The organism is Pseudomonas sp. HMSC067G02 (genome assembly GCF_001813485.1).
In the GTDB taxonomy this organism is placed as follows: Bacteria; Pseudomonadota; Gammaproteobacteria; order Pseudomonadales; family Pseudomonadaceae; genus Pseudomonas; species Pseudomonas aeruginosa.
Genome location: NZ_KV812663.1, coordinates 132,030 through 186,629, shown reverse-complemented (window position 1 = coordinate 186,629; position 54,600 = coordinate 132,030). Strand labels below are relative to the sequence as shown.

Here is a 54,600-nt window from a genome sequence, read left to right as displayed (position 1 = left end):
GCGATTTCCCTGGAGGTCAGCATGCCGCCCTGGAAGGTCTGTGGCAGCAGGCGGCCGTCGTTGCGCAGGAGGATTGGCAGTTCCGGCAGCAGTTCGCCGAGTTTCAGCTCGGTATTCGACAGCTTCAGCTTCGGCGCCACGCCCAGTCGCGCGTAGTCGTCCGCTGCGCGTCCGTCGGCGTGGCGTGGCAGCAGCCCGGAGCCGGCACGATCAGGGCTGCTGTCGAGCTTCAGGCCGAGCTGGCCGATCAGCTCGACGCCCAGGCCCAGGGTGCCCTGGGTATAGCCGGATTTTGCCTGTAGGAGAAAGCCTTGGGCCCACTCCTCCTGCTTCGACTGCGCCGCGCCGGGCTGGCGGAAGTCGCGATTGAAATAGAGATTGCGCAGGCCGAGGCTGACGCTGGCGTCTTCGATAAAGCCCTCGGCGCCGGCGAGCGACGGCAGGCCGGCCAGCAGGACCGGGGCGAGCGAGGCGGATTTCAGCAGGTTCGGAGCGGAACGGGTCATTGTTGTTTTTCCTTTTCCCAGGCCGAAGCGAGCCGTGGAGCGCTGCGGCTCCAGGCGATGTGTCTCTCGTCGAAGGTGCGACGCCTCCTGCCCCGCCGCGACGGTACAGGGAGGCGCCAGGGAGCGCGTTACGAAGGTGCGGCGCTCTGGTTGTCGCGTCGCATGCAGGCGATCAGGCTTTGCGCCTGCCCATCCGGCAGGCGATCTCGAACGCCTGGCGGGTGGCGCCGACGTCGGCCCTTCCCTGCCCGGCGATATCGAAGGCGGTACCGTGGGCCGGCGTAGCGATGGGGATCGGCAGGCCGCCCTGGACGGTCACGCCGCGGGAGAAGCCCATCAGTTTGATCGCGATCTGCCCCTGGTCGTGGTACATGGTCACCACCGCGTCGAAGGCACGGGCGTCGCCCTGCACTTTGAGGAAAATGGTGTCGGCGGGATACGGGCCGTCGGCGGCGATCCCCTGTTCGCGCGCCTTCTGCACCGCCGGAGCGATGATGTCCAGCTCCTCGCGGCCGAAGCTGCCGTTGTCGCCGTTGTGCGGGTTCAGTCCGCAGACGCCGATGCGCGGCCGCGCCAGGCCGCTGCGGCGCAGCGCGTCGTCGATCAGGCGGATCGCCTCCCCTACCCGCTCCTGGCTGAGCAGGCCCGGCACCTCGGCCAGGGCTACGTGGGAGGTCACCCGCGAGGTCCAGAGGTCGTCGAGGACGTTGAACTCGCAGAACGGGCCGCCGAACCCCAGGCGCTCGGCGAACCAGTGCAACTCGTCGCTGTGGTCCATGCCGGCCATGTGCAGCGAGGTCTTGTTCAGCGGGCCGAAGAGGATCGCGTCGGTCCTGCCGCTGCGGGTCAGTTCGAGGGCCAGCGCGAGGGTTTCCAGGCTGTAGCGGCCACCGACGGCGCTCGCTTCGCTGCGTGGGAACTCGTCCCCGCCCTGGCTGAGCCAGGGATGCAGCAGTGGCGTGGCGTCGGCGAAATCCAGGGTCTCCAGCGCGTCGATGCGCCGGTAGGGGAATTCGCAGCCGGCGATGCGCATGCCGCGGCGCATTTCCGCTTCGTCGGCGATCAGCACGATGTGCGCCTTCTCGCGCACCTCGGTGTCGGCCAGCAGGCGGGCGATCAGTTCCGGGCCGATGCCGGCCGGATCGCCCAGGACCATGGCCAGTCGCGGTAGGGATGGAGCGTTCATGGGGAAGTCCTCGGGTCGAGCGACGCCTGCTGCAGGCGCACGGTGTCGGGTACGGTGCGGTAGATGCGCCGCGCGTTGCTATGGAAAAGCCGTTCCTGGTCGGCGTACGGCAGGTCGGCGACGATGCGTTTGAAACCGCCATAGATGTCGTCGAACGAGCCGCACAGGCTGTCCACCGGGAAGTTGCTGGCGAACATCGCCCGCTCGACGCCGAACAGGGCGATGCTTTCGCGGACGATCCAGGCGTTGTCCTCGACGCTCCAGCGCCGGCCGGCCTGGCCGATGCCGGAGATCTTCAACGCCACGTTGGGGCATTCGGCGAAGCGCGCCATGGCCCGTTGCCAGGCGGCCAGCCCCTCCTCGCTGCGATCGGACGGCAGGCCGGCGTGGTTGAGCACGATCAGCGTATCGGGGAAGTCGCGCGCCAGGCATGCGGCCTCGGCGAGGTTCCACCAGGGTGTCTGCAGGTCGAAGTGCAGGCCGTGCCGGGCCAGCTCGGCATAGCCGCGACGCCAGCGCTCGTCGCTCATCAGGCTGCGCAGCTCGCCGACCTGTTGCGGGCGTTGCGGACCGCCGGGCTTGTGGCGGACGCTGCGGACCCGTGCGAAGCCCGCCTGCGCCGCCAGCACCTCGGCGGCGTCCGGCGCGTCCAGCCAGGCCTGCGCCACCACTGCGTGGGGCGCGCCATGGCGTTCGGCGAGGTGATGCACGAAGCGGGTTTCGCCGAGCGGATCGCGCGGGTCCCACTCGGTTTCCACGTAGACCGTCTCGACCACCCGGTGTGCGCCGACGTCGCCGAAGTAGTCCGCCGGCAGGTAGCGGCGCTTGATCGCGCTGTAGTCGCCGTAGCGGAACGGAATCTTGGCGTCCTCCGCGAGCCAGGGGTGGTAGTTCGCCTGCGGGTCCCAGAAATGATGATGGGCGTCGACGATCGGCCCGTCGTACAGCTCAGCCATGCTTTGCCTCGGTCTTGTCCAGGGAAATCAGCAGGGTGCCGGCGATGAAGGCTGCCGAGCAGAGGGCGAAGAAGCCCAGCACCGCGGCATATCCGCCCAGGTGTTGCAGCAGCAGCCCGACCAGGATCGGCACGGCGATGCCGCCGAGGCTGCCGGCCATGTTCATCACCCCGCCGACCAGGCCGACCCGGGCCGGAGTGGCGAGCAAGGCCGGAAAGCTCCAGTACAGGCTGCCCCACATCAGGAAGAAGGCGGTCAGCGCCAGCAGGGTCACGGCGGCATAGGCATCTTCCAGGCTCGGCAACAGCAGGAAGGCGACCAGCGCCGCGAGGCCCGAGACCGTCAGCAGGCCCTTGGCCGCCAGGCCGCGGCGCACGCCCTTGCGGATCAACAGGTCGCAGAGGAAGCCGCCGACCAGGGAACCGACGGCGCCGCAGAGGAAGATGACGAAGGTCGCGGCGCCGATACCCTTGATATCGAAGCCGCGCGCCTGCGCCAGGTAGCTAGGACCCCAGGTCAGCAGGCCGAAGAACACCATGGCCCAACTGGCGCGGCCGAGGACGATACCGACCAGGGAGCGGCCGGCGATGCCCAGTCTTCCGCCGGCCTGGCAGTCCGCTTCGGCGAGCGGGGTGGTGCGGTCGGCGTTGATCCGGTCCAGCTCGGCGGCGTTGACCCCGGGATGCTCGGCCGGGTCGTCGCGCAGGTAGTGCCAGGCCAGCCAGGCCATGGCCAGGGTGGCGATGCCGGCGATGAAGAAGGCGCTGCGCCAGGAGCCGAGCACGGCGATCAGGTAGGCGATGACCAGTCCGCCGAGAGCGACGCCCAGCGGCCCTCCGCAGTCCATCAGCACGGCGCCGCGGCTGCGTTCGCTGGAGCCCAGCCACAGCGAGTTGAGCTTGCCGCCGGAGGGGAACAGCGGCGCTTCCGCCGCGCCCAGGGCGACCCGGGCGAACATCAGCGACAGGCCGCCGCTGGCGAAGGCCGCGAGGGTCTGGAAGGCTCCCCAGAGGCCGGTGGACCAGCCGATCACCCGGCGCGGGCCGTAGCGGTCGATCAGCCAGCCGCCGGGAATCTGCAACAGCGCGTAGGCCCAGAAGAAGCTGCTGAGGATCAGCCCCTGCATGCTCGGCGTGAGCTGGAATTCACCGGCGATGGTGGGCATGGCGATGGACAGCGAGACCCGGTCGACCAGGTTGATCACCGTCAGGGCGAAGACGATGGCGAAGATGCGCCAGCGGACGTTGCTGGGTTTTGCGGCAGTGGCCTTGTCCTGGGCAGGATCAGCCTGGAGCACGGCAGTCTGTGCCTGAGCCATGGGTCGTACCTCTTTTATTGTTGTTCTTGTGCTGCGGAACTGGGTTGGCAGGTCCGGCAGGCCCACTATCCGGCTTTCCATCGATAACCGTCTAATCAAAGCTGCTCATACGGCCATTTCCTACGGTTATCGCCCCAGATGTCCGACATCCGCTTCCACTCATAACCCCAGGCTATCGGTGTATGCCTTATTTTGAGTGGACGCTTATCGGTGCGCTTCGCACACTCCGCTCTACCCATAACAACAATGACAACCAGAGGTCCTCCATGCGTACCGCATATGCGCGCTCCGTCCCCTCCTTCCTGGCCGCTTGCGCCCTGCTCTGCTGCACCGCCCTGCCCGCCCTGGCGGCTGCCTGGAAACCCGAAGAGAACCTGGAGATCGTCGTCGCCGGCGGTCCCGGTGGCGGCACCGACCAACTCGCCCGCCTGGTCCAGTCGGCGATCAGCCAGAACAAGCTGCTCGACGTCAACACCGTGGTGCTGAACAAGGGCGGCGGCAACGGCGCCGAAGCCTTCCTCGACCTGAAGCTGGCCAAGGGCAACGCGCACAAGCTGGTGATCGGCACCAACAATGTCTACCTGTTGCCGCTGGTGGCCCGGCTGGGCTACCAATGGACCGACCTGACGCCGGTGGCGGCGGTGGCCGAGGACGACTTCATCCTCTGGACCTACCAGGCGGCGCCGTGGGCGGACGCCGCGGCGTTCCTCGCCGATCTGAAGAAGGACGCGACAGGCATGCGCTTCGGCGGCAGCCAGTCGAAGGACGTCGACCAGACTCTAAGCCTGCTGCTCGGCAAGCAGGTCGGCGGCAAGCTGACCTACATCCCCTTCAAGAGCGGCAGCGAGGCGTCCATCCAGTTGGCCGGCAGGCACATCGCCGCCAACCTCAACAACCCGGCGGAAAGCCTCAGCCAGTGGCGCGGCGGCCAGGTCCGGCCGCTCTGCGTGTTCAGCCACGAGCGCATGATCTACACCGCCAAGGTTGTTGCCGAGCAGTCCTGGGCGGACATCCCCACCTGCCACGAACAGGGCCTGGGCATCGACCAGTACCGCTTCCCGCGCACCGTGTTCCTGCCCGGCGGAGTCAGCGACGAGCAGCGCGCCTTCTACGTCGAGTTGATGCGCAAGGTCAGCCAGACCGCCGAGTTCAGGGACTATGTCGAACGCTCGGCGCTGGCGCCGACCTTCCTCGCTGGCGAAGACCTGGTGAGCTACATCGAGAAGGACCGCCAGCGCGTCATCCCGCTGTTCCAGGAAGCCGGCTGGCTTCGCCAGTAACCCGCGTAGCGCGACCAGGAGACGAACATGTCCAGCTCATCCAATGCGCCGCTGGTCCCCACCCGCTGGGTGGAGATCGGCCTGGCGCTGTTCACCGCCGCGCTCGGCGCGATCGTCATGTACGGCAGCCAGGATATCGGCATCGGCTGGGGCGACAGCGGCCCCGAGGCCGGCTATTTCCCCTTCTACATCGGCCTGCTGCTGAGCGCCGCCAGCCTCGGCAACCTGCTCATGGCCCTGTGCCGCTGGCGGGCGCTGGGTACCTCGTTCGTCGCCCGCGCGGCCTTTCGCCGGGTGCTTGCGGTGTTCCTGCCGATCGCCGCCTACGTGGCGGCCATGCCGTTCGCCGGGATCTACCTCGCCTCCGCGTTGTTCATCGCCTGGTTCATGTGGCGCGACCGCAGCCGCGACAAACCCTACGGCGTGCCGCTGATCGTCACGCTGTCCTGCGGCGCGGCGCTGGCCAGCTACCTGGTCTTCGCCGTCTGGTTCAAGGTGCCGCTGGATGCCGGAATACTGGCCGACCTCGCGGCCTTCGTCGGGAGCGCCAGGCCATGAGCGAATTCGATTCCCTGATGCAGGGCATGAGCCTGGTCCTCAGCGCCCATCACCTCGGCCTGATGGTGATCGGCGTGCTGCTCGGCATCCTGGTCGGCGTGCTGCCGGGCCTCGGTGCGCCGAACGGGGTGGCGCTGCTGCTGCCGCTGACCTTCAGCATGTCGCCGGTGTCGGCGATCATCCTGCTTTCCTGCATGTACTGGGGCGCGTTGTTCGGCGGCTCGATCACCTCGATCCTGTTCAACATCCCCGGCGAGCCCTCGTCGGTGGCCACCACCTTCGACGGCTACCCGATGGCGCGCAACGGCCAGGCCGGCGAAGCGCTGACCGCCGCCTTCACCTCGGCGCTCCTCGGGGCGCTGGTCGGCGTGCTGCTGCTGACCTTCCTGTCCACCCATATCGCTCGCTTCGCCCTGGCGTTCAGCTCGCCCGAGTTCTTCGCCGTCTACCTGCTGGCGTTCTGCACCTTCATCGGCATGAGCCGCAACCCGCCATTGAAGACCCTGGTGGCGATGACCATCGGCTTCGCCATGGCCGCCGTGGGCATGGATACCGTGTCCGGCGACCTGCGCCTGACCTTCGACCAGCCCTGGCTGCTTTCCGGGCTGAGTTTCGAGGTGGCGGTGATCGGCCTGTTCGGCATCGGCGAGATCCTCTGCACGGTGGAGGAAGGCCTGGTGTTTCGCGGCGAGCGCGCACGCATCACGCCGATGGTGATCCTGCGTACCTGGGCCAAGCTGCCGCGCTACTGGCTGACCTGGCTGCGCAGCGCGCTGGTCGGCTGCTGGATGGGCGTCACTCCGGGCGGCCCCACCGCAGCCTCGTTCATGAGCTACAGCCTGGCGCGGCGCTTCTCGAAGAACCGCGAGAACTTCGGCAAGGGCGAGGTGGAAGGCGTGATCGCTCCGGAGACTGCCGACCATAGCGCCGGCACCAGCGCCCTGCTGCCGATGCTGACGCTCGGCATCCCCGGCTCGGCGACCGCCGCGGTGATGCTCGGTGGCCTGATGATCTGGGGGCTGCATCCCGGGCCGACGCTGTTCGTCGAACAACACGACTTCGTCTGGGGCCTGATCGCCAGCATGTACCTGGGCAACGTGGTCAGCCTGATCGTGGTACTGGCGACCGTACCGCTGTTCGCCTCGATCCTGCGGATTCCGTTCGCCATCGTCGCGCCGATCATCGTCATGGTCTGCGCCATCGGGGCCTACTCGGTGCACAATGCCATGCTCGACGTGGTCCTGATGCTGCTGTTCGGCGCGCTCGGCTACCTGTTCAAGAAACTCGGCTACCCCATCGCCCCGCTGGTGCTCGCCGCGGTGCTCGGCGACAAGGCCGAGGACGCGTTCCGCCAGTCGATGCTGTTCTCCGACGGGCAACTCTCGGTGTTCTGGTCCAACCCGCTGGTGGCCAGCCTGACCGGCGCGGCGCTGGCGATGCTGCTCTGGCCGTTGCTGGCGCGGTGCGCCGGGGCGCTGTTCCGGCGTGGCCGGCGGAGTCTCCGGCATGCCGCCTGAGCCTGCGTCTGGCGGCGGGGTGGATTTCTTGTCACCCTGGGTCTCCCCGCCGCCAGCGAGATACGCCATGTCCCGGATTCCCGACGCCAGCATCATCCACAGCCGCCTGCGCCTGCGCCAGTTGCGCCTGATGCTGGCCCTGGAGGAACTCGGCTCGCTGCGCCGCGCCGCCGACGAGATCGGCATGACCCAGCCGGCGGCGACCAAGATGCTCCATGAGGCCGAAGACCTGCTCGGCGTCGAGTTGTTCGAGCGCTTGCCGCGCGGCATGCGCGCGACGCCTTTCGGCGAGACGCTGATCTATTACTCGCGGATGATCTTCGCCGAGCTGTCCGGGATGCGCGAGGAACTGGTTGCCCTGGAATCCGGCAACCTCGGCCGGGTCACCGTCGGAGCGATCCCGGCGCTGGCCTCGAGCCTGCTGACGCGCACCATCGCCACCCTGAAGCAGAGTCATCCACGGCTGTCGATGAGCATCCAGGTGGACACCAGCGACGTGCTGGTCCAGGCCCTGCAACAGGACCAACTGGACGTGGTGCTCGGACGCATCCCCAGCGGCGCGCGCACCGACGACCTGGTGTTCGACAGCCTCGGCGAGGAAGAACTCTGCGTGGTGGTCGGCGCGCAGAACCCGTTGTCGCAGGCACGCAAGCTGGACTGGGGCGAGTTGCAGGAGCTGACCTGGGTGTTGCAGCAGCACCCCAGCCCGATGCGCGGGATCGTCAACCAGGCCTTCCACAATGCGCGCATCGACCTGCCGAGCAGTATCGTCGAGACCACCTCGATCATGACCCTGCTCTCCCTGCTGCAACAGACCGACATGATCGGCATCACTCCACGCTCGGTGATCGAGGACTACCCGGGCAAGCACCTGCTGGCGATCCTGCCGATCCAGCTGGAGCCGCGCCTGCCGCCCTACGGCCTGATCACCCGACGCAACCGGGTCCACTCCTCGGCCATGCAGACCTTCATGGCCAGCGTACATGCCGAACAGGCGCGGCACCTGGCGAAGTGAGCGGCACTAGCACAAATGAGCTAATAGCCGCGAGCCGGCTGGACCTCTAACATCCTGCGGCATTTCAACGGAGTGAATGCCATGCCCTCGATCAAGCCCTTCGGTCTCGCCCTGCTCGTCCTCGGTCTCAGCGCCTGCGCCTCCCTCGGTCAGTCGGGGAATCGCGACAACGAGGTCAAGGTCGCCGCGCAGAAGCTCATCGGCCAGCCCGCCGGCAAGGCCTTCGAACTGTTCGGCAAGCCCGACCAGGGCCTCGGCCCTTCGTCCTACGGTAGCGGCGGCTTCTACGCCTGGAACCGCGTGCGGACCCACATGGGGCCGGACAAGGTCTTCATACAGACCGGCACCGAGTACGTCGGCCAGCGCGAGACCTGGGTCGGCGTCGGTGGCCAGGGGGTCGCCGGCATGGCGCCGGTGAGTAGCGAGGCGGTCTATCGCAAGACCGGCTACTACGAGAACGAGACCATCCTCGACTATTTCTGCAGCATCACCCTGTACACCGACAGCCGGGACATCATCACCAACGCCAGCGTGATCGACTGCCGGGACAGCCGCTGACGGGGCCGCCGGGCCCCGGCCTTCCTTCTCGACGACGAACCCCCGACGCGGAAGCCCTGCGGATCATGGCGTTACGCTATCGTTTTTTATTTCCTTGAATCCTTGTTTTCATACCTCTTATTTCGTCTGGAAATAAGATAGATCGATTCATTCTTTTCTCCCGACCCTTGGCCCCTGCCAAACTCCCTTCGCCACGGGATACCCCCGCGCCGACATGGCGGCATTCCCATCCGGAATGTCCGCCCCACATTGCAAGGCCCTGATCGTCGATCGCGGCCGACAAGGAGCTGGAACTTTCATGAAGAAACTCCCCGCCATCACCGCCCTCGCTCTCGCCCTGATCTCCGGCCTGGCCCAGGCCGACCGCCTGGAGGACATCCGCAAGGCCGGCGTATTGCGCGTCGCGTCCTTCGACAGCAACCCGCCGTTCGGTTTCGTCGACGCCAAGAGCAAGCAGATCGAAGGCCTCGACGTCGACTATGCCAAGGCCCTGGCCGACAAGCTGGGCGTCCGGCTGCAAGTGCTGCCGACCAACCCGGCCAACCGCATCCCGCTGCTGACGGCGAACAAGGTCGACCTGGTCCTGGCCAACTTCACCATCACCCCGGAGCGTGCGCAGCAGGTGGACTTCAGCATCCCCTACTTCTCCTCCGGCCAGCAGTTCATCGTCAAGAAAGGCACCCTGACCTCGCCGGAAGTCCTCAACAAGTGGCGGGTCGGCGTGGACAAGGGCACGGTCAACGAAGGCGTGCTGCGCGAGAAGTTCCCCGGCGCCAAGGTCATCGCCTACGACGACACGCCCTTCGCTTTCACCGCCCTGCGCAACGGCCAGGTCCAGGCCATCACCCAGGACGGTCCGAAGCTGATCGGCCTGCTGGCCAACGTGCCCGACCGCGACAAGTACGAAGTGCCGCCCTTCACCATTTCCAACGACCTGATCGGCGTCGGTATTCCCAAGGGCGAGAAGGCCCTGACCGAGTTCGTCGACAAGAGCCTGCGCGAGCTGGAGCAGGACGGCCAGGCGCAGAAGATCTACGACACCTGGTTCGGTCCGCAGACCAAGACCCCGCTGGCGCGCCTGTACAAGATCGGCGACAAGAGCTGAGCGGCCCGCTTCGCCCGCACGACCCGCGCGCCTCACTTCGCTGAGGCGCGTTTTTCGTTCTACCCGACGGAATCCCGCACATGTTCGGCGAACTTCTCGCCCCGCAGTACCTGCGCTGGTTGCTCGACGGCTTCCTGCTGACCCTCGGTCTTGCCCTGCTCAGTTGCCTGCTCGCCACCCTGATCGGCGCCCCCCTGGCCATCGCCCGGCTGTCGCGCCGGCACCTGCTGTCCTGGCCGGCGCGCGCCTACCTGGCGCTGTTCCGCAATACCCCGCTGCTGGTGCAGCTGTTCTTCTGGTACTTCGGCGTTCCCGCGCTGCTGCCGGAGGCGCTGGTGAGCTGGCTGAACACGCCGCACGAGACGCCCTTGCTCGACTGGCCGTCCTTCGAGTTCCTCGCCGGTGCCTGGGGGCTGACCCTCTATACCTCGGCTTTCGTCGCCGAGGAGTTCCGCGCCGGCATCGCCTCGGTACGCCCCGAGCAGCGCGCCGCCGGCCTCGCCCTGGGGCTGACCCAGCGCCAGGTATGGCGCGTGGTGGTGCTGCCGCAGGCCCTGCGCACGGCTCTGCCGCCGCTGCTCGGGCAGTACATGAATGCGCTGAAGAACTCCTCGCTGGCGATGGCCATCGGCCTGGCCGAGCTGTCCTACGCTTCGCGCCAGGTGGAAACCGAGACCTTCAAGACCTTCCAGGCCTTCGGCATCGCCACCCTTCTCTACATCGGCGCCATCGCCCTGATCGAAGCCTTCGGCCAGGCGTTGCAGCAGACCCGCCGCTACCGCCAGGGAGGTGCCTGAGATGGATTTCTCGGTCATCTCGGACAACCTGTCCTACCTGCTGCTCGGCGCCTACCCGGACGGCCCGCTCGGCGGAGCGGCGCTGACCCTGCTGCTGGCGTCGCTCTCCGGACTGGCTTCGGCGGTGCTCGGCCTGGTCCTCGGCGTGGCCCTCGCGGTGCTGCCCGGCAAGCCGCGCCTGCTGCTGGTGGCGCTGCTCGGCTTCTTCCGCGCGATCCCGGTGCTGATGCTGATCTTCTGGACCTACTTCCTGCTGCCGATCGTCTTCCATGTCGACGTACCGGCGCTGGCCACCGTGGTCTGCGCGCTGTCGCTGATCGGCGGCGCCTACCTCGCCCACTCGGTGTACGCCGGCATCCACAGCCTCCCCGCCGGGCAGTGGGCGGCCGCCCGCGCGCTCGGACTGCGGCCGTGGCAGGTATTGCGCCTGGTGATCCTGCCGCAGGCGCTGCCGGTGATGCTGCCGTCCTTCCTCAACCAGTGGGTGTCGCTGATCAAGGACACTTCCCTGGCCTACGTGATCGGCGTCGGCGAACTGTCCTTCGTCGCCACCCAGGTGAGCAACCGGGTGATGGTCCACCCGACGGAGATCTTCCTGTTCGTCGCCCTGCTCTACTTCCTGCTCTGCACCAGCCTCGACCTGGCCGCCGCTTTCCTCGCCCGCCGCCGGCGGGCCTGAGCGGCGGCCGGTGGCTCAGGCGTCGCCGCGCGCCCGCGCGTAGTCGACCAGGTCGCCGAGGTAATGCGGCGAGGCGCGCAGGACGCCATCGTCCCAGCCGTAGAGCACGCCCAGCGCCGACACCTCCATGGCCCACCAGCCCCAGGCGTAGGGGCCGGTCAGGCGGCGGGTCTTCTTCTGCGCCTTGGGGGAAAGCTGGAAGAACTCCCGGTACTGGCTTTGCAGGTAAGGCGCCAGCGCCTGGGCGTCGCTGCCGTCCGCCTCTTCGAAGAACGCCCGCAACTGCCCGAACGGCCGTGGATGGAAGGTTTCCTCGCTGGCGGAAGTCAGGCCGAGGGCGGCCGCGCCGAGATAGTCGAGCAGGCGGTCGGTATCGAACTGCAGGACCTCCTCGACCAGCGCCGGGATTAGCTCCTGGGCGTCGAGCAGCACGCCCATGGCGAGCAGTTGCAGCGCGAACGGGTACTGGCCGGTGCGCGGCGCCAGGGCCGGCGCCGTCTCGAAGTCGACCTCGCCCTGCTCGCGCAGGCTGTCGCGGGCGGCGCCGAGCAGCCGGCTGTAGTCCAGCCACAGCGCGGCGGTCTCCAGGTAGATGGAACGCAGTTCGGCGCCGGCCAGGCCCCGGTCGATGGCCTTGAGCAGCAGCGTACTGGCGTTTTCCGCGGCCTGGCCCCAGGCCCAGGCGTTTTCCAGGGCTGCGTGCCCTTGCGCGGCGAATGGCTGGCGATAGCCGTGGCTCCGGGAAAACCTGTCGAGCGCGGCGATCAGTTCGCGCCAGTCGGCTTTCCAGTCGGCGAGGTCGATGTTCCTTCGCGGCGCCCGGTCGGTGCGGGCCAGGTTGCGCCATAGCGGCAGGGCGTCGGCGAGTCGGTTGTCCAGGGTGAGGGGGAATGCGTGCATGGCGGCCTGTGGTGATCGCGGCCGTTTCCGGCCGATCCGTGCGATCCGGAGTGCGGCCGTCCAGGCCGCGTCCGGTATGGACGGCCGATGCTAGCGCAGCGCGACGCCCCTGCGAAAGGCCCGCCCTAGCGGCCCGTCGGCTGGTTCCGGTAGTAGCCGAGGAAGGCCTCCAGCGGCAGTGCCTTGCCGAAATGCCAGCCCTGGCCGAGGGCCTCGGGCGAGCGGCGCAGCACGTGGTCGGCCTGGGCCTGTGTCTCGATCCCTTCGACGACCACGCCGATCTCCAGGTGCTCGGCCATCGAGCAGAGCTTGTCGAAGATCAGTTCGACGGCGCTGCTGTCGCCGATGGACTGGGTGAAGACCTTGTCGATCTTGATCGCGTCGACCGGCAGGTTGGCCAGGTAGACCAGGTTCGAATGACCGGTGCCGAAATCGTCCACGTAGATCTTCAGGCCGAGTTCGCGCAGGCGGTTCATCCCGGCCAGCAGGCAGCCCTGGGCCTCGGTGGTGCGCTCGGTCAGTTCCAGCGCGACCTGTTCCGGGCGCACGCTTTCCCTGGCCATCTGGCGCATGGCGAAATCGATGAAACCGGGGTCGGCGATGTCCTTGCCGGTGACGTTGACACTGACGTAGAAGCTCCGCTGCTCCCTCAGCAACGGCCCGAGCTGCTTCAGGGCGCGGCGGAAGACGAAACGGGTCAGCAGTTCGATGTCGCCGCTCTCCTCCAGGGCGCCGATGAAGACATCCGGGGAAACCCGCCCCAGGCTGCTATCGGTCCAGCGCGCCAGGGCCTCGACCCCGGCGCAGCGGCCGCTGGCCAGGCGCACGATGGGCTGGTAGTGCACCTCCAGGGCCTCGCGCTTCAACGCGCGCAGCAGCCTGGCCGGCAGTTTTTCGTCGTTGAGGAAGCCGAACAGGTAGCTGAGCAGCAGCATGATGCCGAACAACAGCCCGCCGCCGATCGCCGCGGCCATGGCCGCGCGTCCGGGCTCGGTGCCAAGCAGGCCGCGTTCACGGAGAAGGGAGACCACGCAGATGTCCTGCGTCGGGTCGCACAGGCTTATCTGCCGGGCGCCGATGAAGCGCGGCCAGCCGGGCCGGCCGAGCGCCTCGAGGGGCTGGTCGTCGTCCCAGGCGAAACGGTGGTAGATGTAGTCGCCGCCGCGGCTGACGGCCGCCGCCGAGATGCCCGGGTCCGGGTGGTCGACATCGAAGTAGGCATGCGGGGCGATGAAGAGGATGGCGTTGCCGCGCCCGACCAGGCCGGAAGGCAGCATCTGCAGGGGCAAGGGCATGCCCTCCGACCAGAAGCGGGTGCCTCTGGCGTCGATCCGGTCGGGCGCAGCCAGCCCCCACGGCGATCGTAGCCGGCCGCGGACGCCGGTACAGACGATGCGATTGCCGCTGACCCGGCCGACGTCGCTCATGAAGCGCGATTCGAGCACGATGGAGCGCAGCGCCTCCAGGTCCTGGTCGCTGCAGGCCGCGGGGCCGCCGGCGTTCATCTCGTGGAGCATCTGCTCGGCCGCGGAGGAAATCTCCAGCGCCCGCTCCAGGGCCATTTCGGTGTAGGACGCCAGGTGCGCCCCGTCGTGCTGGCGATCCAGTTCGTTGATCACGAAGATCCCGCAGACACTGCCCACCAACGACGTGGTGAGCAGTATCGGCAGGATCCGCCGCCAGTTGATCCGACCCGCGGCAGCCGTTTCACGCTCGGACATACCTTCTTCCCGTCAAAAGAGTTCATGGAAAGCACGCCAGATTGCCGAACAGCTTCACGGGCCCTGTCGGGCCGTGCGCAGAACCTTTTCAGATTTGTCCCGATCGTGACAACGCTACCTTCGCCAGCGCCGTCCAGTCCGATTCCCCGTCGCCATGGGCGATGGCTTCGAGCAACACGTCGTGCAACAGGCTGGCCAGCGGCAGCGGCACGTTGTGGCGCTTGCCGGCGGACAGCGCCAGGTCGACGTCCTTCAACCCAAGGACCAGGCGGAACTTGGCCGGGGTGAAACGCTGCTCGACGATCTGCGGGCCGTAGTTGCGATAGACAGGCGCATCGAAAAGCGTCGAGGACATGAGTTCCATGAACCGGCCGGGCTCGACGCCCAGGCGCTTCACCAGGGCGACGCTTTCGCCCATGCTTTCGATGGCGCTGGCGATCATGAAGTTACCAGAGATCTTCACCGCCATTGCGCTGCGCGGGTCTTTTCCGAAAAACCATGTCTTCTGTCCCATAATTTCCAGCAGTGCCTTGACTTGCTCGATGGCTTCCTCCGGACCGCCGACGACGATGTTCAGCTTGCCGGCCTCGGCCACGTCGGTGCGGCCGAACACCGGCGCGGCGACGAACGCGATGCCCTGGCGCTGGTGTGCCTGGTCGAGCGCCTCGACGCAATCGAGCGACAGGGTCGACATGCTCAGGTGGATTAGACCCGGCCTCGCCCGTTCGAGCGCACCGCTGTCGAGCAGCACGGCGCGAATCGCCTGGTCGTCCGCCAGCATGCTGATGACCACGTCGAGGCCGAACAGCTCGCCGACCTCCTCCGCCCTGGTCGCGCCCAGCGCCACCAGCGGCTCGCAGGCCGCCGCGGAACGGTTCCACAGCGTCACTTCGAGCCCCGCCTGCACCAGGCGGGTGGCCATGGCGGCGCCCATGCCGCCCAGGCCCAGAAATCCGACTTTCATCCGTTTCACTCCTCGTGGGGTCTTTTAGGTTCCGGATCTACCGGAGACAGGCTGGCCGCTGGCAGTTCCTCGAGAAGGAACACCTGGCGGTCCGCCAGGAGATCGGCGACGGCATCGGCCATCGCCCTGTAGTGCGGCATCCGTCGGTGCCGCTCGATGGCGTCGCGGTCGGCCCAGCGTTCGACGAAGACGAAGCGCCCGGCCTCGTCGAGGCTCCGGTGCAGGACGTAGGACAGACAGCCGTCCTCGGCCCGCGACGGCTGCACGCAGGCCAGCAGCAGCCGCTCGACCTCCGCCGCCCTGCCCTCGCGCGCCTGCAACAGCGCTACCACGCGGATCGCCTGGTTCATGCGTCGGCTCCGACGCGCACCACCAGCTTGCCGAAATTGCGTCCCTGGAGCAGGCCGAAGAAGGCCTCGGGGGCATTCTCCAGGCCGTCGACCCGCTCTTCGCGGTACTGGATGAGGCCGTCGGCGAACCACTTCGACATGTCGCGCTGGAATTCATCGTAGCGATGGCCGTAGTCGTCGAAGATGATGAAGCCCTGCACCTTGATGCGCTTGCGCAGGATCGTGCCCATCAGCGCCGGCAAGCGGTCCGGCCCGGGCGGCAGGTCGGTGTCGTTGTAGTGGGCGACGATGCCGCAGACCGGGATCCGGGCCTTGGCGTTGAGCAGCGGAAAGACGGCGTCGAAGACCTTGCCGCCGACGTTCTCGTAATAGATGTCGATGCCGTCCGGGCAGGCCTCGGCCAGTCGTTCGGCGAAGTCCGCGGCATGGTGGTCGAGGCAGGCATCGAAGCCGAGCACCTGCACGGCGTGGCGGCATTTTTCCGCACCGCCGGCGACGCCGACCACCCGGCAGCCCTTGAGCTTGCCGATCTGTCCGACGGTGGCGCCGACCGGCCCGGTGGCGGCGCCCACCACCAGGGTCTCGCCGGCCTGGGGCTTGCCGATGTCGAGCAGGCCCATGTAGGCGGTGAAGCCGGGCATGCCGAGCAGGCCCAGGGCGTAGGACGGATGCTCCGGCGACTCGCCCAGGCGCGCCAGGCCGCTGCCGTCGGAAAGCGCGTAGTCCTGCCAGCCGTTGGCCGAGAGTACCCAGTCGCCGACCTTGAACCCGGGATGGTTCGAGGCTTCCACCCGGCTGACCGTGCCGCCGACCATGACCGCGCCGAGTTCCACCGGCGGCGCGTAGGACGGCGCGTCGCTCATCCGTCCGCGCATGTAGGGATCGAGCGACAGGTAGACGGTGCGCAGCAGCACCTGGCCCGCGCCGGGCTCAGGAAGCGGAACCTGCTCGATGCGGAAGTTATCCCGGGTCGGGGCGCCGTGGGGGCGCGAGGCGAGGACGATGCGGCGGTTGACCTGCGTGGATTGGGACATATCCAGACTCCTCTGTCTGACGCATGTGGCGAACGGTTCATACCGTGCGCCGGGCAAATTAGACCAGTCAACTACTGACGGGTCGAAAAAATACCCGCCTCTTGCGGGGCGGGTATTTCCTGGCGGTACCTCAGATTTCCAGCAGGCTGCGGGTGGTCTGCATGGCTGTTTCCAGCGGTCCCGGGCTGCGGTGTAGCTTGCTCAGCAGGCTCGCGCCGAGCCACAACTGGTACAGCGCGCTGGCCATGTGCCGGGCATCGCACGGCGCGAGGGAGCCGTCGTCGCGGCCCTGCCCGAGGCAGCCGACCAGGCGTTCGATGATCCCGTCGGAGCCGTCGCGCAGGGTGATGCGCATGCTTTCCGAAAGGTCCGCGACCTCGGCGCTGAGCTTGACCACCAGGCAGCGCTGCTCGTCGCAGGGCGGGCAGGCGTTGTCCAGCCACTTCTGCCAGTAGCTCATCAGCCGTTCGCGGGCATTCAGCCCTGGCGCGGAGAAGCGTTGGTCCATGTCCGCCAGGTAGACGCGGAAGTAGTCCTCCAGCAGGGCCTGGCCGAACTGTTCCTTGGATTTGAAGTAATGGTAGAACGAGCCCTTGGGAACGCCCGCGGTCTGCAGGATTTCGTTGAGGCCGACGCCGGAGAAGCCTTTGACCGCCATGATCCGGTATCCGGTGTCGAGCAGATGCTGGCGGGTGTCGTCGTAGCTGGTTTTCATGGGGCGCACGGTAGCCTGAATTAGACCAGTCGTCTAGAGGCGGTTCGGAGCCATGAGCATAGCGCCGACGGCAGGCTCGCCGCCCTCGGCAAGCGGGCGGAACGGACGCCGGACCGGCGCCCGCCCCGCTCCGCGGGTTTCCGCCAACCTGAGCTAGCAGGCCGCGACCGCCACCGCGGCGCGTTCCGGCTGGAAGCGCGCGGCGAGGAACGGCGCGATGTCCAGCGGCAGCGTCTCTTCGTGGACCAGCCGGTCGAGCAGCACCCCGGTGATCGCCGAGGTGAGGATGCCGGTGCGGAAATGCCCGCAGGCGTTCAGGTAGCCCTCCACCTCCGCCACCGGACCGAGAATCGGCAGTTCGTCCGGCGAGCCCGGGCGCAGGCCGGCCCAGGTGCGCTTGAGGTTGACCTGTTGCAGCTCCGGCACGCAACGCACCGCGCCCTGCACCAGGCCGGCGATTTCCGGGAAGGTGTTGCTGACGTCGAAGCCCTTGTCCTCGGTGGTGCTGCCGATCAGTATCTCGCCGTTGTCCTTCTGCGCCATGTAGCAGTCGCTGGTGGTCAGACAACCGTTCAGCAGTCGCGGCATGCGCTCGGTGAGGACGATCTGGCCCTTCACCGGTTTCACCGGGATGCGCCGGCCGGTGGCCATTTCGCTGAGTTCCGCGGCCCAGGCGCCGGCGGCGTTGATCAGGGTGCGGCAATGCAGTACCCCGGCATTGTCCGTGCGCACTCCGCTGATCCGCCGGCCCTGGCGCAGCACGCCGATGACGTTGCTTCCCAGCAACAGCTCGACGCCGTTCTGGCGCGCCGCCTCCAGGTAGGCGTCGGCCAGGCGGAACGGGCTGACCTGGTGGTCGCAGAGGAACTCCAGCGCGCCGTGGGCCGCGTGGCTGACCGCCGGCTCGGCACGACGCAGTTCCTCGCGGTCCAGCCAGCGTACCTGCTCGGCCAGATGCGGGATCTGCGCCACGATGTGCTCGGCGTACTGGCGATCCTCGTCGTCCTGGATCACGTATTTCAGGCCGGTGCGCTCGAACTTGAAGTCCATCCCGTGGCGTTCGATCAGTTCCCGATGCAGTTCCGGGTACAGCGCATTGGATTGCAGGGCGAGGTCGAAGAACGCCGGCGGCAGGATGTGCGGCGTGCTCGCGTCCACCGCCACCGCCGCGCCCTGGGCCTCGCGCCGGTTGCGGGAGGACATCATGCGGAAGAAGATCACCCCGCAGCCCAGCCCCACCGATTCGCCGATGGCCCAGAGACCGCCGGCCGAGGCGCGGGTGGCGTTGCCCGGTCGCTTGTCGTCGACCACGGCGATGCGCAGGTTGCCGCGCCTGGACAGTTGGTAGGCGCAGGACGCGCCGATCACGCCGCCGCCGGCAATCACGATGTCATAGGTTCTGTTCATGTTCAGGCTTCCGTACCGAGGTTCTGGAATGCGGAAAACGGGATCGGATCGATCGGGAAACGCGGTCGCAGCCAGCCGACGTCGTGGCGTCCGGTGGCGCGGCGCAGGCGATCGCTGCAGTAGCCGATGCACATCCGCCCCTGGCAGTCGCCCATGCCGGCGCGGGTGCGCATCTTCAGCCCGGCGATGTCCTGCACGCCCTGTTCGAGCGCGCGCTCGATGTCGCCACGGGTGACCTGTTCGCAGCGGCAGATCACCGTATCGGCCCGCGCCAGTTCGACCTGGCGGGCGCCGCGCTGGGTGTAGCGCTCGACTCCGGCGCGGAAGCGCTTGATCGCCTCCAGCCGGGCGAGATGGGATTCTCGGCGTTCGATGGCCTCGGCGGGCGCGATCGCCTCGCGTTGCAGGAGGATCGACAAGGCCGCGATGCGCCCGCCGATCATCGCCGCCTCGCCGCCGCGGATACCCGCCATGTCGCCGGCCAGGTGGATGTGCGGTTGGCTGCTCTGCTGCCAGACGTTGCATTCCGCGCGCAGGTATCCGTCGTCGCTGAAGCCGTGCTCCAGGCCCAACTGCTGGCTGAGCTGGGTGCGCGGGATGAAGCCATAGCCGACCGCCAGGGTGCTGGCCTTCACCGGTCGCGCGTTTTCCAGGTCGGGCCGCCACTCTTCGTCGTAGGGCGCTACCGTCACTTCCGTCAGTTCCCCCTCGCCGCTGGCCTCCACCACGCCCCAGCCATAGTGCAGCGGAATGCCGTTGAGCTTGAGATAGCCGAGCATGCTCAGGCCGTCGAGGAACAGTTGCGGCTTGTTCAGCAGCGCCAGGCTTTCCCTGGCCATGCGGCCGAACGCGCAGGCCTCGTAGACCCCGGCGACACGTACCCCGGCCGCATGCAGCTGGCAGGCCACCAGTGGCAGCAGCGGGCCGCTGCCGGCGATCAGGGTATCGCCCAGGGGCTTCACCACGCCGCTCTTGATCTGCAATTGCAGGCCGCCGAGGAGCATCACCCCGGGCAGGGTCCAGCCGGGGAACGGCACGCTGCGCTCATGGCAGCCGGTGGCCAGGAGCAGGTGCGAATACTCCACCTCGTGCAGCCGTTCCGCCTCGTCGAGGACCATCAGGCTCTGGCCGTCGCCGCCGACCACGCGGCTGTTCAGGTGCAGGTCGATGTGCCCGGCGCAGGCGGAGAAATCGCGCCGCAGTTTTTCCAGCATCCGGGTGTAGCGCGCGCCGAGGTAGGCCGGATCGACGCCGGCCCGCAAGGGGCCGCGATAGACCACCCCGCCGGGACGCGAGGCCTCGTCGAAGAGGACGCAGGGGACCCCGCGCCTGGCCAGCTCGATGGCTGCGGCCATGCCGGCCGAGCCGCCGCCGACGATCACCGGGCGCAGGTTCATGGCCGTTCCTCCCGGTCGAAGCGGTTGCTTTCGGTTTCCACCCGCATGCCCGGCCGGACGACGGTCTGGCAGGCGCGGCGCTTGGGCCGGCCGTCGATGGCGACCAGGCAGCAGTGGCATACGCCCATGCCGCAGAAGGCGCCGCTGGCCTGGCCATGGTCGTTGCGCGCGAGCCGGCGCAGGCCCACGGCATTGAGCACGTTGAGCACGGTCTCACCGGCAGCCGCCGCGACGGGCTGGCCATTGAGGTGGATGGTCATGTCTGCCCGCGAGAGGGGCTGGATATCGTGTTGACGTTCAAGAAGGTGCATTGCCCTTTCATCCGTGAGAGAGAGTCGGGAGCCGGCGACACTAGGAGTCGGGCCGGGCGCGGACATTGATCCATGACAGGTGGGTATCTTCCCCTGCCAATTCTGGTAGGTGGGGTGCAGGTGTTCGCGCGGAAAAGTCGAACCCGCGCCTACCCCAGGGTGCCAAGCAGCAAAGCCGGCTCACCCGTGGAGGCCCCATGTGGTTCTCCCTGAATTGCGCGCGGGGAATTCGAAGTTTCTTCCCGGCGTCGCAGTCATCTACCTAGCGCTCGCGCGGGCAGCGTGCGGAAAACAAAAAATTTGTCCGCGTTTTCTGATATCTCGCCGCTGCCCGGATTCTTATTCTCGACTCCTTCTTTGGCATATGCGGGAAAACGAACCATGCGTATCGACGGTCATCGTCAGGTGGTTTCTAACGCAACGGCACAGCCCGGACCGCTACTGCGCCCTGCGGATATGCAGGCACGGGCTCTACAGGACCTGTTCGATGCGCAGGGGGTGGGGGGTCCCGTGGAACATGCCTTGCGCATGCAGGCGGTGGCCAGGCAGACGAATACCGTCTTTGGCATTCGCCCGGTTGAAAGAATCGTCACTACGCTGATCGAAGAGGGTTTCCCGACCAAGGGCTTCTCGGTGAAGGGGAAAAGCTCGAACTGGGGTCCGCAGGCGGGGTTCATCTGTGTCGACCAGCATCTCAGCAAGCGGGAAAACCGCGACACGGCGGAAATACGCAAGCTGAACCTGGCTGTGGCGAAGGGAATGGATGGCGGAGCCTATACCCAGACCGACCTGCGGATCTCTCAGCAACGCCTTGCGGAGCTGGTGCGGAATTTCGGCCTGGTGGCAGACGGTGTCGGGCCGGTTCGCCTCCTGACCGCGCAGGGCCCCAGCGGTAAACGCTATGAGTTCGAGGCCCGCCAGGAGCCGGACGGTCTCTACAGGATCAGCCGCCTGGGGCGGTCGGAAGCGGTGCAGGTACTGGCCAGCCCGGCTTGCGGGCTGGCGATGACCGCCGATTATGACCTCTTCCTGGTAGCGCCCTCGATCGAGGCGCATGGCAATGGTGGTCTCGATGCAAGAAGGAATACCGCGGTCAGATACACCCCCCTCGGTGCAAAGGATCCCCTGAGCGAGGACGGATTCTATGGCAGGGAGGATATGGCCAGGGGAAACATCACTCCGCGCACGCGGCAGCTGGTGGACGCCCTTAATGACTGCCTGGGCCGGGGGGAGCACAGGGAGATGTTTCACCACAGCGACGATGCGGGCAACCCAGGCTCCCATATGGGTGACAACTTCCCGGCCACCTTCTACCTTCCCCGGGCCATGGAGCATCGGGTCGGAGAAGAGTCCGTTCGCTTCGACGAGGTCTGCGTGGTGGCGGATCGGAAGAGCTTTTCCTTGCTGGTCGAGTGCATCAAGGGCAACGGCTATCACTTCACCGCCCATCCCGACTGGAACGTGCCGCTGCGGCCCAGCTTCCAGGAGGCGCTCGACTTTTTCCAACGTAAGGTCTGATGCGCGAAGGTCGTTGGCAAAGCCCGCTTTCCCCGGCGGCATGGGCATCCTGCCGCCTGTCCAAGGCCTTCCGCTTGCCGGAATATGCTGGGCGGCGCGGGGAAGCTAGGAATGGATACTCCACTGGCAGGCGGAAGCGGGTATAGGCGAATCGTCCACCGTATGGATCAGTCCGCAAGCCAGGGCGTCTTCCGGACCGAGGATGCGCGGATAGGCCATCAGGTAGCTCGGGATGTCCAGGCGTTCCGGCGCATCACGGGTGTTCTCGGCGACGATCCGGGCGTAAAGCTCCAGGTCGTAGTCGAGGCTCATCGCATATTCCGCCATCCGCGCATGGTCCACCGCGCCATGCAGGGTCCAGTGGAAAGGATGGAACAGGAACTTGCTGTGGGCACTGGCGCTGCGTCGCTCGCCGGCGAGGAACAGGATGTTGCCCATCGACTCGACGGTACCCAGGTTGTGGGTATGTATCGGCACCGGCAGCGCGCGCAGGAAGTTGTACAGGGTAAAGCCGTAGCTGCATTCCCCGCCCATGGTGGCGATGTTGATCCGCAACTCCTCGGCCTCCTGTTGCAGGACCTTGGCGCAAGTGTTGATCAGATTGCCGCAGGTGGACGAATTGATCGGCCCGGTGAAATGGATGATGTGCTGCTTGGACATGCTCGCCTCTCTTTCCGTATCGGTTCCTCGACGGTCTGCACGGGTTTCCCTACAGAGGATTGTCGCGCCTGCGCCGCGAGCCATCGGCGCGACGAATGGCAGTGCCGGCCAGGAACCAGGCACGATGAGCACGCGGCTGCCTTACGCAGGGAGGCTTCAGGCGTCGCGCTGTCGTTCCTCGCAGGCGCATTCGCGGGCTTCTTCGCTGGCTACGCCCTGCGGCGTATCTCCATCCCGCTCACCCATCCGCTGGTAGCGCTCACGCAGTTCGCGCAAGGTGTCGGCGTCCAGGTCGTCGAGTCCGAGCAGCGCGTTGTGGGCGCGCCGGGTGCTGCGCAGCAGTTCGTCGATCTTGATGTGCAGCGCATCGGTATCGCGGTTCTGGGTGTTCTGGATGAGGAAGACCATGAGGAAGGTAACGATGGTGGTCGAGGTATTGATCACCAGTTGCCAGGTATCGTTGAAGTCGAAGAACGGCCCGCTGATCGCCCATGCCAGGATCAATCCGAGGGCGATGACGAAGGTCGGCGGCCGGCCGCTCCAGTTGGACAGGCGTTGGGCGAATCGGGAAAAGCTCATGGTGGCGAACCCCCTGTGACGTTCTCCCTACTCCTGACCGCGGATTGACATCGGCGCTCCAGCGGCCGGACGGAATGACCGGCCGCCTTCGTGGGCGCGCTTGCCGGCCGGACCGGCCAAGGCCGGCTGGAGATTCTCCTCCAGCAGTTCTTCCACCAGCCGGCGCAGCGCCACGTGCCGTTCCTGGCCCGCTGCGCGCAATGTCTGGTAGCGCCGCAACTGGCGACTGGCGGAGGTCTCTCCGAGCAATCCACGGGCATGCTCGTAGGCCCATTCGTTGCCCTGGCGGGCCTGCGGCCGGCACTGTCGCCAGGCCATTTCCAGCCAGTCCCCGGCACCTACGCAGCGGCCGTCGACGAGATAGCGGCCGGCGCAACCGTAACGCAGCGCCTGCCAATAGTTTTCCTCCAGGCAGGCGTCGCGCGCGACCGGCAACGCACGCGGGCCCGCGCCTAGCGCTTCGCCCACCAGCGCCCTGAACAGCCCGGCCAGGCTCAGCGCGTCGGCTAGGCGCGGGCAGGCGTCGCAGATACGCAGCTCCAGGGTCGGCACATGGGAAGACGGCCGGATCATCCACCAGACCTGGCCATCCTCGCGGATGCAGCCGGCCTCGCGTAGCAGCGCCAGGTGGCGGCGATAGGCGTCCTCGTCGGGCAAGGCCGGAGGAATGTTCATCCTCGGCCACTCGCCGCAGAGTGCCCGTCGATAGCTCGCCAGACCGCTGCGCCGGCCGCCGCGGAACGGCGAGGATGCGCTCAACGCCAGCAGCAGCGGCAGCCACGGCAACACGCGCTGGAGCACGGCCATGCGGTCGTGGCTCGGCGGTATCTCCACATGCACGTGCAGGCCGCAGACCAGGCTGCGCCGGGCCACCCGCCCCTGGTCCTCGAACAGGCGGGCGAAGTGCGCCGCCGGATTGCTTCGCGCCCGCCGCCAGTCGGCGAAGGGGTGGGTGCCGACGCAGAGCGAGCGCAGGCCGAATTCCATGGCCAGATGCGCCAGGCGTTGCCGGGCCTGACCGTGGAAGCGCGCGGCCTCGGCCAGGGTGGAGAACACCGGGCTGGCCACCTCGACCTGGCATTCGAACATCTCCTCGGCGAAATGCTCGCCGAGCGTGTCACGGCAGGCCCCGACGAATCCGGCGGGTGCGGAGCGGACGATGTCCAGGTCGGAGGCATCGAGCAGGAAGAATTCTTCCTCGATGCCGAAGCGAAGGCCGCTGGCGGCCAGGTCGTGGGTCATCGGCGCAGCTCCCGGGGTTTGTCTCGGGAAGACGCCGGAGTGCCGTCGAGGTTCGTTTTTTCCGCCGTGAGGTTCCTCGGCGCGCCACCGATCCTGCCAGTGAAACCTTTTTCCCCTGGGATCACTCGCACCCATATGTGTGGTCGCCCCGGCCGCCCCCGCAAACCCACGACAAGGAACGCGACATGAGCCTGTCTTCGCCCCTCCCTGCCTCCAGTGCAAGCCCTTCGCCCAGGGTCCGCGACCTGTACCACGCCCTGCTCGACGAGCCCCGCGAGCACCTCGAAGCCGCCGGCGAGTTCCTCGACCAGCAATTGAGCCTGGCCGCCACCCATGACGACGACCTGCCGGAGGACCCCGCCGATTGGCCGGCCTGGCTCGACGCCGGGGCCCGGCGCACCGCCGAGGCGCATGCCGAATACCTCCGGGCACGTCGGCGCGGCGAAGGGCGACGCTACTTCCAGGTTCCCTCCCAGGCGATGCACTTCATTCGCAGCGTGGCCCCGACCAAGCTGGTCGACGGCGCCTGGCTCTATGGGCTGTTGCCGCATCATGGCGAGGAACGCCTGCGGCCGCTGCTGGAGACCTTCCTCGAAGAACTCGGCGACGGCGTCCCGGCACGCAACCACGTCCTGCTCTACCGGCGCCTGCTGGCCAGCATCGGCAGCGAGGAAGTCGAAGGCCTCAGCGACCTCCACTACCTGCAGGGCACCCAGCAACTCGCCCTCGGCCACCTCGCCGCGGACTACCTGCCCGAAGTGATCGGCTACAACCTCGGCTACGAGCAACCGCCGCTGCACCTGTTGATCACCACTCAGGAGCTGCGCGAGCTGGGCTTCGACCCCTACTACTTCCAGTTGCACGTGACCATCGACAACGCCGCCAGCGGGCATGCGCGCAAGGCCCTGCGCGCGCTCTACGACAACCTGCCGCAGCTTGGCGGGCGCGCGGCCTTCCTCGAACGGGTGAGGAACGGCTACCGCCTGAACGAGGTCGGCCTGAGCACCGAGCAGGTGATCGACGGCTTCGATCTCGAGGAAGAATTGCTGGCCATGTTCGAGCGCAAGCGCCCCTACGCCGCCGGGATGCATTCGGATCGTTGCCGGATCGGCGGGCGCACGGTGAACCAGTGGCTGGCGGTGCCTGGGCGGTTCCCGGCGTTTCTCGCCTGCCTGGAGGAAGAGGGCTGGATCCGGCGCCATGCCGATCCGCGCGGCAGCCGCTTCTGGAACCTGATCGAGGGCGACCGGGCGGCAATGTTCGGAGTCTTCACTCCCTACGAGCGGCAGTTGCTGTACGACTGGATCGCTGGCGACTGGCAAGCACCCGCTCCGGCGGACAGGGACCCGCTTGCACCGCTGGCGGAGCCGGCGACGGCGGGCGGAGACGTGGACGCCGAGCAGGTCGCGCTGCGGCGCGAGCTGCTGCGGCTATCCTCCGAGCAGGGCGTGGCACGCCTTCTCGAACTGATGGCCCCGCACCTCCACCACGGGCCCGCCGGTCTCCTTGCCACGCGGATGTTCAGCCAGCGCTGGAGGGCCGCCCATGCCCAGCCTGCATGATCCGCGCCTGGACGTCCTGGTCAGCCTCGGCAACTGGTTGCGAGGCCAGGACTACCGTTTCGTCACCGTCACCCCGGCTACCCATGAGCGCGTCAACGCCCGCCCGGAAAACCGCATGGCCCGGGACCTGGCCGGCATCTTCGGCTGGAGCCGGGCATTCGCCGGGGAAAGCCTGCCGGCCGACTGGCTGACCCTTCTTGCCGGCGCCGACCTGATCCGCCGCGAGGCGGACGGCTGGCGCAGCCAGGTGCGCGTCTCCAGCCTCGGCGAGCAACTGTTCGTCCATTCGGCCTTCCCTACCCTGGCCGCCGACGCGGTGTTCTTCGGCCCCGACACCTACCGCTTCGACCGGCTGATCCGCAGCCACCTGGCATCGTCCGATCCGGCACGCATCCGCCGTGCGGCGGATATCGGCTGCGGCGCCGGCCCCGGCGCGATCCGCATCGCCATGGCCTGCCCGGACGCCGAAGTACACGGGCTGGATATCAATCCGGCGGCGCTCGACCTGGCGCGGGTCAACGCGGCGCTGGCGGGGGTCGGTAACCTGACCCTGGCGCGTAGCGACCTGCTGAGCCAGGCGCCCGGTCGCTTCGACCTGATCGTGGCCAACCCGCCCTATCTCCTGGATGCCTCGGAGCGCGCCTACCGGCATGGTGGCGGGATGCTCGGCGCCGGGCTCTCGCTGGCAATCGTCGATGCCGCCCTCGAGCGCCTGGAAGCCGGCGGCAGCCTGCTGTTGTATACCGGGGTGGCGATGGTCGAAGGCGGCGATCCGTTCCTCGCCCGCATCCGCGAACGCCTGGCGTCTCGGGAGTGGGACTGGGACTACCAGGAACTGGACCCGGACGTGTTCGCCGAAGAGTTGGACAGCCCCGCCTACCGCGAAGCCGAGCGGATCGCCGTGGTCGGCCTGCGGGTCACTCGTCCCGCCTGAGGCGCTCCAGGCCTTCCACCAGATCCTCGTTCAGGCGCTGCCAGCGCTCGGCCACCTCGGCCTCGGCCGGAATCACCGCGAGGACCTCGCCATCCACCCACTCCCAGGGCAGGCACAGGCGTTCCGCCTCGGCCCGGCTGGCGGCGCGCACGGTGCGGGCGAAACGCCGCCAGCCGCGCATGTGCTGGATTTCGTAGGTGGTCATGGGCTCCTCCGGAAGACAGGGACGTTTGTCTTTCGGCGCTCCCCGCGTCTTCCGGTTCAAGGCCCTGGATGGGCGGTCGCGGACCGCCCGGCACGCCACCTGAACCCCCTCGCGCCGGGCCGGTCCAGACTCCTGAACGCCACAGAAAAGAGGTGCCCGTCATGACCCGCGAAATGGCTCGGCTACTGATCAGTCCCTCCAATGCCTGGCCTCGTCTGCGCCAGGACTACGACCATCACCCTTTCGCCTTCCTCGTTCCGCTGTTGCTATTGCCGCTGCTGCCGGCGGCCTGCCTGTTCATCGGCACTACCCAGGTCGGCTGGTCGCTGCCGGGCAACGACAGCGTGCAACACCTCTCCAGCGGCAGCGCCCTGCTGCTGGCGACGATGTGTTACCTGGGCTTCGTCGCCGGCGTGGTGATCATGGGCTTCTTCGTACGCTGGGTGCTGTTCCGCACGCCGTCGCGCCCCAGCGTACCGGGCAGCCTGACCTTCACCACGGCGATCGCCGTGCCCTTGATGCTCGCCGGGATCGTCGCCCTGGTGCCCTGGCGGATCCTCCTGCTGCTGGCCGCGGCGGCTGCCTGCGCCTACTCGGTACGCCTGCTGTTCACCGGCCTGCCGCTGTTCATGCGCATGCAGGAGCGGCAGACATTGTTCTACGCCTTCTGCATCCTCGGCGTCGGCTTCCTGACCCTGCTGACCACCGCCTTCATCTTCATCGAGTTCTGGGGGCAAAGCCTGGCCGGCAGCGGCGAGTACCTGCGCTGAGGCTCAGCCGGCCTTCAGCGTGCCGGTCAGGAACAGGTACAACTCTTCCTGGCCGAACGGCTTGGCCAGCTTGGGCAACTGTGCCGCCGCGCCTTCGATCTTTTCCGCGAAGCCGGTGGCCAGGGCCATCTTCAGCGGCCGGCCCTGGGCCATGACCCGCTCCACCAACTGGCTGCCGTTCATCCGTGGCATCGCCTGGTCGGTCAGGAGGATGTCCAGCTCCGGCGTCGCCGTGAGAATCTCCAGGGCCAGGCTGCCGGAGTCGGCCTTGAGTACCGAGCAACCGAGGTCCTCCAGCATCGCCGCGGTGTTGTTCAACACCAGCGGATCGTCGTCCACCACCAGTACTCGACAGGACAAGCGCACCCGCTCGCTTTCGCTGGGCGCCTGCGGCGTCGCGCCATTGCCCGTACGGGCGCTTTCCGGGGTTCGCGGAACGGCGGGTATCCAGATGTTCGCGGTGGTGCCGACGCCCGGCTGGCTCTCCAGGGTGAGCCGGCCGCCGAGCTGCTCGGCGAGGCCGTCGACGATCGACAGGCCCAGCCCGGTGCCACGCCCCACCCCCTTGGTGGTGTAGAAGGGTTCCACCGCACGGCGCAGGGTTTCCTCGTCCATGCCGCTGCCGGTGTCGCTGATGCTCAGGCAGATATAGTTGCCCGGTGCGAGGCGATGGGGATTGTCCGCCGGCACCCGCTGGTTGCTCGCGGAAAAGACGATGCGCCCGCCGTTGGGCATGGCGTCGCGGGCGTTGGTGGCAAGGTTGATGATGGACAGTTCGAGCTGGTTGGCGTCGGTCAGGCCGAGGTCGAGATCCAGGGGAAAGCGCGTCTCGATCGATACGCTCGGTCCCAGGGAATGGATCAGCAGGTCGGTCATCCCGCGCAGCAGGTCGGGGATCGCGCAGGGCTGCGGATCGAGACGCTGCTTGCGGGCGAAGGAAAGCATCCGCTGGGTCAGGTTGGCGCCGCGCTGGGCGGCCTCCAGGGCGTTCTGCAAGAGGTCGGCGGTGCGCTGGTCGCCGGGCAGGCGTTTCTTCAGCAGCCCGAGGCTGCCGATGATCACCGTCAGCAGGTTGTTGAAGTCGTGGGCCACGCCGCCGGTGAGGTGCCCCAGGGACTCCATCTTCTGGGCCTGGAACAGCTCCTGGCGGGCCCGTTCCAGTTCGCGTTCGGCTTCGATCCGGTGGGTGATGTCACGGGTTACCTTGGCGAAGCCGATCAGCCGGCCATCGCTGTCGCGGATCGGATCGATCACCACGTTGGCCCAGAAGCGACTGCCGTCCTTGCGCACCCGCCAGCCTTCCTTCTCGAAACGCCCTTCGCGTTCGGCGGCGGCCAGGCCGCGGGCCGGTTCGCCGGCCTCGCGGTCTTCGGGGGTGTAGAAGCAGGAGAAGTGCCGGCCGATCACCTCTTCCGGCAGGTAGCCCTTGATCCGCTGGGCGCCGAGGTTCCAGTTGGTGATCCGCCCGCGGTGGTCGAGCATGTAGATGGCGTAGTCGGTAACGCTCTGCACCAGCAGGCGGAACTGCTCCTGGCTGCGCCGCAGCGCCTCCTTGGCCGCGCGCCCTTCGCTGAGGTCGTGGATCAGCTGGGCGAAGCCGAGCAACTGGCCCTGGCTGTCGCGGATGGCGTCGATCACCACCTGCGCCCAGAAGCGCTTGCCGTTGCTGCGCACCCGCCAGCCCTCGGTCTCGAAGCGGCCCTCGGCATCCGCCTGGCGCAGCGCCTGTTGCGGAACGCCGGCGTCGCGGTCCTTGCGGGTATGAAAGCAGGCGTAGTCGCGGCCGAGGATCTCGCTCGCGTCGTGGCCGAACAGGCGCGCCGCGCCGGCGCTCCAGCTGGCGATACGGCCAGCGCTGTCCAGCGTGTGGATCGCGTAGTCGTCGACCGCTTCGTCGAGCAGGCGGTTGCGCGTGGCCTGGTTCAAGGGGACTTTCGGTTTTCTTGTGGTTTTCATGGACGTGTTCACTCGTCGGCTGCTCGACCCGGGCTGCAAGGCACACCCAGCAAGGTAGTACGAAGAACGTCTTCCGGCCGCTCGCTGGCTCGCCCCAGGAACTTGGCCGACCTTTCGGAAGACCCCGGCGCGGCCGGCGAATTCCATTCGCCGGAACCTTGTGCGGAGTATGGCTTTCGATATGCAGGTAGGGACATCTCCTTTCCACCGCACCGACCCCGGAGTTCCCATGCGCAATCTGGAAACCGCAACCCTGAAGCTGGGGATATTCCATCCCCACGACAGCCTGAGCCAGGCGCTGATCGCCGCCGCCTTGCAGCGACAGATCGAAGTCAGCGCCTTGCAAGCCGATCTCAACAGCCTGCAGGCGCGCCCCGGGCTGCGCTGCAAGCCAGCCAGCCTGGCGTCGTCGATCGAGGTCAGCCAGGCGGCTGCCGGTCTCGACCTGCTGTTCGCGCCGTTGTCCGACTACGCCGCCGAAGCCTTGCCGCCGATCTGCGCCGCGCTGATCGATGGCGCCCTGCGCGCCGAGGTACCGCGCCTGTTCCTGCTTGGCCATTGGCAATGGCTGGTGGCGCCGCGCGACGCCGGCGAGGAGCAACTGGGTGCCGGGCTCGAGCGCAGCCTCACGGTCAGCGGCCTGGACTGGACGCTGGTGGAGGTCCCGAGCCTGCCCGCCGGCCTGCGCATCGACGATTTCAGCCGCGCCGGCGACGTCGCGGAAGTGGAGGCCGCCAGGGTATTCGCCTGCGCCGAAGCGCTGCTCGACGAAGTCCGTCTCGGCCTGCACAAGCGCCAGTGCCTGCGCCTGGCGCCCTGAGGAGAACCCGCCATGTCCGGCCCCGATACCCTCAGCCAGGCCTTCGGCACCTTGCTGCTGGCCCTGGCCTTCAGCGCCTTCATCGTTTTCGTTCGCGGCTACCGCCCGGGCGGGGTCAGCGGCGCCTGGTACGACCTGGTGCTCGCCTTCGTCGCGGTATGGCTGGCGTTCTGGCCCGAAGCCGGCGTACTCGCACGCTCGCCGAGCCTGGCCAATGCCCTGGGGTTGGTCTTGCAGGTCGGCGCTACCCTGCTCGGCTGCCTGCTCGGTTACGGGGTGGCAAGGGGATTGCGGCGGGCGATGCGGGAAACCCGGCAAAAAAGATCGGCTTCTTCGCCGGTGAATCGGCGAGGTTCGTAGCGGAGATATCGAGAAAACACATATAACCCGATGGCGTTGCGAATTTTCCAGATGCTTATAAGGAGTGCCGAACGGGCTTTTCACCCGCGATGATTGCATTCCGGCATCAGCGTTCTGCACGATCTCTTGCATTCTGCATCCCGCGCGCCATGCGGGATGCAGCTTATCCCGCAGATTCTGGATGTTGCCGGCATTTCGGCCTCGCGGCACCTATAGTTATCCGTACCGTTGGCATGTATCGACGGTTTCTCTCTGATTCAGGCTAATCCCGCTCCAGGGACGGAGTGGATTTTTTTCTTGCGTTGCGCAAACCGGGGAGAGCTGGCCAGATGAACCTTTCCTACCTGTACCTGAAGAAGATCCTCGAGGAGGAACTGCGCGACCACGACTGCCAGTGCCAACTGAACCCCGACTTCACGGTGACCATCAGTTGCCGCGTGGGTGGTCCCCACGGCGCGCTCTACATCGTGCCCAACAGTGACTTCCTGAAGAGCAGCAGCTTCAGCGACCTCAGCGCCTTCATCCTCAACCTGCGCGAGGAAATCACGCGCTTCGGCGAGTTCGAGGCGGAACTCCAGACCGGCACCGGCTGAGCCCCTCCCCCCTTCTTTTTCCCTCCCGCCGTCAGGGCTGCTGGTAGTGTCCCGGCGTGGTGCCCGGTTCATGGGTACGTTCCACCTTGCTGACCTGGATATCGCTGATCGCCTCGGCGTCGTGCGGTCGATGCAGTGCCTCCAAGTGGCGGCGGGCCTCCTCGCGGCTGAGGGTTTCCGCCTCGCTGTGCAATTCGCAGGTCATCGGCTGGTCGTCGAGGATGTAGCTGATCAGGAACAGCTGGCTGGCCATCGTCTCGCCCTCCTCTCTTCGGTGGGCCCTGCGCCAGGCGCAGGGCCCATGGCTATCACGGCAGGTTCGGCGGCAGCTCGGCGTCCAGCGCAGCGTCCTGCCGCGAGTCGTCGCGCTGGCGCTCCTGCAGGCGCTGCAGGCGGCGGGTCAGGTGCTGCACCTCTTCGCGCAGCAACTGCAACTCTTCCCGCGGTTCATTGAGCAGGCCCTTGACATGGCAATGCCCACTCAACCCGCGGCTGACCAGCAGGCCGCCGGCGACCGCCTTGCAGGCGCCGGGCAAGCCACCGCGGGCCAGGCCGAAGCCGGCCAGGACCAGTCCGGCGCCGATGGAAGCGAGTCGCTCGCCGCGCTGCAGGTTGTGCGGCAGGCCATTGGCCGTCGAAGTCGGCAGGTATTCGTTCATGGAATTCTCCTTGCTTCGGTTATCGGTCAGGCTTCGTCGTCCGGCGGTTGCACGAGGAACTCGACCAGCGTCCGCCGGCAAGCCTCGATGCCCTCTTCCAGGACGATCTCGAAACCGTGGGTGTTCTCGGTCGGAATGCCGATGCAGCCGACCTGCGCGGCCTCGCCGTGGCTCAGCAGCGCGCTGGCGTCCGAGGCGAAGTCCACCAGCAGCGCCGCCTGCGGCTGGTACTGGCAGCGTTCGGCGGCCCGCAACAGGCGGTCGGTGACATGGCGGCTGTAATAACCCTTGGAGTCGCCGCTGTTGACGATCGGGTCGCGGCACAGCCGGGTGCCGTATTCGGCTACCGTTGGGCCGACTTCTACCGCGATGCTGATGTCGCCCGGCAGTCGGCGCGCGGCGAACAGCGCGCCGGCGTTACTCTCCTCCTCCATGGTGGTGAGCACCAGGTAGAGGTCGCCGTGCAACTCGTCGCGGCGCCGGGCGATCTCGCGAGCCACGCCGAGCACGGCGAGCAGCGGTGCGCGGTCGTCGAGGAAGTGCGCGGCGACGCAATCCTGGAAGTACAACGGGCGCCGCCACAGACGGTTGAGCACCACGCGGGTACCCGGTCGCACGCCCAGATTCGCCAGTTCCTCGGCGCTGCGCCGGGTGACCACGTGTACGTCGCGCCAGTGCACCGCGCCCGAGAGCACGTCGGAGCCCTGCGGCGACTCGCCGGTAGCATGCATGCTGCCGTAGGACAGCACGCCGTCGAGTACCGCCTCGCCGGCCAGGATCTGTACCGGACAGACGCCGAAGCTCACCGGCTGGGCGCCGCCGAGCGCCACTACGCGCAGGGTACCGTCGGCCTCGACGCGCTTGACGATCATGGCGATCTCGTCGAGGTGCGCGAGCAGCCGCACCGCGGCCCGCCGCGCCTGCTCGCGCGGGAGGTGCGGCGGGCTGATTCGCGCGACCAGGTTGCCGGCGGCATCGCTGCCGACCTCGTCGCAACAGCCCTCGAGTTCCCGCTGGCAGATGGCCCTGACCTCGTCTTCCTGGCCACCGGGGCCACGTGCCAGCAGGAGTTCCTCGAGCAAGGCGCGGTCTTCTTCGCGCATGCCTCAGGCCGCCCGTTTTTCCAGGCGCGCCTTCAGCTCTTTCTTGTGCTGCTGCATGGCCTGGCCGAGTTGCTTGAGGGCGGCGGCGTCGAGCAATTGCCGGGCGCGCGGGAACAGCTCGCCCTCCTCCTCCTCGATGTGGTGCTCCAGGAGTTCCTTGAGCACCTTGACCCGGCCGGCGAACTGCACGGTGTCCGGGCGGGTGCGCTTGAGGTCGGGAAGGACCAGGGAGTCCACCGTGCGGTGTTCCTCCTTGGCCTCGTAGTACATCTTCAGCTCTTCCTTGCCGCCGCTGTCCCTGATCGCCGGATAGAGGATGTCTTCCTCGATGGCGGTGTGCAGCACCAGTTCCAGCTCCAGCCTGCCCAGCAGCTCGCTGCGCTTCTTCAGCGCCCGTTCGGTGGTCTCGCTGAGTTCGTTGAGCAGTTTCTTCACGGTCTCGTGGTCATGGACCAGCAATTCGATGGCGTTCATGGTCGCTCCTCATCGGTTTGTTATCCGAGTGCTCCGGCACTCTCTCTGGCTGAGCGCGCGCTCCTCCGCCGAGTTCAGTCACGAGGACGGGCGGTCGCCTCGATCAGCGGAAACGCGGAGATCCGCGATGAGCGCGGTTCCTGGCCGTCGCGCAGCAAGGCCCGGGACCGCCTCATGGCATTCCCCTCGCGGCACCGGGCCTCAGGCGCGGGCGTCGCGCAGGGCGCGGACCCGGTCGTGGTGACGGAGCACGCCCTGGTACTGGCGCTCGATCACCTGGTGGATCTCCGCCGGCAGCGGTTTTTCCAGCGCCGCCTGGTAACGCTGCTTGGCGACATCCTCGCCGCGCTCGCATTCGTTGAGCACCGCCTCTTCGTCCTTGCCGGTGACCAGTGACTTCAGGTCGACCCAGCGCCGATGCAGGTCACCGGCGAAACTGGTGCTGTCCTTGGGTTTGCCACCCAGTTCCAGGACGATCCGCTCCAGCTCGTCGGCAGCCGCGGCGCAGTCGCGGCTCTGCTCCAGCATCGCCGCCTTCAACTGCGGATCGCGCAGGTCTTCGGCGCAGGCCTGGAAGCCGGCCTCGCCATCCTTGCTGGTTTGCAGCAGGTCGTTGAGTACGTCGAGGGTGTCGTCGAGGTTGGTCTGGTTCATTTCGCTCTCCTTGGCCCGGAGCTGTCCGGGAGTTCTCGCGTCTGTCGGCGCCGGCGCCTGCCGGCACGGGACGTGGGCAGCAACCAGCGCCCACGGAAGGTGGGAGGCTCGCCGTCGCGGAGCGTTCAGAAAGCCGGATGGATGGTGGCGTAGGCCGGGGTGATGCTGAGACGTTCGCCGACCACCATCTCGGTGATCCAGTCCACCAGGATCGAGGTATAGGCGTCCTGCGCCGCCTCGCTGCTGAGCGCATGGTCGGCGTGGTCGATGATCCGGTGGGTCAGCGAATGGGTCTGCTGGAAGGCGGCGCGGAAACTCATGATGGTCGAGTGCGGCACATAGCTGTCGAACTCCGACTCCACCAGCAGCACATCGCCGCGGAATCCCGCGCAGGCCTGCAGGGCTCGGTTGCTGGCGGCCGGGATCAGGCTGCCGCGGTACTCGATGAGGTCCTCGCGGTCGAGCAGCAGCTTGGGCGTCAGCCAGTCCTCGTCGCGGTAGATCGCCGGTACCCGCAAGGCCAGCCAGCGCACCGCGCGCAACTGGCTGAGGATCGCCGCCAGGTAGCCGCCATAGCTGGTGCCGACCACCGCGATCGCCTCGCTGTCGATGGCCGGGTGGGCCACCAGCCGGTCGTAGGCGGCGAGCAGGTCCTGCAGGTTGTCCTCGCGCGTCACCAGTGCCTGGCGCCCGCTTTCCGCGCCGTGGCCGCGCAGGTCGAAGGTCAGGCACACGCAGCCGAGCCCGGCGATGCCCTGGGCGCGCTTCAGGTCGCGCTGCTGGCTGCCGCCCCAGCCGTGCACGAAGAGCACGCCGGGGACCTTCGCCCGGGGGCTGAGGAAGGTGCCTTCGATCCGGTCGTCGCCGACCCCGATGCGGATGCGTTCGCTGTTCGCCGTCATGCCTCCCCCGTCATCGCATATTTGAGCAGGAAGTCGCCGTGTTCGTCGGGGCCGCGATAGATCACCCGGCTGTTGTCCGGCAGGCGCTTGTCTTCGTGGATCTCGAACGACGCGGCGCGCACCGCGGGCAGTCCCGGGTCGGCGCGGAAGGCCTCCAGCGCGGCGATCTCGGCGCTGCTCGCGCCGCCGACCCGCCAGGACTGCTCGAGCACGCCGAAGCGCTCCCGACCGTTGCCGTCCCGGCCCTGGGCAATGTCGTAGTTGCGCCGCGAGGCGAAGCAGCCGGGGAAGAAGATCGCCGCGGCGGTATCGAAGATCCGCGCGTACTCGATGGCCTGGCGCACCTCGCGGGCCAGGTCCAGGGTCAGCAGCTCGGCATAGCCGCCGCGCGCCACCAGCAAGTCGGAGCCGGCGTAGACCAGTTCGCCGCGCGCGTTGCGGGTCTGGTGCTGCTGACCGTGGTAGCTCAGCAGGAAGCCGTTGACCCGGAGCTGGCCGACGCTATGGGTAACGACCCCGTCCAGGTTGGCTTCCAGTACCAGGCCCTGCGCCAACTGGCGCTCCTCCAGCCCGCCGAGCCAGCCGTCCAGTTCGTCGAGGTCGTGCGCCACGTACTGGCCGAGGCCGCCACAGGCCTCCGCCAGCTTGGCCCGCACCGGTCCTTCGGCGAGCAGGCGGCCGCCGGCGCGGTGTGCGTCGGCCAGGCTGAAGACGCTGACGCCGTTGAGCACGACGTCGCGGACCTTCTCCGCGAACAGCGGGTTCCAGCCTTCCGGCGCCACGCCGCCGCGCGGCAGCGGATGGACGATGGCCTTGCCGGCGATGAACGCGTGCTCGACGAAACCGCCGAGCAGATCTTCGTCACTGTTCACGCCCAGGCGCACGGCGGTCTCCCTGCCGACCAGGGTGCGGGTCGGGACCAGGTAGAGGGGGCCTCGCTGGTGCAATTCGGGTTCGTAGCGGCCGCCGAACTCCAGCTTCTGGACTTCCGCCAGCCAGCGCGCCAGGGCCAGGTTGCCCTGCACTTCATGTTCGGCGGCCGCGGGATCGACGCTATGGGCCACCACCAGTCTCTGCCGAGGGTCTGCGCTCATGTTCCGCTCCTCCTGGATGGAGACCCGGCGTTCAGGGCTCCGGTATGGGCGAGAGGGACTCTTCGTCGGGCCGTTCCATCGGAACTTCTTCCGGGAACTCCTGGGGGACGTGGCTTTCGTGGTCAGGAACCGGGTATTCGTCCGGGTCCCCGGATGGGTTGCGTGGACTCGTCGCTGGCGCACCCGATGATGCAGAAATGGAAAAACGCATGTCCGCCTCCATCGTTGGTATGAGTTCTAGATGGAGGGTACGAGAGCGGATTTGGTTCGGACCATGCGTCGGAAGGCCGGGTCGGCGCCTGGCCGCCCCGGCGCTGAAACAGCCGGCTCAGCGAGCCAGGCTCATGGTGCGCAGCTTGCCGCCGGCGACCAGGACCTTGCGGTGGGTGAGATGCTGGTTGTCGCTATCGCGGAACGTGAGCAGGTCGATACGCTTGCGGAAATAGTCGCTGTCGCGGATCTGCAGCGGCCCCTGGTCGATGATCAGGTCCCGGCGGATGCGCTCCAGCACCTGGTTCAGCAACAGCGGGTTGCTCTGCTCCTGGCCGGAGATCGCCCGGCTCACCAGGCGCTTGCCCTGGTCGTTACGCAAGGTCACCAGCAACGCGCCGTCAGGCCGAGGTTGGCAACTGACGCGCACATCCTTGAAATGCTCTTCCAGGTACTCAACCAGGTTTTCATCGGTCTCTAGCATTGCTGGCCTCCTGTCTCATCAGATTCTTTGACGCCGGTAATCAGGCGTATCTCTGTCGAGCAGAAGGCGTACCAATTTCTCTGGAAAATAAAATTCTTATAAATCAATAAGTTGAAAAACAAGCCGGCGAATTGATATTTGCACTTTGCAAGAAAACCCCCGGCAAGCCTTGCATTCGGCAACCCGCCGCGCCCGTCGTCTCGCCTGCAACCCCCTGGCGAGGCCTCTCGCAAGCCGAGCCGCCAGTAAAAAAAACTAAACTTCCGCCGCTCCCCTCCGGTCACCCCTAGCAAGGACTTCGCCCATGCCACGGCGCGACGGAGTCCGACCGACCAACGCCAAGGACAACGTACGACCGGAGGATGACATGGGACATTCTGTTGCAGGCGCTTGCCTGGAAGAACCCGCGGTACTGACCGCTTTTCCGTCGCTGCTGCACCCGCAGGACCCGCCGCAACAGAGGGATCGGATACTCTTCGTCACCGCCGAGCTAAGCGACTTCGTCAAGGTCGGCGGACTCGGCGACTTTTCCGCCGCGCTGCCGCGGGTCCTCAAGCGCGAGCATTCGGTGCGGGTCCTGCTGCCCGGCTACCGCCAGGTGCTGGAGCGCTGCCGCGACCTGCGGATCATCGGCAGCCTGCCCGGCCGGGCGGCGATCCCGCCCTGCGAGATCGGCCTGGTGACCCTCGACGACGGCCTGGAAGTCATGCTGGTGCTCTGCCCGCTGCTCTACGAGCGCGAGGGCACGCCATACATGGACGACCAGGGCAATGACTGGCCGGACAACCACCTGCGCTTCGCCCGCCTGTGCCTGGCCGCCGCCGAGATCGCCGGCGGCCGCGGCGCCCAGGGCTGGCAGCCGGGCCTGGTGCACGCCAATGACTGGCCGTCGGCGCTGACCCCGGCCTACATGGCCTGGAACGGCGTGCGCACGCCGAGCCTGTTCACCATCCACAACCTCGCCTACCAGGGCCTCTGCGACCTGCAATGCAGCGCCGAGCTGGGTCTTCCCGACGAAGCGCTGAGCCACGAAAGCATGGAATTCCACGGGCGCCTGTCGTTCCTCAAGGCCGGCATCGCCCATGCCCACCACATCACCACGGTGAGCGAGACCTACGCCCAGGAAATCACTACCCCGGAATACGGCTGCGGCCTGCACGGCATCCTCAAGTGCAAGGTCGAGAAGCGTCAGCTCAGCGGCATCGTCAACGGTATCGACGATAGCTGGCAGCCGCACTGCGATCCACACCTGGTGGCCGGCTTCAGCGCCCGCCAATGGGCCGGCAAGCGCGCCAACACGCGCTACGTGGAGGAGCGTTTCGGCCTGGAGCCGGGCAAGGGGCCGCTGTTCGCGGTGGTCTCGCGCCTGGTGCAGCAGAAAGGCATCGACCTGACCCTGGAGATCAGCGATGCCCTGCTCCAGGCCGGCGGCCGCCTGGTCAGCATCGGCCGTGGCGAGCCGAACCTGGAGAAGGCCATGCTCGAGCTCGCCCGGCGTCATCCCGGCCAGGTCGGCGTGCATATCGGTTTCGACGAGACCGAGGCCCGCCGTATCTACGCCGGCAGCGACTTCCTGCTCATGCCCTCGCGCTACGAGCCCTGCGGGCTCAGTCAGCTCTATGCGCAATGTTTCGGCTCGCTGCCGATCGCGCGCTGCACCGGCGGCCTCGCCGATACCATCGTCGACGGGGTCACCGGCTTCCTGTTCCGTGAGGAAACCGCGCAGAGCTACCTCGACGCGGTGATGCGCGCGATCAACGTCTACCACTGTCCCTCGCTGCTCAACGCCATGCGCTGCAAGGCGATGGCCGCGCCGATGTTCTGGAGCGACTCGGTGGAGCCTTACAACCGCCTGTACCGGCGCCTGTTGAGGAATACCGCTCCGGCCCTGCGCGGGGTACGCCAATGATGGCGATCCGGCGCCGCTTCGGCGCCCAGTTCCAAGGCAACGGCCGAACCTGCTTCGGCCTCTGGGCTCCGGACGCCCGCGAGGTCCGGGTCGAGACCGCCGACGGCCGCGACTGGCCGCTGGAAGGCAGCGACAGCGGCTGGTTCGAGGCGACCCTGCCCTGTCCGCCCGGCACCCGCTACCGCTACCGCATCGATGGCCGCCCCGGGGTGCCGGACCCGGCCTCGCAGTTCCAGCCCGACGGCGTGCATGGCGACAGCCAGGTGCTGGACCATGACGCCTACGCCTGGCGCGTCGACGAGTGGCGCGGGCGGCCCTGGCACGAAGCGGTGATCTACGAGCTGCACGTCGGCCTGTTCGGCTCCTACGCCGAGGTCGAGCGCTTCCTTCCGCGCTTGGTGGAACTGGGCGTGACCGCCGTGGAGCTGATGCCGCTGGGCGAGTTTCCCGGTCGCCGCAACTGGGGTTACGACGGCGTGCTGCCGTTCGCCCCGGCGTCGGCCTACGGCACGCCCGAGCAGCTCAAGCATCTGATCGACAGCGCACACGGCATGGGCCTGATGGTCTTCGTCGACGTGATCTACAACCACTTCGGCCCGGACGGCAACTACCTCGCCCAGTACGCCGCCGCGTTCTTTCGCGACGACCGGCAGACGCCCTGGGGCCAGGCCATCGATTTCCGTCGCGGCGAAGTCCGCGAGTTCTTCTATGAAAACGCCCTGATGTGGCTGCTCGACTATCGCATCGACGGCCTGCGCTTCGATGCCGTGCACGCGATTCCCGATAGCGCGTTCCTCGTCGAGATGGCCCGCCGCCTGCGCGGCGCCGCCGGCCCCGAGCGCCATCTGCACCTGGTCCTGGAGAACGACGACAACCGCGCCAGCCTGCTGCGCCAGGGCTACGACGCACAGTGGAACGACGATGGCCACCATGCGCTGCACGTCCTGCTCACCGGCGAGAACGACGGCTACTACCAGGACTACCCCGAGCCGCTGCGGTGCCTGGCGCGCTGCCTGGCCGAAGGCTTCGTCTACCAGGGCGAAGCCAACCGCCACGGCCGGCCGCGCGGCGAACCGAGTGCCGACCTGGCGCCGGACGCCTTCGTGCTGTTCCTGCAAAACCACGACCAGGTCGGCAACCGCGCCTTCGGCGAGCGTCTCAGCGTTCTCGCCGAACCCCAGGCGTTGCGCCTGGCGATAGCGCTGCAACTGCTCGCGCCGATGATCCCGCTGCTGTTCATGGGCGAGGAATGCGCCGCGCGCGAACCGTTCCTGTATTTCACCGATCACCAGGGCGAACTGGCGGACGCGGTCCGCGAGGGACGACGCAAGGAGTTCGGCGAGTTCGGCCGCTTCGGCGACGGCGCCGCCCTCGCCTCGCTCCCCGATCCCAACGCGGTGGAGACCTTCGAGCGCTCGCGTCCCGGCCTGGCCGATTGCGACCCGGCCTGGCGCGGCTTCTACCGGCAACTGCTGGAAATCCGTCACGAATACCTGATCCCGCGCCTGCGCGGCGCCCGTTCGCTGGGCGTGACCACCATCGCCGGCGCCGCGCTGTCGGCGCGCTGGCGACTCGGTGACGGCAGTGACTGGCGAATCGACTTCAACCCTTCTCCGCTCGAAGCGGAAGTCGAGCCGCCGGCGGCCGCCACCCAGGTGCTGTTCCTCGACAACCTCGCCTGTGCCGAGTATCGCCGCGGCCGCCTAAGTCCCCGCAGCATCGCGGTCAGCCTGGAGCCCGCCCATGAGTGACGCACGCCTGGCCGAACTGGCCGCCGCCGTGGGCCTGCAACTCGACTGGCAGGACGCCAACGGACGGCCGCAGCGGGTCGACCCGGAGGTCCAGCGCGGCCTGCTGGAAGCACTCGGCTATCCGGCGCAGAGTCCGCAACAGATCGAACAGAGCCTGGCCGCGCTGGCCCGGCTGCGCGAGGACAGCGCCAACCTCGGACTGCTGGTCGGCGAATGCGGCCAGCCGCTGGAGCAAGCGCTCGGCCCCGCCGGCACCCCGGGCGAACTGGTCTACGAGGACGGCACGCGGATCGCCCTGCGCCTGGACGCCGAAGGCCGCCTGCCGGCGCAGGCCCGCAGCGGCTATGCGCAGCTGTCGCTGGAGCAGCGGGAATGGGCGGTGGCGATGGCGCCGCCGAGCTGTCCGTCCCTGGCCAGCCTCGCCCCGGGTCGCTCGCGTCGCTGGGGTCTGGCCGCCCAGGTCTATGCCCTGCGCCGCCCCGGCGACGGCGGCCTGGGCGACAGCGCCGCCCTCGAGGACCTGCTGCGCAGCGCCGCGCGGCATGGCGCCGACGCGCTGGCGATCAGCCCGCTGCACGCCCTCGCCGAGGCCAACGGACATGCCTACAGCCCCTACTCGCCGTCCAGCCGGCTGTTCTTCAATGTCCTGCACGCCGCGCCGGCGACCATTCTCGGCGCGGCGGCGGTGGAACAGGCGATCCGTCGCGCCGGCCTGGCCGCGGAGATGGCCCGCCTGGAGAGCCTGGAGCTGATCGACTGGACAGCGGCGGCGGACCTGCGCATGCGCCTGCTGCGCCAACTCCACCGCGACTTCATCGAGCGCGCCAGTCCCTTGCGCCACGACCTCGCCGAATTCCGCCGCGAAGCCGGCGAGGCGCTGCTGCACCACTGCCGCTTCGAGACCCTGCAGGCGCACCTGGGCGCCGGCCCCGACTGGCGACGCTGGCCGGAGCCGCTGCGCCGCCCCGGCGAGCCGGCGGTGGCCGCGTTCTGCGCCGATCACGCCGAGGAAGTGGACTTCCGCGCCTTCGGCCAGTGGCTGACCCAACGCTGCCTGCAACATGCCCAGCGCCAGGCGCGCGAGGCCGGGATGGCCATCGGTCTGGTCGCCGACCTGGCGGTGGGCGCCGACGGCGGCGGCAGCCAGGCCTGGTCGCGGCAGGAAGAGCTGCTCGCCGAAGTGAATGTCGGCGCGCCGCCGGACATCCTCAACCAGTCCGGACAGGACTGGGGCGTTTCCGCGTTCAATCCCGAAGGCCTGCGCCGCCACGGCTACCGGGCATTCCGCGAGATGCTGCGGGCCAACCTGGCCTGGCCCGGAGGGCTACGCATCGATCATGCGATGGGCCTGCAACGTCTCTGGCTGATCCCGCGCGGCCAGCCGCCCCACGCCGGCGCCTACCTGCGCTACCCGCAACGCGAGCTGCTGCGCCTGCTGGCGCTGGAGGCCAGTCGCGCCTCGGCGCTGGTCATCGGCGAGGACCTCGGCACCGTGCCCGAAGGCCTGCGCGAGGAACTGGCACGCCGCCAGGTGCTGGGTACCCGCGTGCTGCTCTTCGAGCGGCGCGGCGAACGCTTCGTGCCCCCGGCGCAATGGCCGGCGGACGCCATGGCCACCACCAGCACCCACGACCTGCCGAGCCTGTCCGGCTGGTGGCGGGGCCAGGACATCCACTGGCGCGGCCGCGCCGGACACCGCAGCGCCGAGGAATGCGCGGCCGACCTGGAACTGCGCGCCGAGGAGCGCCGGGCCCTGGCCGCCAGCCTCGAACCGCCGGTCGATCCCGACCCCGCCGCCGAAGTACCGCTGGACGCCTGCATCGGCTATGTCGGGGCAACCCCCGCGCCGTTGGTGCTACTGCCCCTGGAGGACGCCCTGGGCAGCCTGGAGCAGCCGAACCTGCCCGGCCCCGGCGACGCCCACCCGAACTGGCGGCGGCGCTGGCCGGAAAACGCCGCGCAGATGCTCGGAACGCCGCAGGTCGACCGGCGCCTGCGCCTGCTCGAACGCAGCCGCCGGGATGCCGAGGAGGCCGCCCATGATTGAGCCCCGCGCTACCCTGCGCCTGCAATTCCACGCCGGCTTCACCCTCGACGATGCCCTGCCCTGGCTGGACTATTTCGCCGACCTGGGCATCAGCCATCTCTACGCCTCGCCGCTGTTCCGCGCGCGGCCCGGCTCCAGCCACGGCTACGACGTGGTCGACCCGACCCGGATCAATCCGGAACTGGGCGGCGAGCCGGCGCTGCTGCGCCTGATCCAGGGGCTGCGGCAACGCGGCATGGGCCTGCTCATGGACATAGTGCCGAACCACATGGGCATCGGCGGCGGCGCCAATCCCTGGTGGCAGGACGTGCTCGAATGGGGGCGCGAGAGTCCCTACGCGAGTTTCTTCGACATTCAGTGGGAATCCCACGACGCCGCGTTGCGCGGCCAGGTGCTGCTGCCGTTCCTGCGCAGCGACTACGGCGAGGTCCTGGCTGCCGGGGAGATCGGCCTGAGCCTGGACCGCGAGGCCGGCCGCCTGCTGGCGAGCCACGGCGAGCAGCGCTTCCCCCTCTGGCCGGGCAGCTACCCGGAGCTGCTGGAAGACAGCGGCGAGCCGCGCCTGTCAGCCCTGGCCGGCGGTTTCCGCGAGTGCCGGCAGGACCGCGAGGCCTTGCGCGAGATGCAGCGTCGACTGGCGGCTGCGCTCGCCGAGAGCGCTCCGCGCGCAGCCCTCCAGCGCACGCTGGGCGAACTCCAGGAACGCCACGAGGAGGCTCGCCAACGCCTGCACCGCCTGCTCGAGGCGCAGCACTACCGCCTGGCCAGTTGGCGCACCGCGGCGGACGACATCAACTGGCGCCGTTTCTTCGACATCAGCGAACTGGTCGGCCTGCGGGTCGAGCGCGGCGAGGTGTTCGAGGCCGTGCACGGCAAGGTCTTCCAGTTGCTCGAGGACGGTCTGCTCGATGGCCTGCGCATCGATCACGTCGACGGCCTGGCCGATCCGCGCGGCTATTGCCGACGCCTGCGCCGCCGCAGCGAGCGGATCCGCGCCCGTCGCGGCGGCGCGCCGATGCTGCTGTACGTTGAGAAGATCCTCGGTGGCGAGGAGCGCCTGCCCGAGGATTGGCTGTGCGACGGCACCACCGGCTACGACTTCATGAACCAGGTCAGCCTGTTGCAGCACGATCCGCGCGGCGAACGACCGTTGCGCGAACTCTGGCAGCGGGTCAGCGGACGCCCGGAGGCGTTTCTCGACGAGGTCTACCAGGCTCGCCAACTGGTCCTGGCGGGAAGCCTCGCCGGTGACCTGGAGAACCTCGCCCAGGGTCTTTTGCGGGTGGCGCGGGCCGACCTGGCCAGCCGCGACCTGACCCTGGGCGGTATCCGCCGCGCGCTGTTCCAGTTGCTCGCGCGCTTTCCGGTCTACCGTACCTACGCCGGGGCCTGCGGTCGCTCGGTGCAGGATCGCGAGGTGTTCCGCTATGCCGCAGAGGCGGCCCGCGAGGATCTCGACGAAGCCGACCGGGCGGTCCTCGACCATCTCGAACGCTGGCTCGGCGGGCAGCCGCTGCGCGAGCTGCCGCCCGGTCCGCTGCGGCGCCTGCGCGGCGAGTTGCTGGCGCGCTTCCAGCAGTTGAGTTCGCCGACCGCAGCCAAGGCCGTGGAGGATACCGCCTGCTATCGCTCGGCGGCCCTGCTCTCGCGCAACGACGTCGGCTTCGACCCGCAGCGCTTCGCCGCTTCCGCCGAGGAATTCCATGCCGCCTGCGAAGCCAGGCGCCTGGCCAGCCCGCGCGCCCTGCTGGCCACCGCCAGCCATGACCACAAGCGCGGCGAGGACGCCCGCGCCCGTCTTGCGGCGCTCAGTGAACTGGCGCCCTGGTTCGCGCGTAACGTCGAGCACTGGCAAAGCCTGGCCACGCCATTGCGCCGCGACCTCGCCGAGGGGCCGGCGCCGAGTCCCGGCGACGAGCTGATCCTGTTCCAGGCCCTGCTCGGCAGTTGGCCGCTCGACGCGCCTTGCGACGGCGCCGCCCTGGACCAAGCGTTCCTCGCGCGGATGCGCGAATGGCAATGCAAGGCCTTGCGCGAAGCCAAGCTGCGCACGCGCTGGACCGCGCCCGACGAAGACTACGAGCGCGCCTGCGCCGACTATCTGGAACAGCTCCTGCGCGCGCCGCTGGCCCAGGCCCTGCGCCAGTCGCTGGGCAACGCGGCGGCGCGACTGATGCCGGCCGGGGCCCTGAATGGCCTCGCCCAATGCCTGCTGCGCCTGACCTGCCCGGGTATCCCCGATCTCTACCAGGGGCGCGAGGACTGGGACTTCAGCCTGGTCGACCCGGACAACCGGAGGCCGGTGGACTTCGCCCGGCACGCCGCCGCCCTGGCCGCGCCGACGCCCTTCCCGGAACTGCTGGAGCACTGGCGCGACGGTCGCATCAAGCAGACCCTGATCGCCCGCGTGCTGGGGCTGCGGCGGATGCAGCCGGGCCTGTTCCGCGACGGCGACTACCTGCCCCTGGAGGTCAGCGGCGAGCATGCCGAGCGGGTCCTGGCCTTCGCCCGGCGCAGTCGTCACGGTTGCCTGCTGGTGGTGGTCCCGCGCCTGGCCTGCGCCCTGCTCGGCCACGCCACGCAGCCGCAGGTGCCGGCCGAGGCCTGGGGCGACACCTGCCTGCTGCTGCCGCCGAGTCTCTCCGAATGCACCTACAGCGGCCTGTTTTCCACCATGCCGCTGCCCAGCGACGGGCACCTGAGCCTGTCCGAAGTGCTCGCCGACTTTCCCGTCAACCTGCTTTACCGCCTCGCCCAGGAGGACACCCCATGAGCGCCGACGAAAAACGCATACGAGAGTTCGCCTACCAGATCTGGGAATCCGAGGGCTGCCCCGACGGCCAGGCCGAACGCCACTGGGCCATGGCCCGGCAACTGGCCGAAGCGGAAGCCGCCGCGGCGGCACCGAAGAAGACCCGCGGTCGGGCCAAGGCCGCCAAGGAAACCCCGGCCCTGCTGCAAGCGCCGGCCGCCAAGCCGCGCAAGCCGAGGGCCACGTCCCCGGCGCGGCCCGCCAGCGAAAAACCGGCGGCGGCCAAGCCGCGCAGCCGCCGCAAGCCCGAAGCGGGCGAATGAGGAGTCCAGTGCATGAGCAGAAAGCGTAGCCCCGCCCCTTCGCGGATCAGCGAAGGGCACCCCTTCCCCCTTGGCGCCACCTGGGACGGCCTCGGCGTCAATTTCGCGCTGTTCTCGGCCCACGCGACCAAGGTCGAGCTGTGCCTGTTCGACGCGCGCGGGGAAAAGGAGATCGAGCGCATCGAATTGCCCGAGTACACCGACGAGATCTGGCACGGCTACCTGCCCGACGCCCACCCGGGGCAGATCTACGGCTACCGGGTGCACGGTCCCTACGAGCCGGATGCCGGCCACCGCTTCAATCCCAACAAATTGCTCCTCGATCCCTACGCCAAGCAGTTGGTCGGCCGCCTGCGCTGGTCCGAGGCGCTGTTCGGCTACACCATCGGCTCGGCCGACGCCGACCTCAGCTTCGACGAGCGCGACAGCGCGCCCTTCGTGCCCAAGTCGAAGGTCATCGATCCGGCCTTCACCTGGGCCGAGCGCCCGCCGGTACGCGTCCCCTGGGACCGCACGGTGATCTATGAAGCCCACCTGCGCGGCCTCAGCATGCGCCATCCACAGGTCCCGGAGGCGGTTCGCGGGACCTTCGCCGGACTGATGAACGCCGACCTGCTGGCGCACATCCGCCGGCTCGGGGTGACCAGCGTCGAGCTGCTGCCGATCCACGGTTTCGTCGACGACAAGCACCTGCTGGAAAACGGCATGAGCAACTACTGGGGCTACAACAGCATCGCCTTCTTCGCCCCGCACCCGGCCTACCTCGCCAGCGGCCAGGTCAACGAGTTCAAGGAGATGGTCGCGCACCTCCACGACGCCGGGCTGGAGCTGATCCTCGACGTGGTCTACAACCACACCGCGGAAGGCAACGAGCTGGGTCCGACCCTGTGCATGCGTGGCATCGACAACGCCTCGTACTACCGCCTGATGCCCGACCAGCGCCGCTACTACATCAACGATTCCGGCACCGGCAACACCCTCGACCTCAGCCACCCCTGCGTGTTGCAGATGGTCACCGACTCGCTGCGCTACTGGGCCACGGAGATGCGCGTGGACGGCTTCCGCTTCGACCTGGCGACCATCCTCGGCCGCCATCCGGACGGTTTCGACGAGCGCCACGGCTTCCTCGTCGCCTGCCGCCAGGACCCGGTGCTGAGCAAGTGCAAGCTGATCGCCGAACCCTGGGATTGCGGCCCCGGCGGCTACCAGGTAGGCGGCTTCCCGCCCGGCTGGGCGGAATGGAACGACCGTTTCCGCGATTGCGTGCGCGCCTACTGGCGCGGCGACGACGGCATGCTGCCGGAACTGGCGCGACGCCTAACCGCCTCCGGCGATCTCTACGACCAGCGTGGACGGCGGCCCTACGCGTCGGTGAACTTCGTCACCGCCCACGACGGTTTCACCCTGCGCGACGTGGTTTCCTACGATCACAAGCACAACGAGGCCAACGGCGAGAACAACGCCGACGGCAGCGACCACAACCTGTCCTGGAACCACGGCTGCGAGGGCCCCACCGACGACCCGGAGATCCGCGCCCTGCGCCTGCGCCAGATGCGCAACCTGCTGTCCACCCTGCTGCTGTCCCAGGGCACCCCGATGCTGGTCGCCGGCGACGAGTTCAGCCGCACCCAGCAGGGCAACAACAATGTCTATTGCCAGGACAACGAACTGGGCTGGATCGACTGGCGGCTGGACGACGAGGGCCGTTCGCTGCTGGCCTTCACCCAGCGCCTGCTGGCCCTGCGCCAACGCTATCCGATCCTGCGCAGGGGGCGCTTCCTGGTCGGCGAGTACAACGAGGCGCTGGGGGTCAAGGACGTCACCTGGCTGGCGCCCGGCGGCGAGGAGATGACCGAGGAACACTGGCACGACGAGCACGCCCGCTGTCTCGGCGTGCTCCTCGATGGCCGCGCGCAACCCACCGGGATCCTGCGCAGCGGTGAGGATGCCACCCTGCTGCTGATCCTCAATGCCTACCACGACGCGGTGTCCTTCCGTCTTCCCGAGGTGGCCGAAGGCAGCGGCTGGTCCTGCCTGCTGGATACCCAGCGGCCGGAGGACCCGCTCGGCGAACGCTACCCGTTCGCCAGCGAGTTCCTGGTCGGCGGCCGCAGTTTCCTGCTGTTCGAGCTACAACCGCCGGGCGCCGGAGCGGAAGGATGAACGGCGGGGAAAAAAGCTGAACCGCCCCCGGCACCTCCAGTCGGAACCTGTAGGTGCCGCACGCGGCGCCTGCACATCCACCCTACACAGGAGGACAGCATGAAGATCAGCGACATCATGACCCGCAACGTCCAGGTCGCCGACCCGCAGCAGAGCATCCGCGAGGCGGCCGCCACCATGGCGAGGATCGACAGCGGCGCCCTGCTGGTCGGCGAAGGCGACCGCCTGGTCGGGATGATCACCGATCGCGACATCGCCATCCGCGCGGTGGCCGGCGGCCTGTCCGGGGATACCCCGCTGGGCCGCATCATGAGCGGCGACATCCACTATTGCTTCGAAGACGAAGACGTCCAGCACGTGGCCCGCAACATGGCCGACATCCAGATGCGCCGCCTGCCGGTGCTCAACCGCGAGAAGCGGCTGGTCGGCGTGGTATCCCTGGGCAACATCGCCAGCTGCCGCGACCAGGCCTCCAGCGCCACCGTCCTGCAGGGCGTCGCCCAGGCCCACTACTGAGCCTTTCTTCCACCCGGCCCGCCTTTGCCGTTCCGGCCGAGGCCGGGCCCCAACCGGGAGAACGCCATGAAAGCCGTGGTATTCCATGACATCGGCGACATCCGCCTGGAAGACGTGGCGGAGCCGCGCCTGCAGGAACCCACCGACGCCATCGTGCGGCTGACCGCCTCGGCGATCTGCGGCACCGACCTGCACTTCGTCCGTGGCAGCGTCGGCGGCATGCGTCCGGGAACCATCCTCGGCCATGAGGGCGTGGGCATCGTCGAGGCGCTCGGCGACGAAGTGCGCAACCTGCAGGTCGGCGACCGGGTGGTGATTCCCTCGACCATCGCCTGCGGCAATTGCGTGTATTGCCGAGCCGGCTACTACGCCCAGTGCGACGTCGCCAACCCCGGCGGCAGCCAGGCCGGCACCGCGTTCTTCGGCGGTCCCCGGGCCAACGGCGGCTTCCATGGGCTGCAAGCCGAGAAAGCGCGGATTCCCTATGCCAACATCGGCCTGATCCGCCTGCCCAGCAGCATCAGCGACGACCAGGCGATACTCCTGTCGGACATCTTCCCCACCGGTTACTTCGGCGCCGAACTGGCCGGTATCGCCCCCGGCAACACCGTCGCCGTGTTCGGCTGCGGTCCGGTCGGCCAGTTCGCCATCGCCAGCGCGTTGCTCCTCGGCGCCGCCCGGGTGTTCGCCATCGACCGCCACCCGGACCGCCTGCACATGGCCCGCCAGCAAGGCGCCGAAGTGATCGACTTCGAGCGCGAGGATCCGGTCCAGGCCCTGCGCTGGCTGACCGCCGGGATCGGCGTGGACCGCGCCATCGACGCCGTCGGCGTGGACGCCGAGCACAGCCATGGCACCGCCACCCCGGCGCCGCGCCAGGAGGGCACCAGCTGGAGTCCCGGCAACGCCCCCGCACAGGCCCTGGAGTGGGCGGTGCAGGGCCTGGCCAAGGCCGGCACCCTGTCGATCATCGGCGTCTACGCCGAAGACTCGCGGCAGTTTCCCATCGGCCTGGCGATGAACCGCAACCTGACCATCCGCATGGGCAACTGCCACCACCGCAAGTACATTCCGCTGCTGCTCGAACATGTGCTCAGCGGACGCATCGACCCGGCGAAGATCCTCACCCAGGTGAAGCCGATCGGCGACGCCATCGAGGCCTTCGAAGCCTTCGACCGCCGCGAGACCGGCTGGATCAAGGTCGAACTGGTGCCGCAGAAGCGCCAGGTCGAGGGCAGCGAGGAACGCCTCGACGAACGCGCGGTGGACGAACTGGCGCGCCGGCCGACGCCGGAAAGCGGCGCCCGGGGGTGATGCATGAGCGCACCGGCACGCCTGCGCATCGGCATTTCCGGCTGGCGCTACGCCCCCTGGAGAGGTGACTTCTATCCCGAGGGGCTGCGCCAGAAGGACGAACTGCGCTTCGCCTCGCGGGCGGTGAACAGCATCGAGATCAACGGCACCTTCTACGCCCTGCAGACGCCCGAGCGCTTCCGCGGCTGGGCCGAGGACACCCCCGAGGACTTCGTTTTCAGCGTCAAGGCCCCGCGTTACATCACCCACGTGCGGCGCCTGCGCGAGATCGACGAGCCGCTGGCGAACTTCTTCGCCTCCGGCCCCCTCGCCCTGCGCCAGCGCCTCGGCCCGTTCCTCTGGCAGTTCCCGCCGAGCATGCGCTTCGACCGCGAGCTGTTCGCCGATTTCCTCGCCCGCCTGCCGCGCGACGGCGCCGCCGCGCAGAAGCTCGCCCGGCACAGCGCCGCGCGCCTGCACCGCGAGGGCTACCTCGACGGCGATCCGGCGCAGCGCCTGCGGCATGCCGTGGAAATCCGCCATGAGAGCTTCGTCGACCCGACGTTCATCGAGCTGCTGCGCGAATACCGGGTGGCCCTGGTGGTGGCCGATACCGCCGGCAAGTGGCCGCTGCTCGGCGACGTCTGCGCCGACTTCCTCTACCTGCGCCTGCATGGCGACAAGGAGCTGTACCGCAGCGGCTACTCGGAAGCGGCCCTGGGCCAGTGGCAGGCACGGATCCACGCCTGGGCCAGCGGCGGCCAGGCCGACGACCTGCGCCGGGCCAGCCAGGACGCATCGGCGAAGGCGACGGCGCGCGACCTGTACTGCTACTTCGACAACGACGTCAAGGTGCGCGCACCTTACGACGCCCGGCGCCTCCTGCAGCTGCTGGAACTCGACGGCAGCCTGCGCACGGTGCCCGGACAGTTGCCCGATGACCTGCGGGAGAGTGCCGCATGATCCTGCCGCGCCTGCAGGTGCTGACGGTGAACACCCACAAGGGTTTCAACCCGTTCAATCGGCGCTTCATCCTGCCGGAGTTGCGCGAAGCGGTGCGCAGCGTCGGTGCCGACCTGGTGTTCCTCCAGGAGGTCCTCGGCTCCCATAGCCTGCACGCCGCGCGCCTGCCGTCCTGGCCGCCGGCGCCGCAATACGAGTATCTGGCCGACAGCATGTGGCCGCAGTTCGCCTACGGGCGCAACGCGGTGTATCCCGAAGGCCACCATGGCAATGCCGTGCTCTCCAAGCATCCGATCCTCGCCCACCGCAACCTCGACGTCTCGGTGGCGGGCAACGAGGAACGCGGCCTGTTGCATGCGGTGATCGACATCGGCCGTCCGCTGCACGCGGTCTGCGTGCACCTGGGATTGCGCGAGGCGCAGCGCCAGCGCCAGTTGCAACTGCTCTGCGAGCTGGTGGCGGGCCTGCCGGAGCGCGAGCCGGTGGTGGTCGCCGGCGACTTCAACGACTGGCGCCAGCGCGCCGACCGCCTGCTCGCTGGTTGCGGCCTGCGCGAAGTCTTCGTCGGCGCCCAGGGCCGGCCGGCGCGCAGCTTCCCGGCGCGCTGGCCGGTGCTGCCGCTGGACCGCATCTACCTGCGCAATGCCCGCGGGCGCCAGCCGCGCATCCTCTCGCGGCGGCCCTGGTCGCACCTGTCCGACCACCTGCCGCTGGCGGTGGAGGTGGAGCCATGAACTTCCCCTGGCGCGACGGCAACCGCGTAGAACTGCTGATCAACGGCGAAGAGTACTTTCCGCGCCTGTTCCAGTGCATCGCCGAGGCGCGCCGGGAGATCCTCCTGGAAACCTTCATCATCTTCGAGGACGAGGTCGGCCGGCAGTTGCAGGAAGCCCTCAGCGCCGCCGCCGAGCGCGGTGTCGAGGTACAGGTCACGGTGGACGGCTACGGCACCGCCTCGCTCAGCACGGACTACCTGGCCAGGCTCACCGCCGCCGGGGTTCGCGTGCACCTGTTCGACCCGCGCCCGCGCCTGCTCGGCATGCGTACCAACCTGTTTCGCCGGTTGCACCGCAAGCTGGTGGTGATCGATCGCCAGCAGGCCTTCGTCGGCGGCATCAACTACGGCGAGGACCACCTGGTGCGTCGCGGCAACATGGCCAAGCAGGACTACGCGGTGCGCGTCGAGGGCCCGGTGGTGCGCGATATCCGCCAGGCCTGCCTGGCGCTGCTCGAACCGGACGCCGACTACCCGCCGTTGCGGCCGTCGGGCGCCGGGCAGCCGGCGCGGGTGCGCCTGGTGATCCGCGACAACGACCAGTCCAGCGACGACATCGAGCGCGAGTACCTGCAAGCGATCCGCCAGGCGCGGCGGCGCCTGCTGATCGCCAACGCCTATTTCTTCCCCGGCTACCGCCTGCTTCGCGAGCTGCGCGATGCGGCGCGCCGCGGCGTGCGCGTCGACCTGGTACTACAGGGCATGCCGGACATGCCGCTGGTGCGCCTGTGCAGCCGGCTGCTCTACGACTACCTGCTGCGCGAGGGCGTGCGTATCCACGAATACTGCCAGCGTCCGCTGCACGGCAAGGTCGCGGTGATCGACGACGACTGGTCGACCATCGGTTCGAGCAATCTCGATCCCCTCAGCCTGTCGCTGAACCTGGAGGCCAACCTGGTGATCCACGACGTCGCCTTCAACGGCCAGCTCTACCAGCACCTGCGCGAGCTGGCGCGCCGCCACTGCCGGCGCATCAGCCGCCGCCACGCCAGGCGCGGTTACTGGTGGCGGGCGCCGCTGATCTTCCTCGGCTTCCACTTTTCCCGGCATTTCCCGGCCATCGCCGGTTGGGTACCCGCCCATCTGCCGCGCCTGAAATCGCTGGAGCCGCGTCCGTCGCGGCGCTGGCAGGAACGCCAGGGCCAGCGGGGCAACCCATGAACGGCGGCGGTCACGCAACTGCCTCGGCGGCGCCACGCCGCGCTCACTGGCGCTGGCTGCGCAGGCTACTGACCCTGGCGTTCTTCGTGCTGGTCCCGGTGCTGCTGTTCCTCCTGGTGAAGAATCTCGACTGGCAGGAAGTCCGCCACGCCCTCGGCGAGTATCGCCCCGCGACCCTGTTCCTCGGACTGCTGCTGGCGGCCGCCGGCTATACGGTGTTCAGCAGTTTCGACCTGCTCAGCCGCTACTACATCGGCCACTCGCTGCCCAAGCGGCGGGTCTTCACCGTGGCCTTCGTGTGCAATGCGTTCAACCTCAACCTGAGTTCCTGGGTCGGCGCCGTGGCGCTGCGCTATCGCCTGTACAGCCGGCTCGGCCTGGGCATCGCCGACATCACCCGGATCCTCACCTTCAGCCTGGTGACCAATTGGTTCGGCTACCTGCTGCTCGCCGGCATCCTGTTCAGCTGCGGCCTGCCGGCCTTGCCGCCGGGCTGGAAGCTCGGCAGCGACGGCCTGCGCCTGATCGGCGCCCTGCTCCTGGCGCTGGCCGCCGGCTACCTGCTGGCCTGCCGTTTCGCCCGACGCCGCGCCTGGGGCTGGCGCGAGCATCGGCTGACCCTGCCCTCCTGGCGGCTGGCGGCCCTGCAAGGCCTGCTCGGAGCGAGCAACTGGTCGCTGATGGCGCTGCTGCTGTACAGCCTGCTGCCGCACGGCGTGGATTACCCGAGCGTCCTGGCGATCCTCCTGATCAGCAGCATCGCCGGGGTCATCACCCATATCCCGGCGGGGCTCGGGGTGCTCGAAGCGGTGTTCATCGCCCTGCTCCAGGGGCGCCTGTCCCAGGGCGTGCTGCTGGCCGCGTTGATCGGCTACCGGGTGCTGTATTTCCTCCTACCCCTGGCGCTGGCCTGCGTGGTCTACCTGCTGTTGGAGCGCCGGGCGATCCGCCTGCGCCGCAAACAGCGCCGCCTGCGCCAGGGCCAGGCCTGAATCAGCCGGCCGGACGCAGCAGCAGCGTACCCAGCGGCGGCAGGTCGAGCAGCAGCGACTGCGCCTGGCCATGGGCGCCGCACGACTCGCTGGAGACGCGGCCCTGGCTGCCTGAGCCGGAACCGGCGAACGCCTGGGCGTCGCTATTGAGCAGCACGTCCCAGTCGCCGCCTTGCGGTACGCCGATCCGATAGCCCTGGCGCGGCACCGGGGTGAAATTGTGTACCGCCAGCAGCGATGGCTCGCCGGCCGCGTGGCGCAGCCAGGCGTAGACACTGTTCGCCTGGTCGTCGCCGATCAGCCATTCGAAGCCGAGCGCCTCGCCGTCGCGCGCATGCAGTGCGGGGAGTTCGCGGTACAGCCGGTTGAGGGCCGCCACCAGGTCCTGTACGCCCTGATGCTCCGGATAGCGCAGCAGGTACCAGTCCAGTTCGCCGTCGTGGTTCCACTCGCGCCACTGGCCGAACTCGCAGCCCATGAACAGCAGCTTCTTGCCCGGGTGCGACCACATGAAGCTCAGGTACAGGCGCAGGTTGGCGAACTTCTGCCAGCGGTCGCCGGGCATCTTGTCCAGTAGCGAGTGCTTGCCATGTACCACCTCGTCGTGGGAGATCGGCAGGATGAAATGCTCGGAGAAGGCGTAGAGCAGGCCGAAGGTCAACTGGTGGTGGTGATAGCGCCGGTGCAGCGGGTCTTCGCTGATGTACGCCAGGCTGTCGTGCATCCAGCCCATGTTCCACTTATGGCTGAAGCCCAGGCCGCCCTCCGCCACCGGACGGCTGACGCCGGGCCAGGCGGTGGATTCCTCGGCGATCACCAGCGCGCCGGGGGTTTCGCTGGCGACCACCTGGTTGAGGTGATGGAGGAAGTCGATGGCCTCCAGGTTCTCCCGGCCGCCATGG

Annotated in this window: 54 protein-coding genes (2 of these 54 running past the window's edge); 27 read left to right on the top strand and 27 right to left on the bottom strand. The window is 68.2% G+C overall.

Features of this window, described 5'->3' with window-relative positions:
• From HMPREF2914_RS11715 to HMPREF2914_RS11700, 4 genes are all read right to left on the bottom strand, one after another.
• Positions 1–506: the beginning of an OprD family porin gene (locus HMPREF2914_RS11715; RefSeq protein WP_023091832.1), read on the bottom strand. 745 nt of this gene lie to the left of the window's left edge; only the first 506 of its 1,251 coding nucleotides appear in the window; its start codon is at positions 504–506; its stop codon lies off the left edge, out of view.
• Positions 507–678: 172 nt separating this feature from the next.
• Complete coding sequence (locus tag HMPREF2914_RS11710) at positions 679–1,692, bottom strand: 4-hydroxythreonine-4-phosphate dehydrogenase PdxA (protein ID WP_003123450.1); 1,014 nt, start codon at positions 1,690–1,692, stop codon at positions 679–681.
• On the bottom strand, positions 1,689–2,648 hold the full coding sequence (locus HMPREF2914_RS11705; protein ID WP_003159110.1) for an amidohydrolase family protein: 960 nt from the start codon (positions 2,646–2,648) through the stop codon (positions 1,689–1,691). The genes HMPREF2914_RS11710 and HMPREF2914_RS11705 overlap by 4 nt, the downstream gene beginning before the upstream one ends.
• Positions 2,641–3,966: an MFS transporter gene (locus HMPREF2914_RS11700; protein ID WP_003113698.1), complete on the bottom strand. Its 1,326-nt coding sequence runs from the start codon at positions 3,964–3,966 to the stop codon at positions 2,641–2,643. Before HMPREF2914_RS11700 ends, HMPREF2914_RS11705 begins: the two co-directional genes overlap by 8 nt.
• Before the next feature lie 266 nt (positions 3,967–4,232).
• Here HMPREF2914_RS11700 and HMPREF2914_RS11695 point away from each other — a divergent pair, with 266 nt between their 5' ends.
• From HMPREF2914_RS11695 to HMPREF2914_RS11660, 8 genes are all read left to right on the top strand, one after another.
• A complete protein-coding gene (locus HMPREF2914_RS11695) occupies positions 4,233–5,246 on the top strand; it encodes a Bug family tripartite tricarboxylate transporter substrate binding protein (RefSeq protein WP_023091833.1) in 1,014 nt (337 codons plus the stop codon).
• A gap of 27 nt (positions 5,247–5,273) precedes the next feature.
• Positions 5,274–5,804, top strand: coding sequence for a tripartite tricarboxylate transporter TctB family protein (locus tag HMPREF2914_RS11690; protein WP_023091834.1), 531 nt, complete (start codon positions 5,274–5,276; stop codon positions 5,802–5,804).
• Entirely contained in the window at positions 5,801–7,321 is a 1,521-nt protein-coding gene (locus HMPREF2914_RS11685; protein ID WP_023091835.1) for a tripartite tricarboxylate transporter permease, read from the top strand. The genes HMPREF2914_RS11690 and HMPREF2914_RS11685 overlap by 4 nt, the downstream gene beginning before the upstream one ends.
• Before the next feature lie 67 nt (positions 7,322–7,388).
• A complete protein-coding gene (locus HMPREF2914_RS11680) occupies positions 7,389–8,336 on the top strand; it encodes a LysR family transcriptional regulator (protein ID WP_003089050.1) in 948 nt (315 codons plus the stop codon).
• 81 nt (positions 8,337–8,417) lie between these two features.
• The gene (locus HMPREF2914_RS11675; protein ID WP_003089049.1) at positions 8,418–8,894 is read left to right on the top strand and encodes a hypothetical protein; all 477 of its coding nucleotides are present in this window, start codon (positions 8,418–8,420) and stop codon (positions 8,892–8,894) included.
• A 298-nt stretch (positions 8,895–9,192) separates the two neighbouring features.
• The gene (locus tag HMPREF2914_RS11670; RefSeq protein ID WP_003089047.1) at positions 9,193–9,999 is read left to right on the top strand and encodes an ABC transporter substrate-binding protein; all 807 of its coding nucleotides are present in this window, start codon (positions 9,193–9,195) and stop codon (positions 9,997–9,999) included.
• A gap of 80 nt (positions 10,000–10,079) precedes the next feature.
• A complete protein-coding gene (locus HMPREF2914_RS11665; RefSeq protein WP_003162806.1) occupies positions 10,080–10,796 on the top strand; it encodes an amino acid ABC transporter permease in 717 nt (238 codons plus the stop codon).
• Position 10,797: 1 nt separating this feature from the next.
• Entirely contained in the window at positions 10,798–11,475 is a 678-nt protein-coding gene (locus HMPREF2914_RS11660) for an amino acid ABC transporter permease (RefSeq protein ID WP_003113694.1), read from the top strand.
• Between the two features lie 15 nt (positions 11,476–11,490).
• On the opposite strand, the gene HMPREF2914_RS11655 is transcribed toward HMPREF2914_RS11660, so the two are convergent.
• The 9 genes from HMPREF2914_RS11655 to hcnA all read right to left on the bottom strand — a co-directional run bounded on the left by HMPREF2914_RS11655 (position 11,491) and on the right by hcnA (position 20,274).
• Positions 11,491–12,375 (bottom strand): DUF1911 domain-containing protein, encoded by an 885-nt coding sequence (locus tag HMPREF2914_RS11655; protein WP_023091836.1) that lies wholly within the window; start codon positions 12,373–12,375, stop codon positions 11,491–11,493.
• Between the two features lie 125 nt (positions 12,376–12,500).
• Positions 12,501–14,096, bottom strand: coding sequence for an EAL domain-containing protein (locus HMPREF2914_RS11650; protein WP_023091837.1), 1,596 nt, complete (start codon positions 14,094–14,096; stop codon positions 12,501–12,503).
• Between the two features lie 88 nt (positions 14,097–14,184).
• Complete coding sequence (locus tag HMPREF2914_RS11645) at positions 14,185–15,060, bottom strand: NAD(P)-dependent oxidoreductase (protein WP_023091838.1); 876 nt, start codon at positions 15,058–15,060, stop codon at positions 14,185–14,187.
• A 5-nt stretch (positions 15,061–15,065) separates the two neighbouring features.
• The gene (locus HMPREF2914_RS11640; RefSeq protein WP_023091839.1) at positions 15,066–15,410 is read right to left on the bottom strand and encodes a putative quinol monooxygenase; all 345 of its coding nucleotides are present in this window, start codon (positions 15,408–15,410) and stop codon (positions 15,066–15,068) included.
• On the bottom strand, positions 15,407–16,444 hold the full coding sequence (locus HMPREF2914_RS11635) for an NADP-dependent oxidoreductase (RefSeq protein WP_003132100.1): 1,038 nt from the start codon (positions 16,442–16,444) through the stop codon (positions 15,407–15,409). The genes HMPREF2914_RS11640 and HMPREF2914_RS11635 overlap by 4 nt, the downstream gene beginning before the upstream one ends.
• A gap of 130 nt (positions 16,445–16,574) precedes the next feature.
• A complete protein-coding gene (locus HMPREF2914_RS11630) occupies positions 16,575–17,159 on the bottom strand; it encodes a TetR/AcrR family transcriptional regulator (protein WP_003124682.1) in 585 nt (194 codons plus the stop codon).
• Between the two features lie 153 nt (positions 17,160–17,312).
• Positions 17,313–18,566 (bottom strand): cyanide-forming glycine dehydrogenase subunit HcnC, encoded by a 1,254-nt coding sequence (gene hcnC, locus HMPREF2914_RS11625; RefSeq protein ID WP_023091840.1) that lies wholly within the window; start codon positions 18,564–18,566, stop codon positions 17,313–17,315.
• Between the two features lie 2 nt (positions 18,567–18,568).
• Positions 18,569–19,963, bottom strand: a complete 1,395-nt coding sequence (gene hcnB, locus HMPREF2914_RS11620) for a cyanide-forming glycine dehydrogenase subunit HcnB (protein WP_023091841.1) — start codon at positions 19,961–19,963, stop codon at positions 18,569–18,571.
• Positions 19,960–20,274 (bottom strand): cyanide-forming glycine dehydrogenase subunit HcnA, encoded by a 315-nt coding sequence (hcnA, locus tag HMPREF2914_RS11615; protein WP_003089025.1) that lies wholly within the window; start codon positions 20,272–20,274, stop codon positions 19,960–19,962. The genes hcnB and hcnA overlap by 4 nt, the downstream gene beginning before the upstream one ends.
• Before the next feature lie 381 nt (positions 20,275–20,655).
• On the opposite strand from hcnA, the gene exoY reads away from it, so the two are divergent.
• A complete protein-coding gene (exoY, locus tag HMPREF2914_RS11610) occupies positions 20,656–21,792 on the top strand; it encodes a type III secretion system adenylate cyclase effector ExoY (RefSeq protein ID WP_023091842.1) in 1,137 nt (378 codons plus the stop codon).
• A gap of 105 nt (positions 21,793–21,897) precedes the next feature.
• On the opposite strand, the gene HMPREF2914_RS11605 is transcribed toward exoY, so the two are convergent.
• The 3 genes from HMPREF2914_RS11605 to HMPREF2914_RS11595 form a co-directional block, all read right to left on the bottom strand.
• Entirely contained in the window at positions 21,898–22,452 is a 555-nt protein-coding gene (locus HMPREF2914_RS11605) for a ClpP family protease (protein ID WP_003089015.1), read from the bottom strand.
• A 156-nt stretch (positions 22,453–22,608) separates the two neighbouring features.
• Entirely contained in the window at positions 22,609–23,031 is a 423-nt protein-coding gene (locus HMPREF2914_RS11600) for a low affinity iron permease family protein (protein WP_003089012.1), read from the bottom strand.
• Positions 23,032–23,058: 27 nt separating this feature from the next.
• Positions 23,059–24,273, bottom strand: a complete 1,215-nt coding sequence (locus HMPREF2914_RS11595) for a carboxylate-amine ligase (protein ID WP_022580084.1) — start codon at positions 24,271–24,273, stop codon at positions 23,059–23,061.
• 185 nt (positions 24,274–24,458) lie between these two features.
• On the opposite strand from HMPREF2914_RS11595, the gene HMPREF2914_RS11590 reads away from it, so the two are divergent.
• A complete protein-coding gene (locus HMPREF2914_RS11590; RefSeq protein ID WP_023091843.1) occupies positions 24,459–25,835 on the top strand; it encodes an iron-containing redox enzyme family protein in 1,377 nt (458 codons plus the stop codon).
• Complete coding sequence (locus tag HMPREF2914_RS11585; RefSeq protein WP_003144272.1) at positions 25,819–26,769, top strand: methyltransferase; 951 nt, start codon at positions 25,819–25,821, stop codon at positions 26,767–26,769. Before HMPREF2914_RS11590 ends, HMPREF2914_RS11585 begins: the two co-directional genes overlap by 17 nt.
• On the opposite strand, the gene HMPREF2914_RS11580 is transcribed toward HMPREF2914_RS11585, so the two are convergent.
• Positions 26,753–26,974, bottom strand: a complete 222-nt coding sequence (locus HMPREF2914_RS11580) for a hypothetical protein (protein WP_009876384.1) — start codon at positions 26,972–26,974, stop codon at positions 26,753–26,755. The two genes, HMPREF2914_RS11585 and HMPREF2914_RS11580, sit on opposite strands and share 17 nt — an antisense overlap.
• A gap of 161 nt (positions 26,975–27,135) precedes the next feature.
• Here HMPREF2914_RS11580 and HMPREF2914_RS11575 point away from each other — a divergent pair, with 161 nt between their 5' ends.
• The gene (locus tag HMPREF2914_RS11575; RefSeq protein ID WP_003123473.1) at positions 27,136–27,744 is read left to right on the top strand and encodes a Yip1 family protein; all 609 of its coding nucleotides are present in this window, start codon (positions 27,136–27,138) and stop codon (positions 27,742–27,744) included.
• Between the two features lie 3 nt (positions 27,745–27,747).
• Here HMPREF2914_RS11575 and HMPREF2914_RS11570 read toward each other — a convergent pair whose 3' ends face one another.
• Positions 27,748–29,700: a hybrid sensor histidine kinase/response regulator gene (locus HMPREF2914_RS11570; RefSeq protein WP_003162797.1), complete on the bottom strand. Its 1,953-nt coding sequence runs from the start codon at positions 29,698–29,700 to the stop codon at positions 27,748–27,750.
• A 229-nt stretch (positions 29,701–29,929) separates the two neighbouring features.
• On the opposite strand from HMPREF2914_RS11570, the gene HMPREF2914_RS11565 reads away from it, so the two are divergent.
• The 3 genes from HMPREF2914_RS11565 to HMPREF2914_RS11555 all read left to right on the top strand — a co-directional run bounded on the left by HMPREF2914_RS11565 (position 29,930) and on the right by HMPREF2914_RS11555 (position 31,473).
• Positions 29,930–30,520, top strand: a complete 591-nt coding sequence (locus HMPREF2914_RS11565; RefSeq protein WP_003088985.1) for an NAD(P)-dependent oxidoreductase — start codon at positions 29,930–29,932, stop codon at positions 30,518–30,520.
• Positions 30,521–30,532: 12 nt separating this feature from the next.
• The gene (locus tag HMPREF2914_RS11560) at positions 30,533–30,880 is read left to right on the top strand and encodes a hypothetical protein (RefSeq protein ID WP_003110770.1); all 348 of its coding nucleotides are present in this window, start codon (positions 30,533–30,535) and stop codon (positions 30,878–30,880) included.
• 284 nt (positions 30,881–31,164) lie between these two features.
• Positions 31,165–31,473, top strand: a complete 309-nt coding sequence (locus HMPREF2914_RS11555) for a hypothetical protein (protein WP_073657401.1) — start codon at positions 31,165–31,167, stop codon at positions 31,471–31,473.
• 31 nt (positions 31,474–31,504) lie between these two features.
• On the opposite strand, the gene HMPREF2914_RS11550 is transcribed toward HMPREF2914_RS11555, so the two are convergent.
• From HMPREF2914_RS11550 to HMPREF2914_RS11515, 8 genes are all read right to left on the bottom strand, one after another.
• The gene (locus HMPREF2914_RS11550) at positions 31,505–31,726 is read right to left on the bottom strand and encodes a hypothetical protein (protein ID WP_003088976.1); all 222 of its coding nucleotides are present in this window, start codon (positions 31,724–31,726) and stop codon (positions 31,505–31,507) included.
• A 55-nt stretch (positions 31,727–31,781) separates the two neighbouring features.
• A complete protein-coding gene (locus HMPREF2914_RS11545; protein WP_003088973.1) occupies positions 31,782–32,132 on the bottom strand; it encodes a YgaP family membrane protein in 351 nt (116 codons plus the stop codon).
• 26 nt (positions 32,133–32,158) lie between these two features.
• Positions 32,159–33,235 (bottom strand): M42 family metallopeptidase, encoded by a 1,077-nt coding sequence (locus tag HMPREF2914_RS11540; protein WP_003088971.1) that lies wholly within the window; start codon positions 33,233–33,235, stop codon positions 32,159–32,161.
• A gap of 3 nt (positions 33,236–33,238) precedes the next feature.
• Positions 33,239–33,709 (bottom strand): hemerythrin domain-containing protein, encoded by a 471-nt coding sequence (locus tag HMPREF2914_RS11535; protein ID WP_003088967.1) that lies wholly within the window; start codon positions 33,707–33,709, stop codon positions 33,239–33,241.
• Positions 33,710–33,910: 201 nt separating this feature from the next.
• On the bottom strand, positions 33,911–34,363 hold the full coding sequence (locus tag HMPREF2914_RS11530; protein WP_003088965.1) for a ferritin-like domain-containing protein: 453 nt from the start codon (positions 34,361–34,363) through the stop codon (positions 33,911–33,913).
• Between the two features lie 125 nt (positions 34,364–34,488).
• Positions 34,489–35,265, bottom strand: coding sequence for an alpha/beta hydrolase family protein (locus HMPREF2914_RS11525; protein ID WP_003124684.1), 777 nt, complete (start codon positions 35,263–35,265; stop codon positions 34,489–34,491).
• Positions 35,262–36,359 (bottom strand): DUF3182 family protein, encoded by a 1,098-nt coding sequence (locus tag HMPREF2914_RS11520; protein ID WP_023091845.1) that lies wholly within the window; start codon positions 36,357–36,359, stop codon positions 35,262–35,264. Before HMPREF2914_RS11520 ends, HMPREF2914_RS11525 begins: the two co-directional genes overlap by 4 nt.
• A 328-nt stretch (positions 36,360–36,687) precedes the next feature.
• Positions 36,688–37,053 carry a DUF3509 domain-containing protein gene (locus HMPREF2914_RS11515; protein ID WP_003110773.1) on the bottom strand — a complete coding sequence of 122 codons (366 nt, stop codon included), beginning with the start codon at positions 37,051–37,053 and terminating at the stop codon, positions 36,688–36,690.
• A 367-nt stretch (positions 37,054–37,420) separates the two neighbouring features.
• On the opposite strand from HMPREF2914_RS11515, the gene glgA reads away from it, so the two are divergent.
• From glgA to HMPREF2914_RS11455, 12 genes are all read left to right on the top strand, one after another.
• Positions 37,421–38,962: a glycogen synthase GlgA gene (gene glgA, locus HMPREF2914_RS11510; protein WP_009877798.1), complete on the top strand. Its 1,542-nt coding sequence runs from the start codon at positions 37,421–37,423 to the stop codon at positions 38,960–38,962.
• A complete protein-coding gene (gene treZ, locus HMPREF2914_RS11505) occupies positions 38,962–40,713 on the top strand; it encodes a malto-oligosyltrehalose trehalohydrolase (protein WP_022580087.1) in 1,752 nt (583 codons plus the stop codon). The genes glgA and treZ overlap by 1 nt, the downstream gene beginning before the upstream one ends.
• On the top strand, positions 40,706–42,760 hold the full coding sequence (malQ, locus tag HMPREF2914_RS11500; RefSeq protein WP_023091847.1) for a 4-alpha-glucanotransferase: 2,055 nt from the start codon (positions 40,706–40,708) through the stop codon (positions 42,758–42,760). Before treZ ends, malQ begins: the two co-directional genes overlap by 8 nt.
• Positions 42,753–45,533 carry a malto-oligosyltrehalose synthase gene (locus HMPREF2914_RS11495; protein ID WP_023091848.1) on the top strand — a complete coding sequence of 927 codons (2,781 nt, stop codon included), beginning with the start codon at positions 42,753–42,755 and terminating at the stop codon, positions 45,531–45,533. Before malQ ends, HMPREF2914_RS11495 begins: the two co-directional genes overlap by 8 nt.
• The gene (locus HMPREF2914_RS11490) at positions 45,530–45,835 is read left to right on the top strand and encodes a DUF2934 domain-containing protein (RefSeq protein WP_003088948.1); all 306 of its coding nucleotides are present in this window, start codon (positions 45,530–45,532) and stop codon (positions 45,833–45,835) included. Before HMPREF2914_RS11495 ends, HMPREF2914_RS11490 begins: the two co-directional genes overlap by 4 nt.
• 12 nt (positions 45,836–45,847) lie before the next feature.
• Complete coding sequence (gene glgX / locus HMPREF2914_RS11485) at positions 45,848–47,998, top strand: glycogen debranching protein GlgX (RefSeq protein WP_003132147.1); 2,151 nt, start codon at positions 45,848–45,850, stop codon at positions 47,996–47,998.
• A gap of 99 nt (positions 47,999–48,097) precedes the next feature.
• The gene (locus tag HMPREF2914_RS11480) at positions 48,098–48,514 is read left to right on the top strand and encodes a CBS domain-containing protein (RefSeq protein WP_003088942.1); all 417 of its coding nucleotides are present in this window, start codon (positions 48,098–48,100) and stop codon (positions 48,512–48,514) included.
• A 66-nt stretch (positions 48,515–48,580) separates the two neighbouring features.
• Positions 48,581–49,828 (top strand): zinc-dependent alcohol dehydrogenase, encoded by a 1,248-nt coding sequence (locus tag HMPREF2914_RS11475; RefSeq protein WP_003088939.1) that lies wholly within the window; start codon positions 48,581–48,583, stop codon positions 49,826–49,828.
• Positions 49,829–49,831: 3 nt separating this feature from the next.
• Entirely contained in the window at positions 49,832–50,770 is a 939-nt protein-coding gene (locus HMPREF2914_RS11470; protein ID WP_023091849.1) for a DUF72 domain-containing protein, read from the top strand.
• Positions 50,767–51,504 (top strand): endonuclease/exonuclease/phosphatase family protein, encoded by a 738-nt coding sequence (locus HMPREF2914_RS11465; RefSeq protein ID WP_003113649.1) that lies wholly within the window; start codon positions 50,767–50,769, stop codon positions 51,502–51,504. The genes HMPREF2914_RS11470 and HMPREF2914_RS11465 overlap by 4 nt, the downstream gene beginning before the upstream one ends.
• On the top strand, positions 51,501–52,706 hold the full coding sequence (gene clsB / locus HMPREF2914_RS11460; RefSeq protein ID WP_003109858.1) for a cardiolipin synthase ClsB: 1,206 nt from the start codon (positions 51,501–51,503) through the stop codon (positions 52,704–52,706). The genes HMPREF2914_RS11465 and clsB overlap by 4 nt, the downstream gene beginning before the upstream one ends.
• Positions 52,703–53,698: a lysylphosphatidylglycerol synthase domain-containing protein gene (locus tag HMPREF2914_RS11455; protein WP_003132150.1), complete on the top strand. Its 996-nt coding sequence runs from the start codon at positions 52,703–52,705 to the stop codon at positions 53,696–53,698. Before clsB ends, HMPREF2914_RS11455 begins: the two co-directional genes overlap by 4 nt.
• 1 nt (position 53,699) lies before the next feature.
• Here the strand turns inward: HMPREF2914_RS11455 and glgB are convergent, their stop codons facing one another.
• Positions 53,700–54,600, bottom strand: the 3' portion of a protein-coding gene (gene glgB / locus HMPREF2914_RS11450) for a 1,4-alpha-glucan branching protein GlgB (RefSeq protein WP_023091850.1). The gene runs 1,298 nt beyond the window's last position; only the last 901 of its 2,199 coding nucleotides appear in the window; the start codon falls outside the window, past its right edge; the stop codon is at positions 53,700–53,702.

Bases quoted from the DNA above. Each gene is read 5' to 3' on its own strand.
- HMPREF2914_RS11550 (WP_003088976.1), bottom strand. From the start codon at position 31,726: ATGGCCAGCCAGCTGTTCCTGATCAGCTACATCCTCGACGACCAGCCG.
- malQ (WP_023091847.1), top strand. From the start codon at position 40,706: ATGAGTGACGCACGCCTGGCCGAACTGGCCGCCGCCGTGGGCCTGCAA.
- exoY (WP_023091842.1), top strand. From the start codon at position 20,656: ATGCGTATCGACGGTCATCGTCAGGTGGTTTCTAACGCAACGGCACAG.
- HMPREF2914_RS11490 (WP_003088948.1), top strand. From the start codon at position 45,530: ATGAGCGCCGACGAAAAACGCATACGAGAGTTCGCCTACCAGATCTGG.
- HMPREF2914_RS11650 (WP_023091837.1), bottom strand. From the start codon at position 14,096: ATGTCCGAGCGTGAAACGGCTGCCGCGGGTCGGATCAACTGGCGGCGG.
- HMPREF2914_RS11680 (WP_003089050.1), top strand. From the start codon at position 7,389: ATGTCCCGGATTCCCGACGCCAGCATCATCCACAGCCGCCTGCGCCTG.
- glgX (WP_003132147.1), top strand. From the start codon at position 45,848: ATGAGCAGAAAGCGTAGCCCCGCCCCTTCGCGGATCAGCGAAGGGCAC.
- HMPREF2914_RS11565 (WP_003088985.1), top strand. From the start codon at position 29,930: ATGCGCAATCTGGAAACCGCAACCCTGAAGCTGGGGATATTCCATCCC.
- HMPREF2914_RS11670 (WP_003089047.1), top strand. From the start codon at position 9,193: ATGAAGAAACTCCCCGCCATCACCGCCCTCGCTCTCGCCCTGATCTCC.
- HMPREF2914_RS11515 (WP_003110773.1), bottom strand. From the start codon at position 37,053: ATGCTAGAGACCGATGAAAACCTGGTTGAGTACCTGGAAGAGCATTTC.
- HMPREF2914_RS11635 (WP_003132100.1), bottom strand. From the start codon at position 16,444: ATGTCCCAATCCACGCAGGTCAACCGCCGCATCGTCCTCGCCTCGCGC.
- HMPREF2914_RS11535 (WP_003088967.1), bottom strand. From the start codon at position 33,709: ATGAACGCCATCGAATTGCTGGTCCATGACCACGAGACCGTGAAGAAA.
- HMPREF2914_RS11530 (WP_003088965.1), bottom strand. From the start codon at position 34,363: ATGAACCAGACCAACCTCGACGACACCCTCGACGTACTCAACGACCTG.
- HMPREF2914_RS11540 (WP_003088971.1), bottom strand. From the start codon at position 33,235: ATGCGCGAAGAAGACCGCGCCTTGCTCGAGGAACTCCTGCTGGCACGT.
- HMPREF2914_RS11695 (WP_023091833.1), top strand. From the start codon at position 4,233: ATGCGTACCGCATATGCGCGCTCCGTCCCCTCCTTCCTGGCCGCTTGC.
- HMPREF2914_RS11705 (WP_003159110.1), bottom strand. From the start codon at position 2,648: ATGGCTGAGCTGTACGACGGGCCGATCGTCGACGCCCATCATCATTTC.
- HMPREF2914_RS11560 (WP_003110770.1), top strand. From the start codon at position 30,533: ATGTCCGGCCCCGATACCCTCAGCCAGGCCTTCGGCACCTTGCTGCTG.
- clsB (WP_003109858.1), top strand. From the start codon at position 51,501: ATGAACTTCCCCTGGCGCGACGGCAACCGCGTAGAACTGCTGATCAAC.
- hcnB (WP_023091841.1), bottom strand. From the start codon at position 19,963: ATGAACCTGCGCCCGGTGATCGTCGGCGGCGGCTCGGCCGGCATGGCC.
- HMPREF2914_RS11470 (WP_023091849.1), top strand. From the start codon at position 49,832: ATGAGCGCACCGGCACGCCTGCGCATCGGCATTTCCGGCTGGCGCTAC.
- HMPREF2914_RS11640 (WP_023091839.1), bottom strand. From the start codon at position 15,410: ATGAACCAGGCGATCCGCGTGGTAGCGCTGTTGCAGGCGCGCGAGGGC.
- treZ (WP_022580087.1), top strand. From the start codon at position 38,962: ATGGCGATCCGGCGCCGCTTCGGCGCCCAGTTCCAAGGCAACGGCCGA.
- HMPREF2914_RS11525 (WP_003124684.1), bottom strand. From the start codon at position 35,265: ATGACGGCGAACAGCGAACGCATCCGCATCGGGGTCGGCGACGACCGG.
- HMPREF2914_RS11600 (WP_003089012.1), bottom strand. From the start codon at position 23,031: ATGAGCTTTTCCCGATTCGCCCAACGCCTGTCCAACTGGAGCGGCCGG.
- HMPREF2914_RS11660 (WP_003113694.1), top strand. From the start codon at position 10,798: ATGGATTTCTCGGTCATCTCGGACAACCTGTCCTACCTGCTGCTCGGC.
- HMPREF2914_RS11520 (WP_023091845.1), bottom strand. From the start codon at position 36,359: ATGAGCGCAGACCCTCGGCAGAGACTGGTGGTGGCCCATAGCGTCGAT.
- HMPREF2914_RS11690 (WP_023091834.1), top strand. From the start codon at position 5,274: ATGTCCAGCTCATCCAATGCGCCGCTGGTCCCCACCCGCTGGGTGGAG.
- HMPREF2914_RS11545 (WP_003088973.1), bottom strand. From the start codon at position 32,132: ATGAACGAATACCTGCCGACTTCGACGGCCAATGGCCTGCCGCACAAC.
- HMPREF2914_RS11590 (WP_023091843.1), top strand. From the start codon at position 24,459: ATGAGCCTGTCTTCGCCCCTCCCTGCCTCCAGTGCAAGCCCTTCGCCC.
- HMPREF2914_RS11465 (WP_003113649.1), top strand. From the start codon at position 50,767: ATGATCCTGCCGCGCCTGCAGGTGCTGACGGTGAACACCCACAAGGGT.
- HMPREF2914_RS11570 (WP_003162797.1), bottom strand. From the start codon at position 29,700: ATGAAAACCACAAGAAAACCGAAAGTCCCCTTGAACCAGGCCACGCGC.
- HMPREF2914_RS11675 (WP_003089049.1), top strand. From the start codon at position 8,418: ATGCCCTCGATCAAGCCCTTCGGTCTCGCCCTGCTCGTCCTCGGTCTC.
- hcnA (WP_003089025.1), bottom strand. From the start codon at position 20,274: ATGCACCTTCTTGAACGTCAACACGATATCCAGCCCCTCTCGCGGGCA.
- HMPREF2914_RS11655 (WP_023091836.1), bottom strand. From the start codon at position 12,375: ATGCACGCATTCCCCCTCACCCTGGACAACCGACTCGCCGACGCCCTG.
- HMPREF2914_RS11630 (WP_003124682.1), bottom strand. From the start codon at position 17,159: ATGAAAACCAGCTACGACGACACCCGCCAGCATCTGCTCGACACCGGA.
- HMPREF2914_RS11685 (WP_023091835.1), top strand. From the start codon at position 5,801: ATGAGCGAATTCGATTCCCTGATGCAGGGCATGAGCCTGGTCCTCAGC.
- hcnC (WP_023091840.1), bottom strand. From the start codon at position 18,566: ATGAACAGAACCTATGACATCGTGATTGCCGGCGGCGGCGTGATCGGC.
- HMPREF2914_RS11645 (WP_023091838.1), bottom strand. From the start codon at position 15,060: ATGAAAGTCGGATTTCTGGGCCTGGGCGGCATGGGCGCCGCCATGGCC.
- HMPREF2914_RS11595 (WP_022580084.1), bottom strand. From the start codon at position 24,273: ATGACCCACGACCTGGCCGCCAGCGGCCTTCGCTTCGGCATCGAGGAA.
- HMPREF2914_RS11455 (WP_003132150.1), top strand. From the start codon at position 52,703: ATGAACGGCGGCGGTCACGCAACTGCCTCGGCGGCGCCACGCCGCGCT.
- HMPREF2914_RS11575 (WP_003123473.1), top strand. From the start codon at position 27,136: ATGACCCGCGAAATGGCTCGGCTACTGATCAGTCCCTCCAATGCCTGG.
- HMPREF2914_RS11495 (WP_023091848.1), top strand. From the start codon at position 42,753: ATGATTGAGCCCCGCGCTACCCTGCGCCTGCAATTCCACGCCGGCTTC.
- HMPREF2914_RS11700 (WP_003113698.1), bottom strand. From the start codon at position 3,966: ATGGCTCAGGCACAGACTGCCGTGCTCCAGGCTGATCCTGCCCAGGAC.
- HMPREF2914_RS11605 (WP_003089015.1), bottom strand. From the start codon at position 22,452: ATGTCCAAGCAGCACATCATCCATTTCACCGGGCCGATCAATTCGTCC.
- HMPREF2914_RS11580 (WP_009876384.1), bottom strand. From the start codon at position 26,974: ATGACCACCTACGAAATCCAGCACATGCGCGGCTGGCGGCGTTTCGCC.
- HMPREF2914_RS11475 (WP_003088939.1), top strand. From the start codon at position 48,581: ATGAAAGCCGTGGTATTCCATGACATCGGCGACATCCGCCTGGAAGAC.
- HMPREF2914_RS11480 (WP_003088942.1), top strand. From the start codon at position 48,098: ATGAAGATCAGCGACATCATGACCCGCAACGTCCAGGTCGCCGACCCG.
- HMPREF2914_RS11585 (WP_003144272.1), top strand. From the start codon at position 25,819: ATGCCCAGCCTGCATGATCCGCGCCTGGACGTCCTGGTCAGCCTCGGC.
- HMPREF2914_RS11710 (WP_003123450.1), bottom strand. From the start codon at position 1,692: ATGAACGCTCCATCCCTACCGCGACTGGCCATGGTCCTGGGCGATCCG.
- glgA (WP_009877798.1), top strand. From the start codon at position 37,421: ATGGGACATTCTGTTGCAGGCGCTTGCCTGGAAGAACCCGCGGTACTG.
- HMPREF2914_RS11665 (WP_003162806.1), top strand. From the start codon at position 10,080: ATGTTCGGCGAACTTCTCGCCCCGCAGTACCTGCGCTGGTTGCTCGAC.